The following is a 57,671-nucleotide window of genomic DNA, read 5'->3' as shown; positions in this document are numbered from 1 at the left end:
ACCTTTGGTGGATGATGAATTAGGTCGTTACTATCGCTACTTGCTAAAGTCTGAATCACGCCATTTTGAAGACTATTTGGCTTTGGCTTTAGAGGTTGCGCAAACGGGTAAATTGAAGAACCCGAAAGAAGATATTCAAGCGCGTATTGATCATATCCGTAACATTGAAAAAGAGCTGATTAGTACGCCTGATGATGTGTTCCGTTTCCATAGTGGTGTGCCTGCGGAAGTGGCTTAGGAATAAGTGGGTGAATGCTACATTTTATAGACAGTTCGAAAGTTGTAGATCCTCAGTGTAGATAGCCCTGACTCATAAAAAAGCCCAATCTTTATCGATTGGGCTTTTTTATTAAAGAAGGGTAGATATGATGTATTGAAAGCTGTAATTCTTTTCAATAAAATCGCAAAATATGAGTCAGCGGAATGAGTTATTTGAGTAGGGATGCTTAGAATTTTGACGATGATTTATTGTACTTTTTTCATATCTTCCACGCTCCACCATTGCACATCATGAAAAATTGTTGAATGTTGAATTAGAAAGAGTGTTTTTGCAAAATTTCAGAGATATGACTTAATTGGGTTGAAAGATCTATTTTCTTAAAAAAATATTTTTTTAATGATTGGCTGTGGTGGGTGAATAAAAATTAAAAATAAGTTGTCATTTTTCTCGTAACGATTACATCTAATAAAGTGGGATGACTAAAACTAAGTAAGTATCCTCAATCTTCATTGTGAATTGTAGCGATCCCGAGTTGTTGTTGATTGAATTGTTCAGCAAGATGTTGGGCTAATAGTTCACCAATAATTTATCCTTCCTATTTTTTCATTTCAATTGCTGTGATCGGGAAGTGATCTGGACGAACATCCACATGTGTTTTAAATGTACTCATGATTTTTCTTGTGAATCATTTTTTAGTGTTTTTAAGATAAGTTATTTTTCGAGAATAGTTTAGTTCTGGCTTTCTGTTGGGTTTAGCTGGAAGATTTACATCTTAAGCAGCGAAACTTTTAAGACTTAGAAAAGAAGAAAGCCCACGACATATGGTGTGGGCTTTCTAGAATTTGGCTCTCCAACCTGGGCTCGAACCAGGGACCTGCGGATTAACAGTCCGTCGCTCTACCGACTGAGCTATTGGAGAATCTGCATGCGATTATAAGGACATTTCATAGTGGGTCAAGTCTAAAATGTCATGTTGCTGTCATTTTTATATTGGATGCTTTTTATTTGAACAAAAAAATCATTTTCAAAAAAAATCGTATTGAAGTGCTTGCAATGTTGAAAAGTCGTTGATAGTCTGATTTCAACAACAGAGCGTTTAAGTGAAAACTTAAACAGTGTGGATTTATAACCAACTTGCCAGCACTAAAATGGCTAAACAGGAGAAAGCGAATGAATACGCTTACCATTTCCGATATTTTTGCAAACCTAGCTGATTATCAAAATCAGTATCTCTCAATTATTTCAGACCCTGAACAATACTATACCCCTGTAGAGTCTGCCTATATTGATGTTTGGCCAGTCGGGTGTACAGATTTGTATTTGGGTGATTTATTACAACTTTGGTTTAGTGAGCGTTGGCTGGTCAACAGTCCTTGTCAGTTGCTTTCAACACAGTCGACCAGTACTCTTAAAAAGACTGTGCAGCGAGAACATGATCTGTATTTGTATCAGTTGTCAGGCAGTGCTTTATCAGGTAATAATCGTTCAAAAGTCTGGTCTGCTGCTGAAGGTAAAAGCTTAGACATAAGTTTAGACAGCGCGTTTAAATACTATTGTATTTATAAAGGAGTTGAGCGTCCTGTTGCCTCAAAATTGCAGACGCTGAAGACGTTTAAAACCGCAATTTGATCTGTCATGCTGAAGTAAAGTTTGCTTTGGCGTAAAAAAGGCACTGAAATTTATCAGTGCCTTTCGTTTTTAGGAACGAATAATCATACAGGTGGCTGTGGCATGGGCGTAGAGTTTACCGTCTTCATCTACAATTTCACCTTCAGAAATACCTAAGTTCTTACTGATGTTGATCACGCTGCCGATGGCAAGCAGTTCTTTGTCTCTTGGAATCGGTCGGCACATTTTAATATTCAGATCAATGGTGCCATAGCCAACACCAGCTTCAAGCATAGTATGTACGGCACAACCCGTCACTGAGTCGAGTACTGTTGCTGCAAAGCCACCATGCACGCCACCAAGCGGGTTTAAATGGCGATGATCTGCTTTTGCTTTAAAGCTAATTTTCCCTTCAGAAACTTCAAAAGGCTGCATGGGAATGGTTTCACTGATACTTGCAGGTGGAATTTTTCCTGTACACATGGCTTCTAAGAGTTGTAGTCCTGTCATTTCTTTGGGATTCATCTTGTTCATTCCTATATTTATCTATAAGTTCCTTTTTGGAACTTGTTATCCAATTAAACAAAATTCACTCTTTTCGTCAATATTCAGCATTGGATTGATCAGTACAAAATCAACGAAATCGTAATCATGGATTGAGCTCATGCTATGAACATATTGTAGGGAAAAGATTTAGGATTATTCATTTTGATAATTTGAGTGTTGATGGAACTGAGCAAGCTAAATGTGATCATTGTATAAAAAGTTGTGCACAAAATTTATACACTCTTTTGTTTTTTATTTATATATAAGATAAACAAAGTTTTAGTAATTTTACACAGTCTTCACATGAAGAAGGAACTCACAATGAACGTGTCCTGTTTATGCGGTAAAACTAAGTTCCAAGCCGCACTCAAAAATCATGATGTGCATGCTTGTCATTGTTCTATGTGCCGCCAGCAGTCGAGCGGGGTACTCATGAGTATTGATGTCGAACCCAGTAGTTTAAAGTTTGACAATCAAGAATATTTAAAATTATTCAAGTCGTCGGATTGGGGGGAGCGTGGTTTTTGTAGCGAATGTGGCACGTCACTTTTTTGGCGAACTCAGGACGGCAGCTATTGCAATATCAATGTATTTGCGATGGAAGAACAGCCAAAAGATTTAAAGCTTACAACAGAAATATATATTGATAATAAGCCTGATTTTTACCAATTTAAGTATTCTACAGAGCAGCTCACTGAAGCGGATGTAATTGCTTTATTTTCACCAGATGATGCTAAATAATAAGGTATTCAGGTTGAATCATCTGAGTTACACATTGATATTTCTGATAAATTTCATGAGAAAAACTCTCTAGATTTAATAAGATATATTCGATATATCTAAAGCAAGCTGTTGAATAAGGACGCTCAAACATGCTGCTTAAAATTTCCATTGCAATGTTGGCCTTTGCAGCCAATTCGGTGCTATGTCGTTTAGCGTTGGCTGAGCAGCAGATTGATCCGATGAGTTTTAGCTTGCTTCGGGTCTGTAGCGGTGCAATGGTGTTATTTCTACTGTATGTGCTCACTACTCATAAGGCCAAAATAGAGTGGAGTATAAAAAACGGGTTTTTTCTTGCCTTATATATTGTGGCTTTTTCACTGGCCTATTTGCATATCGATGCGGGCGTTGGTGCATTACTCCTATTTGGGACAGTTCAATTAAGTATGGTCGGTTATGGCCTGTGTCATGGTGAAAAAATCAATTTGCGACGCGGGTTGGGGTTGGTGATCGCTATTTTAGGTCTTTTGATTTTATTGCTACCAGGGGCCTCGGCACCTCCTTTAGGCTATGCTGCATTGATGGTGCTTTCAGGCATAGGTTGGGCGATGTATAGCATCGCAGGTAAAAAGATGCATAACCCACTGGCCAGTAGCTTGGCAAATTTTGTAGTGGCGATTCCTTTTGTTGTCTTGGTTTATTTATTTTTTTACACACAGAGTTTTATTAACCTAAAAGGTATGCTGTTGGCGCTCTTATCTGGTGGTTTGGCATCGAGTGGGGCATATGTACTTTGGTATGCCATAGTGAAGAAAATTGATCGGGTCACGGCCAGTAGCGTGCAATTGTCCGTGCCATGTTTGGCGATTCTGGGTGGCGCATTGTTTATTGGTGAAGCATTGAGCTTCCGAATCATCATTTCCGCGACGATTGTTCTGGCAGGCATTGTCTTGGTGATCTCGGCATCATCTCGCAATAAAGACGTAGATACCATAGATTCTGCTGGTACTACACGGCTCTAAAATTATTTGAACGGGCTTAAGAGCAAATTTTTCAGATTTTGATTAAAAATAAAAAAACCCGCGAAGTTCGCGGGTTCCTCTAATCTAACTTTAAAGGGTTAAATTATTTTTCAGCAGCAATTGAAGCAATCGCAGCATCTACGCCTTCGATTGAATCAGCCGCTTTCTTGATACGTGCAAGCGCATCCACAAGTACTTCGTCTGCAGTTGCATAAGAAATACGCATGAAACCGCCTAAGCCGAATGCATCACCAGGAACTACGGCAACGCCAGTTTCTTCCAATAACCATTCAGAGAATTCTGTGCAAGATTTTAAGCCTTTCGCACGAATCAATGGACGGATGTTTGCATATGCATAGAATGCACCATCAGCAGGTAAGCAAGAAATACCGTTGATGTCGTTCAAACCGCTAACAACTAAGTCATGACGGCGTTTGAATGCTTCAATCATAGGCTCAAGAACGTCTTGGGGACCATTCAACGCAGTTTCAGCAGCAACTTGTGAAATAGACGTTGGGTTTGAAGTTGATTGAGATTGGATTTTTTTCATTGCGCCAATCAATTTAGCAGGGCCCGCTGCATAGCCAATACGCCAGCCAGTCATTGCATACGCTTTAGACACACCGTTTAACACGATTGTGCGGTCATAAAGGTCTGGTGCAACAGTTGCGATGTTATAGAATTCGTCATTCCAACGGATTGGTTCGTACATATCGTCAGAAGCGATATAAACTTCTGGATATTTACGAAGAACGTCAGCCAAAGCTTCTAATTCAGCTTTAGTGTAGATCATACCTGTTGGGTTTGATGGACTGTTTAAAACAACTAAACGAGTTTTGTCTGTGATCGCTGCTTCAAGTTGAGCAGGTGTGATTTTGAAACGTTGTTCTTCACCACATTTTACAATAACAGGAACACCTTCAGCGATAATCACCATATCTGGGTAGCTTACCCAAAATGGTGCAGGGATGATTACTTCATCACCTTTGTTTAACAAAGCTAATGCTAAGTTAAAGAATGACTGCTTGCCGCCACAAGAAACCAAAATTTGGTTTGCAGCATAATCAAGGTTATTGTCACGCTTGAATTTTGCAATAATCGCTTTTTTAAGGCCAGGCGTACCATCTACAGCGGTGTACTTTGTGAAACCGTTGTTAATCGCTGCAATTGCTGCATCTTTGATGTGTTGTGGGGTGTCGAAGTCAGGTTCACCTGCGCCCAAGCCAATAACGTTCTTGCCAGCCGCTTTTAATTCAGCAGCTTTGTTGGTAACAGCAAGAGTTGGGGACGGTTTGATGGCATTCACACGATCAGAGAGACGTACGTCCACGGCAGTATTCCTTCTTATAGGGTTTAAAAAATAAAAAGCACACTATCTTAGCTTAAAAAACTCAAGCAAGGCGTTTAAAAACACAGATTTTCTGCAAAAAACATAAAAAAAATTCAATTTTGAATTAATGATTTCAAAAATGTACAGAATTAGGAAGTTTCTCGCATCTTTATGAAAAAAACTTTAAAATAAGCGCAATTTGATGAGAGTGATGGTCATGAGTAAGCAACAGCCTACTTCAAAAAAACCTTTGGTGAATCTCCCATTCCCAATGCCAAATGCAGAACAAAGTGCTGACGATGTTGCACATAATCAGGTTCGTCCAAAACCTGAACAGTATGCAGATCGTACTTGGATGCCACCACGTGGCACCCGTCGTTCAATGGGTAAACGTTGATTCGCCATTGAGATAAAAAAGCGCCCTGTTTAGGGCGCTTTTTTATTGATCATTCGCTGGGTTGTAATTGGTAACCCGTCGATCATTTTCTGCATAGTAGGTTTTTTTGTGCTCATACATCGCAGTGTCGGCACGTTTAAGCATATCTTCAACCCGTTCATTTGGCTGGCTGGTGGCAGTGCCAATCGACACACTAATAGGTTGATGATTATTAAATTGGTTATCTACCATTAAAAGCTCATGCAAACTTTCAATACAATGGTTCAATGCGGCTTCATCGGCGGCAGGTAATAGCACCACAAATTCATCTCCACCGATCCTTGATGCTGAGTATTGGGTATTTTCAATTAACTGATTCAGGGTATTACCTATACGGCGTAATAAGCTATCACCTTGATCATGGCCGAGGTTGTCATTGATTGCTTTTAAGCCATTCATATCAAGGAAAATACAAGACACAGGGCGCAGGTTATTGCGCTCAAGTCGGTTGATTTCGGTGCTGTAGAAAGAGCGGTTATAAAGTTTGGTTAAGACATCATGTTTGCCCAAGTGCTCAAGATAATTTTCGGCTTTTTTGCGCGCGGTAATATCGGTGAGTGCCAATTGAACCATACCCCAATCATCTTCGAAGCCTGGAAACACGGCAAAATGTAACAGCACATGGCGAATACTGCCATCGAGCGCGTAGTTGACCGCTTCGCAGTTATGTTGAATATTGCCATCCCATAGTTCGAGCAACTGATGTCGAAAGGTCTGTTGGGTTTCGTTCTGAAAGACTTTATGCAAATTTTTAAGTAAATGGTCTTTGTCACGTGCAGCAAATAAATCGAGTGTGGCTTGGTTGACATCAGTAACCATGATGTCTCTGAGGCATTCATTAATAAAGTCATTGTGGACGTCAAGGAAGGTTTTAAAGTCACTAATCCCCAAACGACGTAAATGATCTAAACGTGCTTTGACTCGGCTAAAGTCTTCAACCCAAAGTGAAGTAGGCGAGTATTGAAAACGTGCCTCAGCAATTAAACGACTTTTTTCTTCTAAACGTTGTGCATTGGCATAAGGCGTGATGTCTTCCGTGGTGATCAAAACCAATGAAAGATCGTGTTCATGACCGGGGAGCACTGTCCCTCGCAGGCGAATGTCAAGGCGATGACCTGTAAGTGTATAATTTACAGCAGTATTTTCAAATAAGGTCTCACCATTCCAAAGTGCGACCAGCTCATTTAGATGAGTGCTTGACATATCTGCTTTAAAAATTTGCGCAAGGTTCGCGGTTAGGTCTTCAAAACTTTGGGCTTCAAATTGTTTTAAGGTTTGCGGGTTGACATGCAGGACTTTAATTTTATGCGCACAACTTAAAATACGTGATTTGTCTTCCAACAGAAAAGAAGCAATATTTTCAACACCTTGACTCCGCCAAAGATCGAATTGTTTTTGTACTTCGCTAAAGTCTTCTAACCACATGGCAATGGGAGATAATTCAAAAATAGGAGAGTCCAATAATTGCATTTATATCTCGTTTTTATGTTGGAATTTAAAGCAGTATAAGCGCTAAAAAAACTTTTTAAAATAATGTGATAAAAAAAGTTATTTTTAAAATTTATGTGAGTTTATGGAATAATTTAGTCAAAAAATGCATATTTATTGCTCATAGAAAGTACATAAGCTCCAATGGTTTTGGAGCTTAAAGAGCGTTTATGCAGATATTGATAAGCGCTAAATGCTTTGAGGTCGATAGCGAAAAGTTTGTGATTGTTGATATTGATGGTCGCGCCAAAATAAATTGATCACCAACAGGTTTGGAATCAATACCATGAAGAATAAATAAATCAAAAAATTGTTTCGTTGTTGTTGGTAGATACGCATGAAGTCTTGGCTGCTGATGGTGGTGTTGTCCGCGGTGACCGATAACACCAAAACTTCTGGGTAGATAAACTGACGGCTGTCTGTGTAATAACGGATACTAACTGCTTGTTGTTCAAAGTTTTCTAAGAGTGGGCAGCTTTTAAAGCGATCCATAAAATTACAAACCAGTCTTAGTGGTTGCTGCTGAGAAGGCTCATTTAACACAACATCTTCATAATGTGATTTATTACGTCCAGAGCCCACAGTGTAGCTATTTAAGAGAATTTGGCCCTCGACGTGTTGCGGGTTGGGTATATGTTTTGCAATACGCACAGCCGAATAGTCAGTAAATTTGCTGAGACTGGAAAGTGAAAAAACATTAATGATGAAGAAGGGCGCCGTCATGAATAAAATATTTAACAGGAGGTTGTTCTTTTTTGATTGTTCGTTCTTTGTCTTTTTGAGGAAGGATAAGCATACAATGAAGATAAAGTAGACAGGGGATAGATTTATAAAACTAAAATCCTGAAATTGAGGCAGTTGATAAAATGCAATAAGCATGACAACGGCAATAGCCATACTGAAAAGAGCATGCTTGCTTCTTTGGGATTTGAAGGCTTCAAGCTGTCTATTTGTTCTCACGATTTATTTAAATTTTTGAAAAGTATGATTATGATTCAGAGTGTAAGTGAACTTTTAAAAGTTAAAAAAGGAAAAGCAGGTACAGTACCGTCACATATTTTTTGTCGTAGTTGGCGATTGGAGGATATGTGAAGTGTTCAACAGCTCTATTATTTTTAACTAAAAAAGCCAATCTGATGGATTAATGCCAGTCAGTTAAGAAATTGACTGGCATTTTCTTGGATATTTTTGTGCTTTAATTTTCACTACTCGCGGACATTGCCTTTGCCTTTTTTCAGGTAATACAAATATTTTAGATTGTTCAAATAATTGCGCTAAATGTTTGGGTAGGTTTCCTGCTGATTCTAAAGGTGTGTGCCTTAAGATATTGATAATACTCATAGATGCAACATGGAAACTGATCCTTAAAGGACTCACCTTTGCATGTTCAGCGATAAACCTCATCTGTCTTCTTAAGATATTATATGCAATAAATACCCCCCACAATTCTTGATAGACCAAATCAGGTTGTTTGCTTCTTAAAATCCTTGCATCCTGTAAATCACTTTTAATTTCCCGATAACACATTTCTATTTCCCAACGCTGGATATAAAGCATTGCAAGGTCTTTGAATGGATAAACTTTAGAATCTGTTAATGATGTAATGTAACGTCTTATTTTTCCTGCATATTCAACTTCAATTAAACGTGCTTCCCAATAGTCACCCAATGACGGATTTATCTTTTTTGCTCTTGCTGAAACAGGCATTTTGATCTGAAAGTCATGGGCCGCATTATGATGAATCACTTCATAACGCAGGTTGTCCTTTGCTCGCATCAACCAATGACTCTCTTCTGCCTGAGATTGCCAGCTCACTAAAAAATCAGCAGAGAAGTAAGCACGATCAAATAGGGTAATACTGCGAACTGGTGCTTTTAATTGACTGGCTAAGGTTAATTCACCTTGATCCATACTGCCCATTTGGGCATCAATCATTTCATGGGTATTGGTATTCACCAGGCAAGTCGCTCTAACTTGTGGGTAAGGTGCAGCTGCTGTTTTGCCTTTGGATGAACCAAAGTGCTTAAAGTTTTCTTCTGTATGAGGCATAGACCAAACCACACCATCTACAGCACAAACGCATAGACCGTGAAAGTTGCTATATTGTTGTTGTGAGTCTTTAAACCATGCCTGACTTAATGTCGAAAATAAAGCACTCATGGGTTCTAAGCCTAAGCGTTGTCTTGCTTGTACGGATGCACTCGGTACACAGTATTCTGCCGTACCGAAAACAAGTTGCAATTGTTGAACCACATACCAAATCGGTTGATTTCGAAATAGAGCAAGTCCGATTACCAGCCAAACAACATGTTCAGCAGGCAGTTTTCTTTTTCGAATTGATGCTTTACCTGTTTGGTCTAAGCAATCTTCAATCCAGTTTAAATCAATCAATTCACTGAATTGTGAAAGTGAAGGTAAGGTTTGTTTTAATGTTAAATCTAGATTCTGAGATAAATTCATAAAAAAAGAGCGTATTTACATACGCTCTTTTTACAGCATTTTAACTTTTTTTGCTTAACTGACTGGCATTAAATCTGATGGATTGGCTTTTTGAAAAGATTGGATTTAACGTGAGGCTTTCCGCGCACGATGTTCAGGCTTCGGTGGTGCGATTTCTCGTGTGCCTTGCCAAACTTCAATGAAGTCTTGCTCATTGATATTATAAAGTTCCAACAGCGCTAGAATGGCACCACCAAAAAGCATGCGTCCCTCAGCATTGGTCTCAAAATCAAATATTTTCCCAGACAGCGCATGTAAAATATCTTCAATTTCAAACACACGATCACGGCCATTACTGTCGGTTGGATACATGCGTGTGTTGAGAATAATTTTGGCTAAACTTTTTTCATTATCGGTTAAGGCCAAATGCTGAATCAGCATGTCATCATTTTGGGTACTGAAAATCACAGCATCGTTAAAAATAGTATGCAAAAACTTTTTACTTAGACGTGGCAGAGTTCTTTCCACAAATGGGCGAAATGATGCGGGGAAAATAACATTATGAGAAATGCCTTTAAACATAGGAGCAATTTCTTCAACTTTATAACCCGCAATACCGCAGCCAATAGAGGTTAGAAAGTAAGTTATTTTAGGATGATTTTTGGTATAGATTTTAAAGTCATCAATATAGTGTTGAATTTGCGAGAGCGGCATTTGTTGTAAGTGTTCGTTCATAGTGGGAATGGCATAACTTTGCCCTGACCATCCACGTCCGACGCCTTTTATTGCACCAAAGTGCTCAAGTGCAGTTCGGGCAGCGCCATCCGCATGTTGACCTGCCATGTTACTACCAAACACAAATACGGTATGTTCATCTAGGTTTTTGACGATGCTTTCATCATGATATTGGTAAGTCATAGGCTCTGATTTTTCGCTCTTCTTCACTTCATGTTGCCCTTGAAATACGGGGGGGTCAAGTGAAAAATCTTTGTAATATTTTCAGTAAATTACATTAAAAATCTAAAAGCAAGAATTGCTCGGGATTGAATCTGTTAAAATAGTCGGTTGAAGAAGCAAATCTTGGGATATGTCTGTGAGTGAGAAACAACCTTTTGATTTAGTCACCAATTACCAACCCGCAGGTGATCAGCCGCAAGCCATCGAAAAGCTTGTTGCTGGAATAGAAAAGGGCTATCACGACCAGTTGTTACTTGGGGTTACCGGTTCTGGTAAAACCTATACCATGGCCAACGTGATTGCGCGGACGCAACGTCCAACCATTGTCATGGCACATAATAAAACCTTAGCTGCACAGCTTTATGGAGAGTTCAAATCTTTCTTTCCGAACAATGCCGTCGAATATTTTGTTAGTTATTATGACTATTACCAACCTGAAGCCTATGTGCCATCTTCAGACACCTTTATTGAAAAAGATTCAGCGATCAATGACCATATTGACCAAATGCGTTTATCTGCGACGCGTTCGCTCTTAGAACGTCGCGATGCAATTATTGTTGCTTCGGTTTCTGCTATTTATGGTTTGGGTGACCCTAATGCTTATATGAGCATGTTGCTACATATTGTACAGGGCGATCGTATCGCACGTGATGACATCATTCGTCGTTTGGTGGAAATGCAATATAGCCGTAATGAGCTTGAGTTTTTACGCGGTACCTATCGTATCCGCGGTGAAATTATTGATATTTTCCCTGCGGAATCAGACCAGCATGCGATTCGGATTGAGTTGTTTGATGATGAAGTGGATTCGATTCGCTGGTTTGACCCACTGACAGGTAAACTGGTACGTAAAGTTCCGCGTGTGACAATTTACCCAAAAAGTCACTATGTGACACCGAAAGATAATTTAGAGCGTGCCATTGGTACGATTCGTGAAGAGTTAAAAGAGCGTTTAGGTTTCTTTCGTGCACATGACAAATTGCTTGAAGCTCAGCGAATTGAGCAACGTACCCGTTATGATTTAGAAATGATGCAGCAGTTGGGCTATACCAACGGTATTGAAAACTATTCACGTCATTTGTCAGGTCGTCCTGCGGGTGAAGCACCGCCAACCTTGTTTGATTATGTTCCTGACGACGCCTTGCTGATTATTGATGAGTCACACGTGACTGTGCCGCAAATTGGCGCGATGTATAAAGGTGACCGTTCGCGTAAAGAAAACTTGGTGAATTATGGTTTCCGTCTTCCTAGTGCTTTAGATAACCGCCCAATGCAGTTTGAAGAGTGGGAGCGGATTACCCCAGCTACAATTTATGTCAGTGCAACCCCAGCCAAATACGAGCTTGAAAAAGCCCAACAAATAGCTGAGCAGGTGGTTCGTCCTACAGGGTTGATTGACCCCGAAATTGAAGTGCGTCCAGTATTGACTCAAGTTGATGATGTCTTATCTGAGATCAATATCCGCAAAGATCTAGATGAGCGTGTTTTGGTAACCACCTTAACCAAACGTATGGCAGAAGATTTAAGCTCGTATTTGAAAGAGTATGGAGTCAAAGTTGCCTATCTGCACTCAGATATTGATACCGTTGAACGGGTGAAAATTATTCATGACTTACGTTCAGGTGTCTACGATGTTCTCGTCGGGATCAACTTACTACGTGAAGGCTTGGACATGCCTGAAGTGTCTTTAGTGGCTATCTTGGATGCAGACAAAGAGGGTTTCTTACGTTCTGAGCGGTCTTTGATTCAAACCATTGGTCGTGCAGCACGTAATGTAAAAGGCAAAGCGATTTTATATGGCGATCGGATTACCGATTCGATGCAAAAAGCCATCGATGAAACAGCCCGTCGTCGTGAAAAACAAATGGCCTTTAATGAGCTGCATGGCATTATTCCGCGTAGCACCATCAGACAAAATAAAAAGGATATTGATACAGGTGAAGTGCTGACAGATGATCAAGTTGAAAGTGGTATTGCAGATCAACACCAAACGCTCAGTGCAGATGAGCAGCACTTGCTGTCCGATCCGAAACTTCTTGCCAAGCACTTAACTAAGCTGGAAAAAGAAATGCTCAAAGCTTCTAAAGAGCTACAGTTTGAGCAAGCTGCACGTCTGCGAGATGAAATTTTGCGCTTAAAAGCACAACTTCTAACCTAAGTTGCATTTACATAACGCTACAGTAATTTAGGCAGAAAGCATTATTTTTTAAAGAGATGTTTATTTTTAGATCATAAATTCTGAAATATTAAAGGTACAGTTTATGTCTGCAAATCTTCCAAAGGCGGGTTTTACGCTTGCCAAAATTGCTGTAGGTGGTGCTGTTTTAGTCGGGTTAGGCATGGCAACCATGGCTTATGCCCAGAGCAAACCCTTAGCCGTGGTAGATAAGGTTGAATTAGACCGTTATTTGGGTGTTTGGTACGAAATTGCACGTAAGCCCATGTACTTCCAAAATAAATGCGGAAGTAATGTCTCGGCTACTTATACCCTGAATGAAAATGGCAATGTGACCGTAGATAACCGCTGTTATGCCCAAGATGGTAAGTTGATGCAGTCCATAGGTGAGGCATTTGTACAAAACCCACCTTTTAACAGTAAGTTGAAAGTGAGTTTTTTACCTGAGGCGGTGCGTTGGTTACCTGTGGCACGGGGGGATTATTGGATTTTAAAAATTGATGATGACTATCAAACGGTTTTAGTGGGTGAGCCACGCCGTAAATATATGTGGGTGCTTTCTCGCTCGCCACAACCAGACCAAAAAGTTATTAATGAATACTTAGAATATGCAAAGTCAGTGGGTTATGACTTGAATGATCTGATTCATACCAAGCAATTGCAAAAGTAAAATTTATTAAGTCTTGAAAGCCATGCTGAAGCATGGCTTTTTTAGTTTCATATACGTATTTTAAAACTTGAATAATAAAGCTTTATACAGTCGAACGCTTTATAATCGGCGTCTATTAAAATCGTGTAAATCAATGTGGAGTGAAGGATGTATAAAGGTGTTGCACTATCGGTTTTAGCATCCGTCACTTTTGGGGTTTTGTATTTTTATACCTTTTTTTTAAAACCCTTAGATAGTGAGCAAACTTTTGCTTGGCGTATGCTTTCGACCTTACCCTTTTTAACCGCATTCATGTGGTGGAGTGGTGATTTAAAACTCATTTCGGAGTTGTTTAAGCGTATCTTTAAACAACCTTGGATGTTTGCTTGGTTATTGTTTAGTTCGGTTTTATGTACCACGCAGTTGTGGCTATTTTTATGGGGACCTATGAATGGTCGCGGCCTACAGGTGTCGCTTGGCTATTTTTTGCTGCCTTTGGTCATGGTGTTGGTTGGTTGCATCCTTTACAAGGAAAAACTATCCCACTGGCAAATGGCTGCGGTAGCCCTTGCAGTGCTTGGGGTAGGACATGAAATTTGGCGTATTGGTAGCATGGCATGGGAAACGGTTTATATCGCTTTGGCTTATCCTTTGTATTTCTTCCTGCGCCGTGTTTGTAAAACGGATCATTTGGGTGGCTTCTGGTGGGATCTGTTTTTAATTTTACCTGTCGCGTTTTATTTGGGCTTTGTGCATAGCGATAGTTTGGCTTTGATACAAGAGTTTCCACATCTGATTTTGGCGGTCATCGGACTGGGTTTCTTAAGTGCAATGGGACTCGGAAGTTATATACTCGCGAGTCGTTATTTACCTTTTGTGATCTTTGGTTTGCTGAGTTATTTGGAGCCTGTTTTATTAGCAGGAGCATCAGTTGCCATGGGAGAGCGTATAGAGCCAGGTGAGTGGTTTACCTATATTCCAATTTGGTTCGCAGTCTTATTGCTTATTATTGAAGGTGTGTTGCATTTATATAAACAGCAACAAAATAAAAAACAGCTCGAACGAAATATTGAGCATTTTGAAAAAAAGCAACATTCAGACTAATTTGATGATGTTCGGAGCTGTCATTGTGCTGCAATTGGGGCGATAATCAAGTTCCTGATTTGTTTCTTGCCCTTTTAGAATAGTTGACTGTTTGATAAAACATCATTTGCGTAACTGTTTATTTTTTATCTAAAAAATAATTTTTTAATTTTTATACTGCAAAATCATAAGACTAAATGCAATCATTTCTTAAATTAATAATGAATATACGACAAAAAACATCATGCATTTACAGCTTTCGATTCAAACTTGGCGCTAAATCCTTTACAATTGTTGGGTTTTAAAATTTACGCTTAGATTAAATTAATTAGAGGACGTATCTGTGAGCAAAGAGACTATCATCGCCCTACACGCAGAACACCAAGGTCGCTGGAAAAACCGTGAAGAAATCGCGGAACAAATGATCGCTTTGATCGGTCAGCTTTACCGTGAAAAAAATATTGTGGTTTCAGTGTTTGGACGTTCTTTAGTTAACCGTTCAGTTATCCAAATTTTAAAAGCGCACCGTTTCACTCGTATGATGGACGTTGAGCTTTCAGTTGTACACACGTTCCCAATTCTTGAAGCGTTGGCTAAAATTGAAAATATCGGTACTGCTGAAATTGATCTAGGCAAATTAGCCGTTGCATTTAAAGAGCAAGGCGGCGATGTTGATGCATTTGTTGCAGCCGCTGTTAAATCTGTAGAAGGTCGTGCGACTTCAGTAGAAGGTCGTGACGTTGTTCTTTACGGTTTTGGTCGTATCGGTCGTATTCTTGCACGTTTAATGATTGGTCAGTCTGGTCTTGGTCGTGGTTTGAACCTAAAAGCGATTGTGGTTCGTAAGTCATCTGATGGTGATTTGGAAAAACGTGCGTCTTTATTACGCCGTGACTCAATCCATGGTCCATTCTCTGGTACGATTTCTGTTGATGAAGAAAACGAAGCAATCATTGCAAACGGACAATTCATTAAAGTCATTTATGCGTTGAACCCAACTGAAGTTGATTATACCGATTATGGTATTAGCAATGCATTAGTGATCGACAACACAGGTAAATGGCGTGATGCTGAAGGTCTTGCTCAACACCTTAAGTGCCCAGGTGCTGCACGTGTGATCTTGACTGCACCAGGTAAAGGCGACATGAAGAACGTTGTATTTGGTGTGAACCAAGCTGACATTCTTGATGAAGATACCATTATCTCTGCTGCAAGCTGTACAACCAACGCAATTACACCAACACTTAAAGTATTGCATGACAAATACACAGTGTTGAATGGTCATGTTGAAACAGTTCACTCGTTCACAAACGACCAGAACTTAATCGACAACTACCATAAAGCAGACCGTCGTGGTCGTGCTGCAACGTTGAACATGGTAATTACTGAAACAGGTGCGGCTAAAGCAGTAGCTAAAGCACTTCCAGCACTTCAAGGTAAACTGACAGGTAACTCTGTACGTGTTCCAACACCAAACGTTTCACTTGCGATTTTGAACTTAACTTTAGATAAAGAAGTTGATCGTGATGAAGTGAACGAATACATTCGTAAAATCTCAATCAGCTCTAGCCTTCAAGGTCAGATTGGTTATACAAACTCGACTGAAGTTGTATCATCTGACTTTATCGGTTCGCGTACAGCAGGTGTATTTGATGCGCAAGCAACAATCACTTCGGGTAACCGTTTAACTGCATATGTTTGGTACGATAACGAAGTCGGTTATAGCTGCCAAGTTTTACGTATTGCAGAGCAAATGGGCGGCGTAAGCTATCCTAAGATTCCTGCTGAAACAAATGCATAATTTGTAATAGCGACTAAAAAGAGCCTCAATTGAGGCTCTTTTTTTGTGCTGTTGTTGTGGGGTGAGGTTGATCAGGTGCGTTGGAGTGACATAAGTATTGGCTTGAGTGGTAAGAGTTGCCAATGTTTAATCCCTAGTAATTTACTTAGAATAATTAGAATACTGTGTAAAATAGAACGATAAAAACTAAAGAGTCTGGTTGGTATACCGTCCCCTTAGACTCTCTAAGCTGACAAAAGGATGATATTTGTCAGATAAAAGAAAATAAAACAAAATAAAACAAAAGGAATTTGAATTTGCAAGTGAAGCATGTGCTAAGTGGATTGACATTCATTGTGTTGGCATCTGTATGCGGTGTGCTTATCGCTATTTGGACGTTTAAACACTTTAATATTTATATTCCCTTAGAAAATCAAAAAGTCAGTATTGATCTGCAAGAGCCTTTACAAGCTGAGGTTAAAATTCATGATGCCTTAGATGTTGATGTCACAGGACGCGTGAATGCAGAAATACCGATTCGTGAAAATCTGAATATTCCCCTGACCCAAACTCTGACACCACGTGTATATTTTGATAATCAAGTCCCGATTAAAACCACCATTCCAGTGCGTGAAACCTTGAAAATTAATCAGAGCATGCCTGTGGATACTAAGGTGCAAGTGAAAGTCATGGGGAGAGATGTGACTTTACCTTTAAAAGGCAATATTCCTATTCAGCTGGATGTGCCGATTCATATTGATGTGCCTCTTGAACAGCAGGTACACCTCAAATTTGATGCACCTGTGAAAACAGTGCTGAAAGAAAATCTACATATTCCAGTAAATACAGTGGTTAAGACCAATATTCCAATACAGGGACATTTAAACGTTCCAATTAAAACGGCATTGAAAGCTTCGGTGGATGTGCAAAATACATTACCAATTGAAATCAAGCAGGGTGAGTTGAAGATTCCACTCAACAGTTTGCAATTCTTGCGTGAAAAACCTCTACCTCAAGAACAAGTGAAGCCATAGGAGGGAGTATGTGGATATTCCAGTCCGCGAAGCGGCTTGTCTTGAGTTTTGTGTGCGTTGTCATTTTGGTGGGTGCGCTGTTTTGGTTGTACCTGAATATTCAAGCCAGTATGCAAGTGTCTGCAAATGAGGCACAAATTCAACTGTCAGACTCTTTACCGACAAAAATACAAGTCGGTAATTATCTAGAAACTCAATCTGTTGGAACTTTAGATACGCAACTGAAAATTGATCAAAAAATTCATTTGCCTTTACATGGAAAATATTTGGCAAATTTGGAGTTCGAAGTAGAAGTACCTGTTCCAGTATCTGTTGATTATCAAACCCAGGTGCTTATTGATCAAAACATGCCGTTGGAGACCAATACGGATTTAATTTATCAGAATAAACTGTTGCCTAAGTTTCCACTCACTTTGGATATTCCGATTAAACTGGCTGTGCCATTTCATTTAAAGCAAGACTATCAGATTCCGATCAAAATTATGTTTAATGGCTTGGTCTATTTTGAGTTCAATGAGCAAGTACGACTGTATGTGTTGCATCAGTTTGCGCCACAGCTTAATTTGAATGATCCAATGACTATGCGAAAAATAGCAAGCTTCAATGCCACCATGTATAACACGGAGCGGAGTACGACAGCGAACTTGGAGATGAATATGACACTACCTGTGAAGAATATTCATCCATAAAGAAAACACCACCAATCATTGGTGGTGTTTTCATGTGAAAATCAAAAGGGTGGCTTAAAGTGCAGCTTTGATCGCATCTTGAATGTTCGTAGTTTTACGTCCAATCAATTGTTCTAGGTCTTGACTGTCACTATACATTGCACCTTGTATAGTTTGAATGTCTGCATCAACGATGACCTCAACTAAGCCAGCAGGTAAGCTCGCCTGAATTAGGCCTTGAGTGTATTCTTCCGCACTTAGGTTTTGATAATTAATGGTTTTACTCGCTGCTTGACCAATCAATGTTGCAAGCTCTGAGAGGCTAAAGCTTTGTGAACCTGCTAGTTCATAGGTTTGATTATCATGGACAGTTGACGTTAAGACTCTCGCTGCAGCTTCAGCATAATCTATGCGTGATGCCGAGCTAATGCGACCATCTTGAGCTGCTCCAAAAAGCGTCCCAATTTCAATGGTGTGAGCAACACCTGCAAGGTAGTTTTCGCTATACCAGTTATTTCTTAAGAAGGTGTAGCGTAGTCCACTATCTTGAATCAGTTTTTCAGTTTCACGGTGTTCTTGGGCTAAGCCGAGTGAAGACGTATCTGCACGAAGTAAGCTGGTATAAGCAAGATAAGGTACGCCTGCTACTTTAGCAGCATCAATCACTGCTTGGTGTTGATGTGTGCGGCGACCAATTTCATTGGCTGAAATGAGTAATAACTTATCTATTCCTAATAGAGCAGGAACTAATGTTTCAGGGCGGTCATAATCAAACTCACGCGGCTCAATACCTTGGACTTTGAAATGTTCAGCTTTATCAATTTTACGAACCAGCGCAACAATATTCTGGGCAGCGGTCAGCTGCAAAAGTTGCTCTATAACGAGGTTGCCAAGTTGTCCTGTTGCGCCTGTGATTGCAATTTTCATAATTCACCTATGTTGGTTGTTTTCTGTACTTGATGGTTTTATCTTAATCTGTTAACTTACTAAATGTAAGTACGTACCAAAAAGTAAGTAATAAACCAAATGGAGAGAAATGATGCACACCTATGCGACAAGCAAATTGTTAGGTCAAGTTTTATCCACGGAGTGTCCGTCTCGTGAAATTTTGGAGCATCTTACGAGTAAATGGTCGGTACTGGTGTTGCGCTGTTTAAGTGATGGCGTACATCGTTTTAGTGAGCTCAAGCAGCGTATAGAAGGAGTGAGTGAGAAAATGCTTTCTCAGACGCTCAAAACGCTTGAGCATGATGGCTTTATTCTACGGACGGTCTATCCTGTGGTGCCGCCCAAAGTAGAGTACCAATTGACGATCTTGGGTTCCCAAGCCGCTGAGAAAACCATGTATTTGATTGGGTGGATTGAAAAAAGTTTGCCTGAAATTCTAGAAAGCAAGGAGCGAGTAGCAGCTTTAAAATAAAAGATGACAAGTATTGTGGATTGATTGTGATAATCCTTAATTGCGCTTTAATAGTGAATTCCTCAGGAGTGCGGAAGTGGTTTAGAGCTTATTCAAATTTCAGGCTGTGAAAAGTCTTGTTATCAAACAAGCTATTCTTTTAGTGCGCTATTTTGATGTGAAAATCCTTTTTGAAAGTAAAAGTTGAGTAGGATTGAATAAAATGAGTCGAAGAGCGATCTAACGACTAAATGGTCAGCACATTTAAATTAAAAAATGAATAAAATCAGGTGAAAAGTGTCGAAAAGTTAGATTTTGGTATTTTTGTGACTAAATTTCATGTTTCGCTGAATAATTCTATTCGAGAAATTTTGTAAAATATGGCAGAATATGCGGTTTTAAAGTATTTAGAGGATTGGCAGCATGCGCTTTGTTGATGAAGCAGTCATTACCGTAGAGGCTGGCGACGGTGGCAATGGCGTAGCCAGTTTTCGCCGTGAAAAATTCGTACCTTTTGGTGGTCCAGACGGTGGTGATGGTGGTCGTGGTGGTAGCGTATTTATCGAAGCTGATGATAATACCAGTACCCTTGTAGACTTCCGTTATACTCGCCGCTTTCGTGCGGAGCGAGCTAAAAATGGTCGTGGCGCGAACTGCGCAGGCCGTGGTGGTGAAGACACCGTATTAAAGGTTCCTGTAGGTACAACTATTGTTGATACTGACTCAGGTGACATTATTGGCGACTTAGTTGAAAGTGGTCAGCGTGTGCTTGTCGCAGCGGGTGGTGATGGCGGTTTGGGTAATACTCACTTTAAATCATCGACGAACCGTTCGCCACGTAAGTGTACCCATGGTTTTAAAGGCGAATTCCGTGAAATTCGTTTAGAGCTAAAAGTACTGGCCGATGTTGGCTTACTGGGTATGCCAAATGCAGGTAAATCGACGTTTATTCGTGCCGTATCAGCAGCAAAACCTAAGGTTGCAGACTATCCGTTTACTACGATGGTTCCAAACCTTGGTGTGGTCGATGCAGACAGTCACCGTTCATTTGTTATGGCGGATATTCCTGGCTTGATCGAAGGGGCTTCTGAAGGTGCGGGTCTTGGTATTCGTTTCTTAAAGCACTTGGCGCGTACGCGTATTTTGCTTCACATTGTGGATGTTCAGCCGATTGATGGTTCTGATCCTGCATACAATGCAAAAGCGATCTTGGGTGAATTAGAGAAGTTCTCTCCGACACTTTCAAAGTTACCTATCGTTCTAGTGTTAAACAAAGTTGACCAACTTTCAGACGATACGCGTGATGAATGGTGTCAGCATATCTTAGATGAAATGCAGTGGGATGGTCCTGTATTTAAAACTTCAGGTTTGATGTCTGAAGGGACAAAACCAGTTGTGTATTACCTGATGGATCAAATTGAGCAACAACGTGAACGTGAGCTTGAAGATCCTGATTATGCAGCAGAAGTGAAAGCATTCCGTGAGCAGCTTGAAGCTGAAACACGCGAACAAACGATTGCCGCTAAAGAAGCATATCGTGAAATGCGTCGCCAACAACGTCTTGCAGGCCTGTTGGCTGATGATGATGAAGACGATGATGAAGATGACGGCGAAATGGAAGTGTTTTACGTACGTTAAGCTCGTAATGAGTAACTGAGGACAAGATGATAGAAGTGGTAGATGGGCAACGTAAGCTCGAAGCTTGTAAACGAATCGTTGTTAAAATCGGATCATCTTTACTCACAGCAAATGGGCAAGGTTTAGATATAGATGCAATTTCGCATTGGGCGAAACAAATTGCAGATCTACACAATGCAGGACATGAGATTATTCTGGTGTCGTCAGGAGCTGTGGCTGAAGGTATGGTTCGTATGAAGCTAGACAGCCGACCCACCGATCTACCCAGTCTTCAGGCGTGTGCTGCCATTGGTCAGATGGGCCTTATTCATACGTGGTCGAGTGTGCTTGAAAAACATCACATTCAGACTGCGCAAGTGTTATTAACCCATGATGACTTGGCAGACCGTCGTCGTTATTTGAACTCATGTGACGCTTTACAGAACTTGATTGAATGGCATGTGATTCCTGTAATCAATGAAAACGACACGGTTTCGACCGATGAAATTCGCTTTGGTGACAATGATACGTTGGCCGCGATGGTTGCAGGTCAAGTGCATGCAGATTTGTTAATTATTTTGACTGATCAGCAAGGCATGTTCGACTCAGACCCACGTTCAAATCCAGACGCTAAACTGTTCCATACCGTGCGTGCTTTAGATGAGAGCTTGTTTGATATGGCTGGCGGTGGCGGCAAGTTTGGTCGTGGTGGGATGTTGACCAAAGTTCGTGCAGCACGCTTGGCTGCAAAGTCTGGCTGTCCAACGCTGATTGCCAGTGGTGAAAGCGACAATGTGCTTGCACGTTTGATGGATGGTGAAATGCTTGGGACATTGTTTATTACTGACAATGACCGCATTACTGCTCATCAACAGTGGTTAGCAGCTCACTTACAAACTGCGGGTCGTTTGGTGTTGGATGATGGTGCTGTCAAGGCGATTAAAGATAATCATCGTAGTTTACTTCCAGTTGGTGTGAAAGCTGTGGAAGGGCATTTTGAACGCGGTGACGTGGTTGAATGTGTTGATATCCAAGGCGGACGTGTTGCGGTTGGACGTGTCAACTTTAGTTCGCGTTCTGCGGAACTAGTAAAGGGCTTGGCGTCAGATAAAGTTCACCAAGTTCTAGGTGAAGCACGTTCACTTGAGATGATTCATCGCAACCACATGGCGATCTACTGATTTAAACGTATTAAAAAAAATCCCGCTTTCGAGCGGGATTTTTTGTTTTAAAGCAAAAGTTATTTGATATAGCCTTTTTGAATGAGGGGCTTAAATAAGTAAAAGTGAATGATGAGTGCCCATTGCATGATTTTATCTTTATAGAGATTCCAAAGCTTTAATCCAAAGAAGTTTAAGGCAAAAGCCAATAGAAAAGCTCCGAGCATATCTAAAGGAAAATGCACACCAAGATAGACACGTGACCATGCAACCAGCCAAGCCATAATCAAGAGAAAAATTCCCAGTTTACGCTGCGCAAAGAATAGATAAGAAAAGGCGATACTGCTAAAAATCAGCATATGGTCACTCGGGAAAGAGCCATTGGGTGCATGGTAAATGAGAGTGCGTCCGACCTCCATGACGAAAGGCCTTGGGTGATAATATACATGAGAAATACATTGGCTGATCAAAATGGCGATACTGGTAAAAATAAACGCCTTCAATATCTGCTTTTTAGTGTCATAGTTACCACGTAGCCAAAACCAAGCAAACAGTAAAATCATGCAATAGAGCAGGTCATTGGCGATGAATATGGCAAAATGAATGCTGGTATTAGTGGCTTCAGGAGAAGCATTAATCCATGAAAAAAGCGATAAATTAAGTTCTGAAAGAGTCATGAAAGTGGATTATGTTTATCAAGTACGAAAGAGAGTCATAATTTTGTCATATTGTTAAAATAAAAAAGACCACAAAAATGTAGTCTTTTTTAACAGTTCAATGTAGTTGAACGAATTGGCTTTCAGTTTTAGAAATCAAATGACGTTTGAAGGTAGAAGGTACGTGGTTGCCCTACATATTTTCCGCCTGTTGAGTCAGTAGAACGTGTGAAATATTGTTTATCAAACACGTTTTTAACGCCACCCGCAACTTTTAAACCATGGAATTGCTCACCAAAGTCATAGGCTGTACGCACGGCAAACGTTGCATAACCTGGAATATCACCAAATATACCATCTGCCGATTCTACAGTTTGATAAATCCCTGATTCTTGGTTTCCTGGTGAATGTTGCTTAGATTGAGCAAACATATCGGCATTAACGCTCCATTGATCTATCTTATAACCTAAACCGATATTGGCGGTTATGACGGGAATAGAATGGGAGGTCTTTGTCTTTAAAATTACCTGATTCAGCCACAGCTTTAGTAAAGGTATAGTTGCTATATACTTTTAAGCCTTGCAATACATCTGCCAAGTAACCTAAATCATAAGCGATACCTAATTCAACACCTTTGTGGCTAGTCGCCCCGAGATCTGTCCAATATTTATTTTGTTGAAGGGTATTGGTTTCCAAGTACAGCTCTTTTTCAAAGTCCAAATAGAATACGGTCAACTCAGCATTTAGACCATTGCCTAAATATTTCGTCCCAATTTCATAGTTATTGGACTTTTCAGGATGCAAGCCATCAGTTGTACTTTGTGCAACACCACCTTCTAAACGTGCCAATTGGTTGTATTGCTGTGGGCCGAATGAAACGCCTGCATTGGCAAAAATGTTCCAATTGTCTGTCGCTTTATACATAACCGATAGGCTTGGTAAAAACTCATCTGAATCAATTTTGGGTGAAACGGTATTAACTGCTACGCCTTGGTTATAGGCAGTAAAATTGTTATGCGTTTCAATTGATTCAAAACGTAGTCCTGGTATGATGACCCAGTTCCCTAAATCGAAGCGGTTATCTGCATAAATTGCATGTGCTTTAGTGCCACCCTCACTCGCGGAGCGTGCTTTAATTTCGGTCACAGGTGCATTCAATGCATATGTCGATGAGCGACCTGAGAACTCAGAGCTATCTTCATCTAAATAACGATAGCCGATAGTAAATTCGCTATTTGAGTTGCCTAATTGGTATGCATGAGACCATCGCGGTTCAATGGCAAAAACTTTGTAGTCGCGTGGAGAGATGTCCAAACGCGAAGTGGTTGCACTAACATCTGTCTCTAAGTCGCTCATGCGAAATGAGTCAATATAATAGGTCAGCAACTCAAAGTTATTTTTTTCATCTTGATGTGTATAGCGGAATGACACATCTGAGCGGCGACCAGAGAAATAATTACGTGATTTATTTGACTGATAAGGGTTTTGTGCATATTGCTCGGCAGTTAAGCCTTCAGGCATTTCACCATAACCTTCATAGTGACGTAGGTTTAAGGCAATCGCATCCGCATCTGTAATTTGATAGGCCGTTTTTAACATGACATCGTCAATGTCAGTTTTATTATTGGCTTCACGGTAGCCATCACCTTTTGTGCCCGAATAAAGCAGAGCAAGGCCTAAACCATTATCTAAGGTTCCGCCTACAAATAGGTTCGGGCTGTATTTAACTTGATCTGTACCCGAAGCATATTCGGTCGTTAGGCTGACATTACCTGCAAACTCTTGAGGAATCGCGCGAGTTGCAAAATTAATGATACCGCCAACGTTCTGCGGTCCAAAACGTACAGAACCTGCACCACGAACCACATCCACAGATTCAATATTGCCTAAGGATACCGGTGCTAGAGAAAGCTGAGGTTGTCCATAAGGTGCAAATGATAGCGGAACACCATCAAGCAGTACAGTAGAACGAGGCGATAAACGAGAGGCTAAACCACGGACACCAATATTGAGTGAAACATCACTGCCACCAGTACCATTATTTTCTTGAACTTGAACACCAGGCACTTGCTTCAGGGCATCTTTAATTGAAGTCGCAGCAACTTCATCTAAGCGATTGCGAGTAATAATCGTACGAGCGCCTGCATGCTTTTGCACTTTCTCTGCATTGGCATCTTCTAACCAGTTGCCTTGTGCTTCAAGTTTGATGGTCGGAAGCACATTGTTGCTCGTTGCTTCAGTGAGTTCTTCTGCTTGTGCATAGGTCAAGCAGCTCATAGAAAGCCCAATCGCAATACTGAGGTTTGGCTTTGAATAATCTGCGATCCTGCAGATGAAGACGTGATGAAATCATTCTTTTGTGCGCAATCCATAATAAATAGCGCGGCTATCATATGCTGAACTTTGATGAAATCAAATAATAACCATTATCACTTATTGCAATTAAAACGCTAAAATTAATAGGCGAATTAAAGTCTTCTTAATGGAGCACACAATAAAAAAGCCATGTTTAACATGGCTTTTTAGATGAATTTGAATGAAATCTGTTATTTAAGTTGAACAGTACCATTTGCATTCACAGTGATTTTAGATTCACCGCCAGCTACATCTTGCATTGGCGCATCAGCTGCTGCAAATTTTGCACTTTCTGCACGCATCATGACTGGGCGAGGGTAGTAGTTGCTGGTATTAATGTTTAAGTTCACCAAGTTATAACCTGACTTACTCCATGCTTGTGCTAACGATTGCGCACGCTGTTGAAAGTTTTTCGATGCTTCCACAATCAGCTCATTTTCCACTTTCTTACGTTGTGTGTCAGATACACTAAAACCGATTGACTGGGTTTGGAAGTTTTGCTGTAGCTCACCAATTAACTGGCTCGCCGCTTTAAAATCGGTACTTTCTAAATTAATTTCAGCACGACCACGCCATTCTTTTAACTTTTGGTTGTCATCGTTGTAAATTGGGTAAGTGCTTTGAGAGCCTGTTTCGACTTTTACACTTGGGTATTTGCGTGCTAAAGCAGTGGCTTGATTCATCAACTGTGTAATTTGAGTAGCCAGTTCAGCAGGTTGCTTATTGCTGCGTTCAATGTAAAGCGTTGCATTCATTAAATCGTTGGATACTTGGCGTGTTGCCTCGGCCTGAACATTGACAATATTGTAGTTCAATTGGTTCTCAGACTGAGCAAAAACTGCTGAGCTAAATAAAGCACTAAGAGCGATTGCTGGGATGAAGAATTGACGCATTTTTATTCCTTTTTTATTTAGGAGGAGTTTTGCAACGTTTGTAAAAAAGCTTAAAGCCAATTTGTGGTGAATTTGCGAAAATATTGTGGTTCGATTGTAAAAAAAGGTACAAAATATTTTTCAGAAAAACCTAGATAAAGTGATTTATTTCAAAAACTTATTTTTTGACCAGGGTGAGTATTTTGAAATTTTGTGGTGAAGTTGAAAAATAAATAAATTCATCGTCTATTCTTTACGTTGTCACACTATAAGAGGATAATTTAAGCTATGGTTTGGCATGATATATTTTTTTAGTAAATTTCTGGCAGATAATATCCAAAAGCTGTTTATTTTATTGAAAATTTCTGTATCATCCGCCTCCTAGTTATGAAGTATCCAAACGCTATCTGACTAGATTTATAAAGCGCCGAGTCAAAGGACCAAAAGTCACCCGACTTATTTCTTTCAACCCATATCAGAGATGGTAATTCGATATGAGCGTTTCTTCTGTAAACCCTGCCACTAATACTACTAACGAATACTATTTGACTCGCCAAAGTCAGATGGAATCCAATGTTCGTAGCTATCCACGGAAATTACCGTTAGCGATAGCCAAAGCATTAGGCTGCTGGGTTACTGATGTTGAAGGTACAGAGTACCTCGATTGTTTAGCTGGGGCAGGAACATTGGCTTTGGGCCATAATCATCCTGCGGTAATTCAAAGTATTCAAGATACACTTGCAAGTGGTCTTCCTTTACATACTTTGGATTTAACGACACCTTTAAAAGATGCATTTACTGAAGCATTGCTTGAACAATTACCAGGCGGTAAGGAAGAGTATTGTCTACAGTTCTGTGGTCCATCGGGTGCAGATGGCACGGAAGCAGCAATTAAATTAGCGAAAACGTATACCGGTCGTAGCACAGTGATTAGTTTCTCTGGTGGTTACCATGGTATGACGCACGGCGCTCTTGCAATGACAGGTAACCTGTCTGCGAAAAATGCTGTAAATGGTTTAATGCCAGGCGTTCAATTTATGCCGTATCCGCATGAATACCGTTGCCCACTTGGTTTAGGTGGTGAAGCGGGTGTGGATGCTTTGACTTATTTCTTTGAAAACTTCATTGAAGATGTTGAAAGTGGTGTAACCAAGCCAGCTGCTGTTATTCTTGAAGCAATTCAAGGTGAAGGCGGTGTGGTAACAGCGCCAACCAAATGGTTGAAAAAAATCCGCGAAGTGACTGAAAAGCACAACATTGTGTTGATTCTTGACGAAGTTCAAGCAGGCTTTGCACGTTCAGGCAAAATGTTCGCATTTGAACATGCGGGTATTGAACCTGATGTAGTGGTGATGTCTAAAGCCGTTGGTGGTAGTTTACCGCTTGCTGTGTTGGGTATTAAACGTAAGTTTGATGCTTGGCAGCCAGCAGGTCACACGGGTACTTTCCGTGGTAACCAATTGGCAATGGGTACTGGTCTTGCAACGATCAAGACCATCAAAGAACAAAACCTTGCGCAAAATGCACAAGAACGTGGTGATTTCTTACAAGCTGAATTTAAAAAGCTTGCTCAAGAGTTCCCATGTATCGGTAACGTGCGTGGTCGTGGTTTGATGATTGGTGTTGAAATTGTTGATGAGCGTAAACCAGCGGATCATATGGGGTCTTTACCTGCAGATGGTCAACTGGCAGCAGCGATTCAAGCGGCATGCTTTAACAACAAGTTATTGTTAGAAAAAGGCGGTCGTAACGGTACAGTGATTCGTTTACTTTGCCCACTTATTATCACTCAAGCTGAATGTGAAGAAGTAATTGTTCGCTTTAAGAAAGCAATTGCTGAAGCACTTGTTGCAACTCGAGGCGCGTAATCATGGTTGATTTTGCAGAACACCGTAAGGCGTTACTCTGCAATGATGCTGCATCCATTGCTGACTATTCGTCAGCAATGGACCAAGCGACTAAAGCAGTTGCAGCATGGTTGCAAAATGACAAAATGTACACAGGTGGTAGCATTAAAGAGCTACGCAGCGCGATTGCATTTAATCCTTCTAAAGAAGGTTTGGGTGTACAAAAGTCACTTGAACGTATGGTTGAGCTTTTCTTAAACAAAAGCTTAAAAGTCCATCACCCGCACTCGCTCGCGCATTTGCACTGCCCAACTATGGTGACTAGTCAAATTGCTGAAGTGCTGATTAATGCAACGAATCAATCGATGGATTCTTGGGACCAAAGTCCTGCAGGTTCATTGATGGAAGTTCAGTTGATTGACTGGCTTCGTCAAAAAGTGGGTTATGGTGCAGGTCAAGCTGGTGTGTTCACTTCTGGTGGTACACAGTCAAACTTGATGGGTGTACTGCTTGCACGTGATGCATGTATTGAGAAAAACTGGAAAGACGAAAACGGTAATCCGTGGTCTGTACAGCGTGATGGCGTGCCGGGCGATGCGATGCGCAACGTCAAAGTCATTTGTTCTGAAAATGCACACTTCTCTGTGCAAAAGAACATGGCGATGATGGGCATGGGCTTCCAATCAGTCGTGACCGTTCCTGTGAACGAGAACGCGCAGATGGATGTGGATGCACTTGAAAAAACCATGGCTTACCTTCAAGCTGAAGGTAAGATTGTGGCGTGTGTGGTTGCAACTGCGGGTACGACCGATGCAGGTGCAATTGATCCACTGAAGCAAATTCGTGAAATCACCAACAAATATGGCGCGTGGATGCACATCGATGCGGCGTGGGGCGGTGCTTTAATCCTATCGAACAATCATCGCGATATGTTGGATGGTATTGAGCTTTCTGACTCAATTACGCTGGATTTCCATAAGCATTACTTCCAAACCATCTCTTGTGGTGCGTTCTTGTTAAAAGACGAAGCGAACTATCGTTTCATGCACTATGAAGCTGAGTATTTAAACTCTGCTTATGACGAAGAGCATGGCGTGCCTAACCTCGTGTCTAAGTCACTTCAAACAACACGTCGTTTCGATGCGTTGAAGCTTTGGATGACTGTTGAAGCCTTGGGTGAAGAACTGTATGGTTCTATGATTGACCATGGCGTTACTTTAACTCGTGACGTTGCTGATTATATCAATGCAACTGCTGGTTTAGAGATGTTGGTTGATCCACAATTTGCATCTGTATTGTTCCGTGTGGTTCCAGCAGGCTACCCAGTAGAATTGCTTGATACCTTAAACCAAAACGTTGCAGACGAATTGTTTGCACGTGGTGAAGCGAATATTGGTGTAACTAAAGTGGGTCAAAATCAATCTTTGAAAATGACGACTTTAAGTCCAGTTGCGACTTTAGATAACGTGAAGAACCTGCTTGGTCTTGTCCTTGCAGAAGCGGATGGTATCAAAGGTCCAATCGCAGATGGAACCTATACACCTGCAATTGCTTAATCGATTGTTTGTGTTAAAAAAGGAGCTGATATCAGCTCCTTTTTTATGTGTGATAAAACTATATGTATACCTACGTGGGCAAAAGATAAAAGCAAGCTAAATGTCATGAAAGAAGAACAATATATTTTCGAATATTACTTAACTATTGTTAAACCTACCGTGGAGGAGTTCCTTCAACATAAATCTGACTTAAGAAGGGGGCGTTTAGCCGCAATTGTCTTGGATCATATGCGAGACTATTTGGCGATACGGTTAAACAGAAATCATGAGTGGTCCATTACTGAAAAGCTTCTGAAAGAAGAGATTTATGAATACTGTCCAGATGTTGCATTAATAAGGGATGTTTGTAATGCCACAAAACATGGTGTTTTAAGGGCAGGTAACGAAAATAATAAAATTCCTAAAAACATAAATTCAACAGATCAAATAAAAGCAGAAAGTAATGACGGTATTTTTATAGCTGGTTTTTCATCAGGTATGTTTCAAGAATCAAATTACGTATATATTAAATTTGATAAGGAAATAGAGTATCTAGGGAAGAAAATAGGTTTCAGATTTCTCCACGACTCAATTATAGAAGTTGTCAAATATTGGGATAATTTATTACAAAATTTAGAAAAATCACAATAAGTTTGCACTACTGCAACCAGTAAGCCAGACCCATTTTATGCAGTAATTTTCGACAGATATTTGCAATAGGATCTGCAGGAAAATGAGCTTCAATGCTTAAGTCTAAAGTTAAATATTCCGGCTTTTGATTTTATTCACGAATTTTCAAGTTAAAGGTATGACCTCTACAACAGGCAAGTCCTTGTCATAATCACGGCAAATTGGGGTAAATAAACGAGTTTGGCTAGCTGTCATGGGAAATGCTGCACTCGTAATGGCTTGTCACGCTTCTTACGAAAAATGAATGGTTAAGGCGGCAGTAAAGGGTAGGTGAAGCCCAAAATTTCCTTCTTTGAGCTATCTTTTAGAAAAAAATAAAGCGGTGTCGTTAGAAATACCCATTATTCGGACAAATATTTCTAAAAATAAGAAAGGTAACTGAGTCTAAAAAGTCATAAATTTGCTCTCGTATTCGAGATGAACATGGCATTTTTTCAGTCATAAATAAGGGATAAAAGGTAAAAATTAAGACGTAAATGACGCTCAATTTTCTAAATATGACACTACTCATTTGTCATTTATGGGTTATGAAGTTCTTACAAATGGCGAAAGTTTATGTTGATTCTGCATATGAGCATACGCAAATTTTTCTTGATTAAAAAGGGTTGTACAAGGTTAAAAAAATCAAAGCGTATGAAGTTTTTTATTTTATACATTGATTTTAAAAGTTTTTATTTCTTATAAAAGTTTGAAAAAAAGTTGGTGTAAAATGAACTGTGCACTTGGGTCATATAAAAATAAGAAAAATTCTTTAGGTGTTTAAACTGGGTGAAATTGAACAAAGTGTAACGAATCATGGACAAATAAAAATAAACATCATGAAAGTGTCACAATGCTGTAACTTGCTTGTCATATTCTGAAATCAAAATGCAGTTATCCAAAAAAGTACAAGACTGAATAAAAAGTGGCGTACTCCAAAATGTTTAATATGTGAGATAACAAATATGCGCTTAAACCATATCGCACTTGCAGTAGTAGTTTCTGGGGCAGCTGTAGCAACCACGGCAAACGCAGCTCGTGACACAATCCAAATTGCGGGTTCTTCAACAGTTTTACCATATGCAAGTATTGTTGCTGAAGAATTTGGCAATACTTTCCCACAATTTAAAGCACCAGTTGTTGGTTCTGGCGGTTCTTCAGGTGGCTTGAAACAGTTCTGTAATGGTGTGGGTGATAACACAATTGATATCGCAAACGCATCTCGTAAAATTAAAGATACAGAATTAGCGGCTTGTAAGAAAGCTGGTGTGAACCAAGTGATCGAAATCAAAATTGGTTATGACGGTATTGTGTTCGCTTCAAATGCAAGCAAAGCAGCATACAAATTACGTCCACAGCACGTCTATGCAGCTTTAGCAGCGCAGTTACCATCTAACGGTAAAATGGTTGCAAACCCATATACACGTTGGAACCAAATTGACAAAAGCCTTCCAAATGAACCAATCACTTTAGTGATTCCAGCATCAAACCACGGTACACGTGAAGTGTTCCAAGAAAAAATGGTTGATGCAGGCTGCGAAACTTATGCAGCAATCAAGGCAATGGATAAAGATGCACAAAAGAAAGCATGTTCAACTTTCCGTAAAGACGGCAAAGTGATTGAGATTGCGGGTGACTACACTGAAACTTTAGCGCGCTTAAAAACCTCGCCTAGCGCAGTAGGTGTGTTTGGTTTAGGTTTCTACGACCAAAACCGAGACAAGTTACGCGTAGCTACAGTGAACAATGTTGCACCATCTGAAAAGACAATTTTGAATGGTTCATACCCAGTTTCTCGCCCACTATTCTTCTACGTGAAGGGTGAGCATTTGAAATCAATCAAAGGCTTAAAAGAATACACGGAATACTTCATCAGCAAGAAAGTATCAGGTAAAGGTTCTAAGCTTGAGCGTGCTGGTTTGATCTCAATGTCAGACAAAGAGCGTGCAGCAGTTCTTGCGAACTTCAAAGCAGGCAAAGCGGTTAAGTAATTAAGCGTAGAAACAATCAACGGTAGGCAAGTCCTACCTTTGACGTTTTTTACTAGGATTAAGTTTTTTCAAATAATGAAAATTGAAAGAACCGTGGAGAATACATGAATCTGCTACTTATAGGTGTGTTATTGGCACTGATCGCCATAGCCTATCAAATGGGCTTAAGCCAGAGCCGTAACTTAGCAGGTAAGGGAAATAATTCTGCAAAATTACACTCACGTCCGGGGTATTACGGTGCGTTAGTGGCTTTGTGGTGTGGTATCCCTGCTTTTTTAATTTTGATTGTTTGGAATATTGTTGAACCAAATGTTTTGAATCATGTGGTGTTAAATCACGTGCCAGCACAAGTCGCTGCAACCTTAGATGCTGCTAGTACGGATGTGTTGATCAACCGTGTGGAAGCGATTGCCTCAGGTTTTGGTGTAACAGATACACCAGCCGCGTACGAGCTTGCTGCAGCGGAGCAACTGGCTAAGTTTCAAAGCATTGGTACATTTGCAAAAATTGCAGTGGTGATTTGTGCTGCACTGGCAGGTTTAGTCGCTGCGAAAAAGCGCATTGCAACTCAGTTCCGCGCTCGTAACCAAGTTGAAAAAACCATTAATGTTGCACTTGCGCTCTGTTCTGGTGTCGCGATTCTAACTACGATTGGTATCGTGATGTCGATGTTCAGCGAAGCGATGCGATTCTTCCACTTCGTGAGTCCACTCGACTTTTTCTTCGGTACAGAATGGAACCCCGGCTTTAGTACTTCAGGTAGTGCAGATGGCAGTTATGGTTTGCTTCCGCTACTTTGGGGCACCTTAATGGTCAGTGGTATTGCACTTTTGGTTGCGGTCCCTGTGGGTTTAATGATCGCGATCTATCTTGCTGAATATGCATCTTCTGGTTTCCGCTCATGGGCAAAACCAACCATTGAAGTGCTCGCAGGGATTCCAACCATTGTCTACGGTGTATTTGCACTGATGATCATTGGTCCATTCTTTAAAATGCTTGGTGAGTCCGTTGGTTTACACATCAACGCAACCAGTGCACTCACTGCTGGTTTCGTCATGGGTATCATGATTATTCCTTTCGTTTCATCGCTGTCTGATGACATTATCACGCAGGTGCCACGTGCATTACGTGATGGCTCATTAGGTTTAGGTGCGACAAAGTCTGAAACCATTCGTCAGGTGGTGATACCAGCAGCACTTCCGGGCATTATCGGTGCGTTCTTGCTTGCAGCATCACGTGCCATCGGTGAGACCATGATTGTGGTGCTTGCAGCAGGGAACAGTCCTTTACTGCATGCCAATCCACTTGAAGCTATTTCAACTGTGACCATTACCATCGTAAACCAATTGACAGGTGATACTGACTTTGCAAGCCCACAAGCTTTGGTGGCATTTGCATTGGGTCTGACACTCTTTGTGATTACGCTTGGTTTGAACATTGTTGCACTGTACATCGTGCGTAAATATCGTGAGCAATACGACTAATGACGACTTCTAATAGCACAGCAGATCAAGTATTTGATCCACAACTTGCGGCAGAATTACGAGAAAAGCGTAAGCAAACGATCAGTAATTCATTGGCAAAACGTCACCGTAAAGAAAAAACCTTTCGTTTCTTTGGTTTCTCAGCAGTGATTGCAGGTTTATTCTTTGTCGCGCTACTTTTTGGCAGTATTTTATCGAAAGGCTTACCTGCTTTTTGGCAAAGTAGCATGAGTTTACCCGTGTACTTTGACCCTGCCATTATTACGACAGGTGCAAAACCTGTACAGCGTTCAGGCGAATCTCCAGCACAGTTTGAGGAGCGTTTTATTGCTTGGCAAACTGAAATGGGCATGGTGGATTGGGATGCTTTAATCGTGAATGCCATGATTGCAAAAGATCCAGCACTTGCTTCTAAACGCGATGATTTGGCTTCTTTGTACACTAGTTCTGAAGCATATCGCTTACGTGATATGGTGATGAAAGATCCATCATTGGTCGGTAAGAAAGAAGACATTAAAGTGCTTGCCGATGCAAACGTTGATGTGTGGCTCGCAGGAAATATTGACCGTAGTTTGCCTGATGAACAGCAACAGTTGAGCCCAGAAGTTCGTCAACTTGCCGATGAAATGAAAGCTTCAGGGGTAATGGAAAATACTTTCAATACCAACATCTTCGTCAGTCCAGACTCTCGTAGTTCTCCTGCAACTTCAGGTTTAGCAGGGGCATTCATGGGGTCGCTGTTCATGATGCTGATCGTGATCATTATTTCGATTCCAATTGGTGTGGCATCTGCAATTTATCTTGAAGAATTTGCGCCTAAAAACTGGATCACTGATGTCATTGAAGTCAACATTAATAACCTTGCGGCTGTACCATCAATTGTCTTTGGTTTGCTCGGTGCTGCGATCTTTATTGGGTGGATGCATTTACCGCTTTCTGCGCCATTGGTCGGTGGTTTGGTACTGAGCTTAATGACTTTACCAACGGTGATTATTACGACACGTGCATCGTTGAAAGCTGTACCACCTTCAATTCGTCAGGCCGCTTTAGGGCTAGGTGCTTCACGTGTACAAACCGTATTCCATCACGTTTTACCACTTGCACTACCAGGGATTCTAACAGGTGCAATTATTGGTGTAGCGCAAGCATTAGGTGAGACTGCACCGCTGTTATTAATTGGTATGAGTGCATTTGTTGCAAGTGTACCTACAACTCCATTTGATCAATCGAGTGCTTTACCTGTACAGATTTTCTTGTGGCAAGGTAATGAGCTGCGTAACTTCTTCGAAGGACGTACAGCAGCTGCGATTATTGTTCTGCTTGCAATGATGATTGGACTCAACAGTATTGCAATTTGGTTACGTAAGAAATTTGAAGTCCGTTGGTAAGTGAGGGCAAAATATGAATACCGTTGTTAAAAATTCCTTAGATCAGGATCAAACAGTGAATCAAGAACACACTCAATTTACAAACCCGAATACGACCTCAGGTCAGCAGGGTACTTCTTTTGTGTCGCAGTTCGATACACAGACTTCTGCTAAGAAAGATCAGGCACAAGGACAAGTCAAACTCAGCACTTCAGATGTACATGTTTACTATGGCGAAGCTGAAGCGATTAAAGGGATTGATCTGAATATCTACGAAAATGAAGTGATTGCATTTATTGGGCCATCGGGCTGCGGTAAATCGACCTTCTTACGTACTTTGAACCGTATGAACGACACCATTGATAGCTGTCGTGTGACGGGTAAAGTGATGTTGGATAATCAAGATATTTATGACCCAAACCTAGATGTGGTACTGCTTCGCGCTCAAGTAGGTATGGTATTCCAAAAACCAAACCCATTTCCAAAGTCAATTTTTGATAACGTGGCTTATGGCCCTAAACTGCATGGTTTAGCCCGTGATAAGTATGACTTAGAAGAAATTGTAGAAAACAGCTTACGTAAAGCGGGCCTTTGGGATGAAGTCAAAGACCGTTTAAACCAACCGGGCACGGGCTTGTCGGGTGGTCAGCAGCAGCGTTTATGTATTGCACGTACCATTGCGGTGAGCCCTGAAGTGATTTTGATGGATGAGCCATGTTCAGCGCTTGACCCGATTGCAACAGCGAAAGTGGAAGAGCTTATTTCTGAGCTTTCAACGCAGTATACGATTGCGATTGTGACGCACTCAATGCAGCAGGCTGCACGTGTATCGGACCGTACCGCTTACTTCCATTTAGGTGACTTGATTGAAGTGAACTCAACCGAGAAAGTCTTCACTCAGCCTGATCATCAGCTAACTGAAGCTTATATTACAGGTCGTTTCGGTTAATCTGCATAATTTGAAAGATTTGAAAAAACAGAGCCTAAGTGCTCTGTTTTTTGTTATAAGCAGATATTAAGTCTGGTGACTAAAACAGCCATGATAATGGGTATTGTGTATTGCAGTCATATTGGACAATAGATGCGAAGATGTGCTGTCTGAGATATAGACTCATCTTGTAAATGATTAAATGTGAAAGATAACGCATTACAGAATAAAACAAAAAATGGCTATTGAAAAAAAATGCCATTGACCTAATCTAGGTCATATACCGACGTATTATTTTAGAGAATATAATTTCTATGTTATTTCATTTACCGAAACTTCCCGCTGAAATTCGAATTACACATTTAAATGCGCGCATCAATGAACAACGTAAAAAAATTGCGCAAACAACAGCCTCTAAATTAGAGTTATTGCAGCTGACTCAGCAGTTAGCGAAAGAGTCACGCCATCGTAAAAAGGCCAATCAAAAAGTTTATATTCTAGATTTTAAAGGTGATACTGCGGCAACAGCGGTAGAAAGCTTACGTGAAGAAATCACCTTGATTTTAGCGACAGCCAAAGCAGGGCGTGATCGTGTTGTGGTGCGTTTAGAAAGCCCAGGCGGTATGGTACATGGATATGGTTTGGCTGCTGCACAATTGGTACGTTTACGTGATGCAGGTTTCAATCTCACTATCTGTGTCGATAAAGTTGCAGCGAGTGGCGGTTATATGATGGCATGTATCGCCAATCAGATTATTGCTGCACCTTTTGCGGTTGTTGGTTCAATTGGTGTAGTCGCGCAAGTTCCTAACTTTAATCGTCTGCTAAAAGAACACAATATCGATTTTGAACTGTACACAGCAGGCCAATATAAACGTACAGTGACGATGTTTGGTGAAAATACAGCAGAAGGTAAGGCGAAGTTTGAAGAAGAGTTACAACAGACGCATGTGCTGTTTAAACACTTTGTTGAAAAATATCGTCCACAACTCAATGTTGAGAAAGTAGCGACAGGTGAGCATTGGTATGGGCAAGATGCTTTAGATTTGAATTTGGTCGATCAGTTACAAACCTCAGATGCTTATTTGCTTAATTTGCTGACCGATCATGATGTTTATGTCATCTCAACGCGTAAGAAACCGACTTTAGGTGAGAAGTTAGGCTTACAAGCTGCGCAAATGGCAGATGCCTTGGTACCAGCAGTCATGAATAAAGTGATGGAAACCTTAACTAAAACCAACGCAAATTTGGTGCAAATGCGTGATCCAAAACTTTAATATTTAGTTGGCCGATTCATTTCAAAAAGTCTGGTTCCGAAATATGCAAAAAGCAATTTTAGAACCAGACTTTTTTGGCTTAAGCCAAGTACGCTTTAATCATTTTCACTAGACGTTCAATCAGTTGATCCGCCTGATCTTTGGTAATATTCAAGGTCGGCAGTAAACGCACCACAGAACCCGCAGTAACGTTAATGATGGTGTGGTATTCATCACGAGCGATGTTGACCAAGTCACCACATGCTTTTGGTAGCTCCACACCAATCATCAAACCAAAGCCACGGACAATCACATTTTGATCGGCAAGTTGCTTACGCAGTTGTTCTACGATGTAAGCGCCTTGTTCAGCTGCATTTTGTACAATGTTTTCTTTTTGCATAATGTCGATGATGGTATACACCACACGCGAACCCAATGCTGAGCCACTATACGTTGAACCGTGGTTACCTGCGGTCAATACGCCTACACCACGACCTTGAGTCATCACCGCACCAATGGGGAAACCATTACCTAAACCTTTGGCTGTGGTGAGTACATCAGGAATGATGTTGGTGTGTTGGTAGGCAAAGTATTCGCCTGTACGGCCATTACCTGTTTGGACTTCGTCCAACATCATCAGCCAGTTATGCTGATTACAGATCTGACGAATCTCTTCCAAGTAGCTAAAGCCTTGCGGAGCAGTGTTGACCCCACCTTCGCCCTGAATTGGTTCGACAAAGATTGCGACAATGTCAGGATGATGGATTGCAGCTTCTTCAATGGCTTCAATGTCGCCGAATGGGACACGAATAAAACCTTCAACCAATGGGCCAAAGCCTTCTTGGACTTTTTTGTTGCCTGTTGCCGATAAAGTTGCCATGGTACGCCCATGGAATGAGTGCTCTGCAACAATGATTTTTGGATTGGCAATGCCTTGCATGTAGCCAAATTTACGAGCAATTTTAATTGCACCTTCATTGGATTCTGCACCACTGTTTGAAAAGAATACTTCTTCCATGCCAGCAACTTCAGCAAGTTTTTGTGCTGCAGCCGTTTGCCAAGGTACTTCAAACAAGTTACTGGTATGAATGAGCGTTGCCGCTTGTTCTGCAATCGCTTCTGCAATGACAGGATGTGCATGGCCTAAACCACAGACTGCAATGCCCGTTAGCGCATCAAAGTATTCAGTACCATCTTCTGTGTACAGATAAGAGCCTCGACCTCGGACAAAGCTGATCGGCTGACGGCCAAATACTGGCATCAAATGAGAGGGTTGATCAGTTTGTACAGGAGCAAGGGTAATGTTATTCATGACTAACTCTTATCTGTTAGAGGGGAAGTGAAATCCAATATTAAGCAATTATGCTTGTAGTTTTAAAGCCTAAATCTAAATAAAAGTCGAAATATTGCTTTAGGCATACTGTTTTTCTACGTTTTGGGTATAATGCGGGTTAGATTAGTTGAGGATTGATCAATGACTGAACAAGCACGCGATACCGAAGCGTTAATTCGTGACCAAATTGCAAAACACGCTGTACTTCTTTATATGAAAGGCACCCCACAGTTTCCACAATGTGGTTTCTCTGCACGTGCTGTAGAAGCGCTTAGTCAAATTGGTCGTCCGTTTGCTTATGTGAATATTCTTGAAAATCCAGATATTCGTGCTTTGTTACCACAAATTGCAAACTGGCCTACATTCCCACAGTTATGGATCAACGGTGAGTTGATTGGTGGTAGTGACATTATTCTAGACATGTTCCAAAAAGGTGAATTACAACCTTTAGTTGAGCAGCATAGTCCAGCACCTGAAGCTTAATCTTCAGTTGTAAAAAAAGCGCCATTGAGGCGCTTTTTTTTTGTTTGAGGGAAAGGGTTAATCCGCTGTAGTTACTGTGCTTATGGCTTCAGAAGTGTGTTCTGCTGCATTTTCAGTTGCAACAGTCTTCTTTTCAGCTTTTGCCTTTTTTTTGTCCTTCTTCTTTTTTTTCTTTTTCTTCGGCTCTTCTTCAAACTCAGCACCATCTTCAATAGCTTGCCAATAATCTAACTGATCCATCACAGCCGCATAAATAGACTTCTTGGTATAGCGTCCTTTCTTGTCTAAAGTGCCGACTGGTCGAGCCATAAGTAGTTCAAGCGCTTGATCAATCGTATCTATAGCATGAATGTGGAACTGGCCATTTGAAACCGCTTCAATCACGTCTTTACGTAACATTAAATGTTGCATGTTTTGACGTGGAATAATCACACCTTGCTTACCAGTTAAACCTTGAAGTTTACATGCATCAAAGAAACCTTCAATTTTCGCATTGACACCACCAATTGGTTGAACTTGACCCAATTGGTTCATTGAGCCAGTAATCGCCCAAGACTGATCAATCGGTAGCTGACTAATTGCAGAGATTAAAGCGGAGAGTTCTGCAACCGTGGCGCTATCACCATCGACTTGACCATAGCTTTGTTCAAAAGCAAGCGCGGCAGAGAAGTGTAGGGTTTGTTCACGACCAAAGTGTGCTTTTAAGAACGATGACATCAATAGCACACCTTTCGCATGCAGAGAGCCACCGAGCTCGACACTACGCTCAATATCTAGAATATCGCCGCCGCCTTGATACACGGAGGCTGTTAAACGTGATGGTAAGCCAAACTCAACATCCGCATAGTGAATGACAGAAAGTGCATTAATTTGACCGAGACGGTGTCCGCGCGTTTCGATGAGCTGTGTACCACGTGACAAATCCTGCCAATAGAGCTCACGTAAATAGCCTAAGCGATATTTACGATGATCTAATGCCATATTAATGTGTTGATCCGAGACCATTTTATCGCCTGATTGGAAGGCGTGATGATGCGCCTCACGAATCAAATCACCCAAAGTGAGGGCATGTAGAGATAAGGAGCTTTGGTCTTCGGCTTGACGACTAGAGTCAGTCAAAAGTGCAGAAAGTGCAGATCGATCAAAAGGAAGTAGTTTATCGGCCTGTACATAGTCTGCAATCAGTTGCATATAGGCTTGTTCATTTACTTCATTACGCTGCAACGTATCAGTAAAGTCGGCACGGATTTTAAAGACACTGCCAAGCTCAGGTTCTACTTCAAGTATTTCATAATAAATTTCAGGCTCAGCCAGTAAAACCACTTTCAAATTCAGTGGGATTGCTTCAGGTTCAATTGAGATACTTCCTGTCAGTGTCAACATATGCTCAAGTGAAGAAAGTTTTAATTGGCCTGATTTTAAAGCACGTTTTAGACCTTGCCATGCATAAGGCTGTTCAAGCAGTTGTTCTGCTTCTAACATTAAAAAACCACCATTGGCTTTATGCAATGTCCCCGGGCGGATTAAGGTAAAGTCTGTAGTAATAGTGCCATGTTGAGTCAGTTGCTCTACATGGCCAAGCAAATTGTAGTGTGTTGGGAAGTCTTCAAAAATAACCGGTGCGCCAGCATTGGGTTTATGTGACACAATGACATTGGCTTGGTAGCGCGAAGGGATACGACTAAACAGGCCAGGCGTAAAGTCATCTTCTTCTTGTTCGAGCACCACTTCGACATTGTTAATAATGTCTTCAGCATAATATTTTAAATAGTCTTTTAAGCCTTCAACCTCAGCAAATTTACTGAGTAACTGTTCGACTTTAGGCAACAAAACTTGCTTGGCAATATCGCGGTTCAACACTTGAACCTTATCGCGGGCATCCTCCTCCAAGTCGCCTAAATGCATGCCTAAACGCTCAAGTTTTTTGTCCATGTGGCGTATATTGGCATTAATTTCAGAACGTTCTTTAGAGCTTAAAGCATTGATGTCGGCCTGCGTCATTTCCAATACTTTATCGTCTACATACTGGACAGGGATAAAGCAGTGCTCATCATTACGGGAGATCAGCTTCAGGTCGAGTTCTTCACCTTCTTGGGTCAATTCAATCAAGGCTTGTTGCTGAACATCACCCGTTTGTTGGCGAATGGCTTCTATACGGTTGTGATAGGTTTCAGCAGTAAAGCGGCGCTCAAGCTGCTTTAAAGTGGTTTGCCATGTTTGATGTAACATGGTTTGAAATTTTACCGCCTGACCTGCAGGTAATTCTAAAGCAATCGGTTGACGTGGGCTTTTAAAATTATAAACGTAAACCCAATCGTTCGGTGTCGGCATATTTTTGGCGTGTTGTTGTAGTAAACGCTTGACCATGGTGCGCTTGCCCAAGCCAGCTGTCCCTACGGCAAAGATGTTATAGCCAGAGTAAGGTAAGGAAATACCTGCTTCAACTGAAGCACGTGCGCGGTCTTGCCCTAAGAAATTATTGAGCGGTTTAATACGACGCGTTGAGGCTGGAATCTTATCCAGAGCAGGGGTGTGCGTCAGTTGCTCTGCTTGAAGTTGTGTCTTTGCTAAGGTCGTTTGAATTTCGGGTTGGTCAAATGCTGAACTAAGGTTGTTTTCTGGATTTTCTTGACTATTTAATGCGGGTGGTACAGATAAAGAAGAGCTCATTTGATCGTGTTTTTGGGTCACTTTGAAATCCGAAACTAAAGATTGCGTTAGAAACTTAAAGGTATACAGGTTTAATGCAAAAGATCAAGCAAAGTCGCAGTGTTTGTCGACAAAAATAGAACATTGATTTTATAAATCAGGTTGAAACAAATTGTATTAAGGGTTTGAATAGCAGCATTGGTTTTAAGACAACAAAAACGTAATGACAACACAATCTTCAGGATGGAAATCCGCCTTTACTGCATTTTTAGATCGCCGTGCGTTGATCATGCTGTTTTTGGGTTTCTCAGCAGGTATTCCAATCCTGTTAATTTTCTCGAGCTTATCTTTATGGTTAGGTGAGGCAGGTATCGATAAGAGCGCTGTGACTTTTTTTAGTTGGGCAGCTCTGGGTTATTCATTCAAATTTGTTTGGGCCCCTTTGGTCGATGAATTGCCTGTACCAGTGCTGACCAAATTATTGGGTCGTCGCCGTGCGTGGTTATTGATCGCACAACTCTTAATTATCTGTGCCATTTCTATCATGGCTTTTTCAGATCCGTCTCTTGGTCAGAGCTATCTTTACCAAATGGCTGCGGGTGCTGTGCTTTTAGGTTTTTCTGCTGCGACACAAGATATTGTGATTGATGCCTATCGTATTGAGTTGGCAGAAACACAAATGCAAACGGTTTTGGCTTCAACCTATAACGCAGGCTACCGCATCGGCATGATCGTTGCGGGTGCGGGTGCGTTATTTTTAGCAGCTTATTTGGGCACTGCCAAAGGCAACTATATTTATGAGGCATGGAAGTGGACGTATTTGGCAATGGCGGCAGTCATGTCGGTTGGGATTGTGACCACTTTATGCATACGTGAGCCACAAGTTGATCGGGTACGTAAAGAATATAAACGAGTAGATTATTATCGTTTAGTGGCAGTTTTCTTCGTGTCTGTGGTGAGTTTTGTACTGAGCTATATTTATTCAGGCAAGTTCACTGAAATGCTAATTCAGCTCTGGTCGATCAAAGATAGTTTTGCACTGTTTTGTTTTGAGGCTTTACGTTTTATTGGCTCTGGCGCTGTTGCATTTATGGTGGGCTCAAGCCTAGTCAAAATGGGCGCTGTGAACAAACAAATGGCCTATGAAACATGGGTGAATCCTGTTGCCGACTTCTTTAAGCGTTATGGCGTGAAATTGGCGTTGGTATTGCTATTGTTGATTGGGTTTTACCGTATTTCCGACATTATTGCAGGTGTGATCTCTAATGTGTTCTATCAAGACTTAAACTTTACCAAAGAGCAGATTGCTGAAGCGGTGAAAGTTTATGGGGTGATTTTTAGTTTGGTTGGTGGGTTTTTAGGAGGACTACTGGCGCAGCGTATGAACATCATGAAATTGATGTTTGTCGGAGCAATCTTGGCCAGTTCAACCAATCTCATCTTTATTGGTTTGGTCAAATCAGGACAACCTTTAAATGATGTTGTGATCAATGTTGGTGAGCAAAGTTTCAAAACTCAAGCGGATGAGACAGGTGCATGGGCAATTAAGGTTCCTGTTGAGCAGCTTCAGGCAAATGAAAGTCTAACTGCAACGGCCAGTTTTCAAAATGATACTTCACAGCCTGTCTCGGTCACATTGCCTTATATTAGTCAAACGGGTGCATCTACGGCATTGCTGTTGCTTCCGATCACGGCTGATAATGTGATTGATCAACGAGAGTCTGAAGGAAGTATCGTAGTACGAGGTCAATACCTTGCTACACTGGCTGAAAACCAAAGGATTCAATTGAGCTTAGATGGTCAAAGTTTTGATGCAAAGTTAGACAAAGAAGGTGTGTTTAGCGCAGCAATCCCTGCTCAACTGCTTCTTGATTCAAATTCTAAAAAGCTGAATGCCGTATTGATGCAAAATGAGCGCGTACTGCAAGAGGCTACATTAAGCTACAACGTGGACACTGCTTCTGTGAACTCTGCAACTCTAGATGTTGATCTTCAGCCAATCAACTTGAATAAAGCAGTTGATGGACAGTTAGAAGTTAAAGGGAAGGTGATTAAAGAATATAGTTCAAACTGGCTGTATTTTGCTATTATTGTCGATAACTTGGCATCAGGTTTAGCTGGTGCTGCATTTATTGCATTTCTATCAAGTTTGACCAGCGTATCTTTTACTGCGGTTCAGTATGCGATTTTTAGTTCATTGATGACGTTAACACCTAAAATTTTAGGTGGATATTCAGGGACAATTGTGTCCAATATTGGCTATCCAAATTTCTTCTTGCTGACCACACTCATTGGGATCCCAATTTTAATCTTAGTGGTCTGGGTGGCGAAACTTCTACGTGAGCATGCCGCTGAGCAAAGTTAAAGCATCGATTTATTTCGAATGAAAAAAGTAGCCCTTGTGGCTGCTTTTTTTATGGTTGAGGTTTGAAATATAGAGCGGCATTGCCTATATTGGGTGGCTGAGAATAAATCATGAGGAAATTCCAATGCGCATGCTACATACCATGCTACGTGTAGGCAATTTAGAACAATCTTTGGCATTCTATACTGAAGTGCTTGGTATGACTTTACTTCGTAAGCGTGATTATGAAGAAGGTCGTTTTACTTTGGCATTTGTGGGTTATGGTGATGAAGAAAATCATACGGTTTTAGAGCTGACACATAACTGGGATACGGACAGTTATGAACTGGGCAATGCTTATGGTCATATAGCGATTGCAGTAGACGATGCATATAAAGCTTGTGAGGAAATCAAAGCGCGCGGTGGTAATGTCGTGCGTGAAGCCGGACCAATGAAGGGTGGCGTAACGGTTATTGCCTTTGTAGAAGATCCAGATGGCTATAAAATTGAACTGATTCAACAAGATAATAATGCACGTAATAACTAAACCGTTATTAGGTCATATGCAGCGTGTATGCACAGTATTAATTAAAAAAATATTGAACATATTCTGTAAAAGCTAGCTTTATTTATATAGCTCAGTAAGATGAATTTACCCAAAGGTAAATTAGTCACTGGGCTTTTTCATTTTTAGAGGAATGACAGGATGTTGGTATGTTGAAATTATTGGCACTCGATCGGTTTACGTTATTGCTATTTGTTATGGTGCTCTTAGCCAGCTTTGTCCCTGTTTCAGGTCAAGCTGCCAGTGTTTTTGGTGTACTGACGACGGTCGCGATTGCAATATTATTCTTTTTGCATGGGGCTAAACTATCCCGTGAAGCCGTGATTCAGGGCATGATGCATTGGAAACTCCACGCGTTGGTTTTTGCATTTACCTTCATCCTTTTTCCCGTTTTAGGTTTGCTTGCTAAACCTGTATTGGTACCACTACTTGGGCAGGAGTTATATTGGGGCTTTTTGTTTATGTGCTTTTTGCCATCGACAGTACAGTCTTCAATTGCGTTTACTTCGGTCGCGCAAGGCAATGTGGCTGGGGCGGTATGTAGTGCTTCATTCTCGAATTTGATCGGGATGTTTATTACCCCTGTGATGGTGGCCTTTTTCATTTTGGGGCAATCAGAGCATGGTTTTGATCCAACCTCGTCTATTCTTCAAATCACCTTATTGCTGTTGGTTCCCTTTGTCCTTGGACAGCTACTTCGACCATATGTCTTTCCGTATATGCAAAAAATGCCAAGCATCGTCAAAGCATTCGATCAGGGGTCGATATTAATGGTGGTATACGGTGCTTTCAGCGGTGCTGTGGTAGCGGGTCTATGGCAAGAAGTGAGTGTCAGTACTTTAATCCTATTGATCATTGTGTGTTCAGTCTTATTGACGATTATTATGTTGCTTGGGTTGTTTTTACCACGTTGGTTAGGCTTTAATCGTGCCGATCAGAAAACCATTTTTTTCTGTGGCTCTAAAAAGACTTTGGCTAGTGGTGTTCCGATGGCACAGATTCTTTTTATTGGACAACCTTTGGGAATGATTGTTTTACCGATTATGATTTTTCATCAAATACAGCTGATGGTGTGTGGGATTATTGCCAACTATTGGGCCAAGCAATCTGAAATTGAAACGAAAGAATAATTGGCTATCTGATATTATATCTCGTATAATATTTGCCACTTGTTGTGCTTAGCTCTGACGGTATCCGTCTCGGTGGGCCAAAAGAATGGTCTGTTGTGGTGTTGATCTGCAACTTAATTTAATTAAGTGGCCCTTTCCTCAATTTTGAGAGTGATCAATTGCGATGACAGCAAAACCTTCTTTAATTTTTATGGAGTAATCGACGATGCGCGCCGATATTCACCCAAAATACCAAACTTTAGTTGCTACATGTTCTTGCGGTAACGTAATCGAAACTCGTTCAGCACTTGGTAAAGAAACTGTTTACCTAGACGTATGTTCAGCTTGCCACCCATTCTACACTGGTAAGCAAAAGAATGTTGACACTGGCGGTCGTATCGACAAGTTCAAACAACGTTTTGCTGGCATGTCACGTTCTATCAAACGCGACTAATAGCAAAAGAAAAAAACGGGCATTTGCCCGTTTTTTTATGCCTATGATTTTGATACAGAGTCATAGGACTGCTAGTTAGATCATATAGTAAAAAGACCCCCATATAGAGGTCTTGAAATTTAGAGGCTAGTATCCAAGGTTTAACCTTTACTGATCCTGCACATCAATCAGATGATCGAGTTTCTTCTGGAAATAATCGCCTTGAATAAAGCGGGCATCGACATTCCACGCATTGGCAAACGAAGTCATATCATTCAGATCTCGCAGCATAATTTGAATGTTTTTCAATTGATGATATACAGCAACTTTTTCTTGCAACTCTTCCGTGTTGGCGTCGCTACTGAGCATGCGAGTTAAGTTTTCATGTAAGGTGAGATTGTTGATATCGAGCTGACGTAGGATAGATTCACTATAAATACTATTACCAAAGTCACGAATCGAAACTTCAGCACCATATTGGCGAAGCTGTGCAATGTATTTTTGCGCTTCAGCAATGTTCTGGCTGATATCATCCTCAGAGAACTGAAGGATAATTGGATGACTTAACTTACTGCGTACAATGGTAATCAGTTTGGCGATAAACTCAGGGAAAGAGCGGTCATTCAACAGTACGGCTTTGTTTAAGTTTACAATCAACTTTGCTTCAGGATACTGAGTGATAAAATTGTGTAGCTGTTTACACGACTCAACTAAAATCCAGCGGTCAAGTTTAATAGACAGTTCGTGGTCTTCACTTAACTCTTTGAGGCTTGATATATCTTTCCACGTATTACCATAAATAAAGCCACTGGTAACCTCATAGGTGTATAAATTAGTGTCTTCTTTGTCGTAAAGCTGTTGATATTTAAGATGAATCTCACCACGCTCCAAAGCTAGATGTAAAGCTTTAAGTACCGTAGGCTCATTTGCTGTTTTTTGAGTGTCTAAAGTATCGCTGACAGTAGGGTTGATCAACTCAATCACAGGCATGTCAATACTGGCTTTTTGCTCAATTTCGCAATCGTCTTGATTGGTCGGTAAAGCGGTTTTAAAGGCTGAGCACAATAAGTTTTCAAACTGATCTTGATGTGAAATTTCACCTTTCAGTAGAGTGTAGCCAATGCGTAAATTTACGGGATAGCTATTATTTTCTACCGTGATGAGCTGCGGTTTGGTGAGCGCATTTAACGCAATCAGCTTAGATTCAAGTTTGGCCTGTGATTCTGCTTGGAATAAACCAACGATGGTTTGCCCACCCGCCTTAAACAGAGGAATATGAGTCTGTTCATTTAAAAAGCTGTAAATATTGTTAAAATAATCACGCGTAGTTGCCCAGTTGGCTTTAAAGATTTCATCTGGACAAGAGCTGAGTGCAAAGCTAACCAAAGCATTCTGATCAGAAGGCTGTTTGGTCATAGCACGGTTAATTTGTTGATACGTATTAGGTTTTATCGCGTGTTTTTCAGTGTTGACCGATGGAGCAGCAGGGCGTTCAGATTCGACTTCAATCGTCAGTTGGAGCGCATCCTCTTCAGGTGCGGCTAAAAATTCAACTTTTAAAGGATTTTTAGTTTGGGCATTATTATTGAGAGTAGCAACTTCAAAAGCACCTAAATCAAACTGACCTTGTGAAATTTTCTTAAAACGGATTTTGAAATCGTTTACATCTTTCGGCTGGATAATATCAAGCAGCGGTTGACCAATAATATCATCTTCAGAGCTTAAGCCGAACAGTTGTAAGTATTCAGCATTGGCTGAAACATGAATCCCTTCTTGAATTAAAGCAATGGCTTTATTACTTTCTTCAACTAAAGCCTGTGCTTGGCTTTGCGCTGTTTCAAGTTCATTCATGAGTTGTTGTTGGCTTTGTAATAAACGACTTAATGACAGCGCACGCAGTAGACCTAAGTAAAAATTATCCGCTTCTTCTAAGTCCAAAATATCATAGACCCCTTTACGAATAAAACTTGCGTATTGGGCTGATTGATATTCATCTGGCTTTAATAAAATCAGCGGTAAATTGACTTGGTTAGAGTTGCGAATCAAAGTTAGTGCTTGTTCATACTTTAAGTCATAAGCGCGACCAAAAATCACCACATCCCAAGGCAGATGAAGCTGTTTTTCAAAGTTTTGTAAGTCATCCAGTAAAGTGGCATGAACTTGATGATCGCTAGAAGTTAAAAGGTCACGAATTTGGTTATAACGGATCTGATTATCATCAATAATGAGTAAACGTGTTTCCGTACGTTTTAACTTTTTAGATAATAATGGATTTCTCACTTCAATGTTTCCCATAAATCATGATTCTTAATAGCATTCATTTGCTTTTGAATAAAACTTTGAACCAATGGTTCTTGTTGGTCATTCAACAATTCATAATCAAAACGAATAAAACTTTGTGTAATTAAATGTGCTTTTACTAAATAAATTTTAAGATCTTCATCGCCGAGGCGTAAGTGAATGGTTTGTTTTTCTCGGTACATATTCGAACCCGGCACAATGAGGCTGGTTTGTACTTCATCTAGCTGGGACGTTTGCACCAATAATGCAGGTTGATAGTTCTGAGTGGTTCGGTCTGTTTTTACCATAACGGCACATGGGAAAAGATCTTGCGCTAAGATTTCTAACCCTAGTTCCAAGCTTTTTTCACTTGATTGTTTAATCCAGCGAATCACACCGCCGCGCCATTGGCTATGCGCATTTTCTTGAACCAAAATAAACTCACCTGTTTTTAAATGCGCAGGTGTTGGTCCAGTCCAGCGAATACGGTAACCATTCACACTAATATCTAAAACTTCGGCAGGGTAGATTTGTTTCGACTCACGATCAATCATACGAGCAGAACTCGTCTCCACAGGAATATTACTGTTCATGGAGTTGATTACGTGACTTTCATTCTGAAAGTTGTAGTTGCCTTCTAGCTCTAAAGTTTCATTAAAGTTCTTGCCTTTAGATAAATAGAAATGTGCGACTGATAGGCCAAAGCAAATTTGTAATTGTGCAGAGTATTCATAACGTTCATGCTTACGTTCAATATTATTGGTCAATAAGTTATGAATGTGAAAATGCAAAGCAGGGGTAAGGAAAATCTTCTCATCGCGAGACAGTGGCTCAGCACGTTTGGTTTGCATCTCTGAGAGATGATCAAGCAGGGCTTGCGTCGAGATAAAAATATTCGGCTGAATGTGACTGTTTTTTTGAGAATTATAAGTTGGTGGATAATCTTTTGATGCATCGACAATATAGCGAGATAAGGTTGTTTCTTTAGGTAAAATTTGAATCAGTTTCGCCCAATCAAAGCTACACAAAAACAGCCCTTGAATCTCACCTGGACGGATTTGATGGGTATTAAAAATATCCAATAGAATGAGCTGCGCATAGGCTTGACTAATATTGCTCAGTTGATGCTGCGTGCCTTGTATTTGATTAATGTTGGTCAAATAGAAGTTATTTTGAATAGCAGAATCCAAGAGTTGATGAGCTGCTAGCCACTGACCCGGAATCGGGGAGCTATAGAGCAAGTGTTGTTGGTACAACAACAGTGACAGTTGTTGTAAAGCATAATAACTCGATACGGTTCGAGCCGTTTGTAGGTTCTTTTTTTGGTTAAAAGCAAATAGAGAAAACTTATTTTGAGTGATTTGCTGAGAAACACGTTTTGCAATGTCGATATAGACTTTAGCAAAATGACTACGCATTAATAAGGCAAGCTCAATAATATGGTCATTTCGATCAGTGGTGATGAGGCCTTGATTAAAAAAATGTTTCTCTAAACTGGTAAGCACATTTTCTAAATTTGGATGCAGTGCTTGAACCAAATCAAAGCGAAGTGTTTCGCTGACTTGGAGCTCGGAGACTTCAAGTAATGCTTGAAATAAGGAACGAGAAGAATCACCTAATTGTAAAATGGATAAGTTTGCCAACCATTCTTGTAAGCCTTTGACTGTGCTTGGGCAGAAACTAAGCTTATCCGACTTTAATTCGGTTGGTTTTTGGAAGATATCTGAAGTACTCGTCGTCATCATCGTTATTATTTAACTCAAAAAGTTGAAACCCCGAAAAGTGGTGTCTTATTCTTTTCTCCCGCAATTTCCCTGACCAACTTGGGAACCAGATAGCCGGGTAGATTCGCCAATAATCCTTGATACAGCAAATCAATGTCTTGCGAGTTTAAATCAAAATGGTGAGCCCCTTTTACTTTATCTAAAACATGTAAATAGTATGGCAATACACCTGCATCGAATAAACGGTAGCTCAAATCTGTCAAAATTTGAACGTGATCATTGACCCCTTTCAATAAAACCGCCTGATTGAAAACGGTGATTTTTTCTGCGACTAATTGCTGTAATTGACGGCAGGTAAAATCATCCAATTCCGATGCATGATTTGAGTGTACCACTAGAATAATGCGCAGCCTACTGTTTTTTAAGATGGAAATTAGCTCATCATCGACACGGTTAGGCATTACGATAGGAACTCGTGAGTGAATTCTCAAAAATTTAAGTTGGGGAATACTTTCTAAGCGTTCAATCCATAATTTTATTTTACGATTGGACAGCGTTAAGGGGTCTCCACCACTCAAAATGACTTCATTAATGTCAGGTTGCGACTGAATATAGTGTTGAATATTGATCCAATCTTCTGACTTTGGTAGGTTCTCTTGATAGGGGAAATGTCGACGAAAACAGTAACGACAATGAACGGCACATGCCCCAGTCAGTGTCAGTAAGAAACGAGTTTTATATTTGTGTAAAACACCGGGTTGTTGGTTGGCTTGTTCCTCACCCAAGGGGTCGGTCACGAAGTCGGGATGTTCTTCAAGCTCAAGATGATGGGGCAGGACTTGAAGGAGTAAAGGATCAAGCGGATTACCTTTTTGCATTCTTGTCACAAAAGCACGGGGAACACGGAGTTTAAATTGGATTGATGCAAGCAGTGCGCCTGACAGCAGTTGCTCAGGAGAAAGCTCTAGAATATTAAGTAATTCTAAAGGATCAGTAATTAAATCACTGAGTTGAGCTTGCCAATTTTGCTCTTGGTACAAATAATGAGTCATGCAATAAGGGGTCAAATACTAGGTCAAAAGAAAGTTAGGTCATCAAATCGAGTGATGTCGAAACGAGTTGTTCGGATGTGTGCGGTCTAAAAAGGCTTTTTCAATACACAAAAACACGCGCAACGAGGCTATTTTATCAAGATCTTCGGCTTATAGGCAGTGGATTTTCATTGCTTCATAACACCTTGCTCATTTACAATACGAGGCATCAAAAAAGATGCCCTATCTTTATGGCCCCGCTTTTCAAAGCTTTGGTGTCTAAGATAAAGACATAAATATTTAAGTTAGTTAGTTTGGAGTGCGCCAGTCATGGCCTATTATTCTACGAATGATTTCAAGTCAGGCCTTAAGGTTATGCTTGATGGTAACCCATGTTCAATCATGGAAAATGAATATGTAAAGCCAGGTAAAGGTCAAGCATTTAACCGCGTAAAACTACGTAATTTACGTTCTGGTAAAGTTTTAGAAAAAACATTTAAGTCTGGTGATTCTTTAGAAGCGGCTGACATTGTAGAAGTAGAAATGGAATACTTGTACAACGACGGCGAAATGTGGAACTTCATGGATCCTGTATCATTTGAACAGATCGCTGCTGACAAAACAGCAATGGGCGATGCTGCAAAATGGTTAAAAGATGATTCAAATGAAAAATGTACTATTATGCTGTTCAATGGCGTGCCGTTAACAGTAAACCCACCAAACTTCGTAGTTTTGAAAATTGTTGAAACTGATCCGGGTGTACGTGGTGATACTTCTGGCGGTGGTGGTAAACCTGCAAAATTGGAAACAGGTGCTGTAGTACGTGTTCCATTATTTGTACAGCAAGAAGAAAGCGTTCGTGTAGATACTCGTACTGGCGATTATTTAGAACGTGCATAATGGTTTAAAAGTAGACTATTATCGGAAGGGATGATGAAAATCATCCCTTTTTTTATGCCAAAGTATTAGATCAAAACAAGGAGATGCAGAGTAAAGTCGCAAAGGAAAACAGCAGTACCTCGAATAATTAAAGACGCTGATTGAATGCAACAAATATGAGGGATTGAAATGGAATCTGTTCAGCCGAAGTCAACCCTGACTTCAAAAATCATCTGGCTACTAGTAGCCATCGTCGGTGCAGTCTCTTTTGGGATATTGGCACTGAGTCGTGGTGAGCATGTCAATGCCATCTGGCTCGTACTTGCTGCGGGCTGTATTTATAGTATTGCTTATCGCTTCTATAGTTTATTTATTGCAAATAAAGTTTTTGAGCTTGATGAACGTCGCTTAACTCCCGCGCATCGTTTGAATGATGGTCTGGACTATGTTCCAACCAACAAAAGTGTTCTATTTGGACATCACTTTGCAGCGATTGCAGGTGCAGGTCCATTAGTAGGGCCTATTTTAGCAGCGCAAATGGGCTATTTACCTGGCACGATTTGGTTGCTTGTCGGTGTAGTGCTTGCAGGTGCAGTACAAGATTTTTTGGTGTTGTTTATTTCTACCCGTCGTGATGGACGTTCACTCGGTGAAATGGCAAAGCAAGAGCTTGGAACTTTTGCAGGTATTGTGGTCATGCTTGGTGCATTGGGGGTAATGATTATTATCCTTGCTGTTTTGGCACTGGTCGTGGTCAAAGCACTTGCACACAGCCCATGGGGGGTATTTAGTATTGCGGCAACGATTCCAATTGCACTCTTTATGGGGATTTACATGCGTTTTATCCGCCCGGGTAAAATTGCAGAAGTATCTATTATTGGTTTCGTTTTGATGATGCTCGGCATTGTCTACGGTGAAAATATTGCACAGCATCCATATTGGGGTGCGTTCTTTACACTGTCGGGCACTCAGTTGACTTGGGCGCTGATTATTTATGGTTTCGTGGCTTCAGCACTGCCTGTGTGGTTATTGCTTGCACCACGCGATTACTTATCAACCTTCCTAAAGATTGGGGTTATTGCAGGCTTGGCAGTTGGTATTATTTTCGCAATGCCAGAAATGAAGCTGCCAGCATTCACGCAATTTATTGATGGTACTGGCCCTGTGTTTGCAGGTTCAATGTTCCCGTTCTTATTTATTACCATTGCCTGTGGTGCAATTTCAGGTTTCCACGCTTTAGTGTCGTCAGGCACCACGCCGAAACTTGTGAACAATGAGCGTGATATTCGTATGATCGGATATGGCGGTATGCTCATGGAGTCATTTGTTGCAATCATGGCCTTGATCTGTGCTGCAGTGCTTGATCCGGGTGTATATTTTGCGATTAACTCACCAGCCGCTTTACTGGGTACAAGTGTAGACACTGCAGCTGAAGCTGTTCGTAACTTAGGTTTTGTTGTTACTCCAGAAACATTAACTTTACTGGCTCAAGAAGTGGGTGAAAGTACCATTCTTTCACGTACTGGCGGTGCGCCAACTTTTGCTATTGGTATGGCTCACATCATTACGGAAATTTTCAATAGTCGTGAAATGATGGCGTTTTGGTATCACTTTGCCATTTTATTCGAAGCACTATTTATTTTAACGGCAGTTGATGCGGGTACGCGTGCATGTCGTTTCATGGTGCAAGATACAGTGGGTATTGTGATTCCTGCGGTGAAAAACTCACATAACTTCTTCGGAAACTTGTTGGGTACAGCGGTTGCGGTTTCGGGTTGGGGCTTCTTCGTTTACCAAGGTGTCGTCGATCCGCTCGGGGGGATCAATAGCTTATGGCCACTGTTTGGTGTGGGTAACCAAATGCTTGCGGCAATGGCATTGATATTAGGTACGGTTATCCTCTTCAAAATGAAGAAAGAGAAGTATGTATGGGTCACGATTATCCCGACCATATTCTTGTTGGTAACATGTATGACAGCAGGCTGGCAGAAAATTTTCCACGAAAACCCAAAAATTGGTTTCTTGGCACAAGCTGAACGCTTTAACAATGCAATTGCAAACAATGAAATTTTAGCACCAGCAAAAACGGTTGCTGAAATGCAGACCGTTGCAATGTCAAATCAGATCAATGCTGCGCTGTGTGGATTCTTTATGATTGTGGCGATTGTGATGCTCTTTGCTGCGATTAGAGTGATTCGTCGTGCATTGGCAAGCCCAGTTCCGACTGTGCATGAAGCAGAAGCCATTTATCGTGATCCTGAAGACATTCAGCCATCAAAAGCTGGACATTAAGGAGAGTCAGATGAATCTAAAATTTGCTAAAAGTGGAAAAACGATGATTTATAAAATCATTAAAATGACCGTGATGTCGCAGAAAGATTTGATTCTGAACCCTAAAAATTGGTCTCGAATTGCGACGCTGTGGCAACGTTTGCAGCAAAGTTTCCGCTTGATGGTGGGGGTGCCTGATTATCCAAATTATTTGGAGCATATGAAAAAGCACCATCCTGATTTAGAAGCGATGGATGCTAAAACTTTTTATCGTCACTGTGTGGATGCGCGTTATCCATCTGCAACGAATGGCATGAAAAAGTGCCCTTGTTAATGTAATGAATCAATTGAAAGACGGCACTTCGGTGCCGTCTTTTTTTTGTGAAAAATCGAGTGAAAATATTCAATTACATGCGGTTGCTCGTGTTAGATTCGACAGTGTACTTTTTTGCATGAAGCAAGTTATTACATCATGGATTCAATCATAACGAACACGGAGTATGAGGCATAAAAGGTTCATGTCGTATATTTGACAGCTTTTCATTGTTATAGCTCTTAAAATACTGGAATGTTTACAAAGGGAAATTGAATGAAAATATATATTTATGGTGCTGGAAGCATTGGGTGTTATTTAGGTGGAAGTTTGGTTGTTGTAGGTAAGGATGTTACTTTTATTACGCGGCCACGTATTCATGCAGAGCTTTCCCAATGGGGCTTAGTCTTAACCGATTATTTAGGCAAAAATATCAAACTTGCACCTCATCAACTAAAACTAACGACCGATCCGACTCAGGTTGTGGATGCCGATGTTATTTTAATTTGTGTGAAATCGGAGGCAACCGAACAAGTTGCACATGAACTCAAAGAATATTTAGGGGCTAAAACACCGCTGATCATCAGCTTTCAAAATGGCTTAAGCAATGTCCCTATTTTAAAAAGAGTTTTGCAAGAGCAGATGATTTTAGAGGGGATGGTTCCTTTTAACGTCGCTACTCAAGAAGCTGGGCATTATCATCAAGGTACCTCTGGTGCATTAAGTGTTAAGCAATATCCGAATCAAAATTTGCTTGAGAATGCATTTCAAAAAGCAGGTTTAGAGATTGTTTTTGAAAAAGACATGCTGGCTGTGCAGTGGGCCAAGCTTTTACTTAATTTAAATAATTCAATCAATGCATTGTCAAAAAAACCACTAAAGGAGCAATTGTCGATTCGTAAATATCGCCAATGTGTGGCAATGGCGCAGCAGGAAGCTTTAGCACTGCTTGATTCTGCTCAGATTAAACCTGCAAAGTTAACCGCAGTTCCGACCCATTTGATTCCAAAATTGCTGAGTTTACCCAATCCACTATTTAAATTATTAAGTCGTAAAATGTTGGCAATCGATCCGCTGGCTCGGTCGTCTATGCAAGATGATTTAATTGCAGGCCGTCCCACAGAGGTCGACTGGATTAATGGTGAGATTTTAAAACTCGCAGAACAATGTGGTAGACAGGCGCCAATCAATGCGCGACTCATAGAATTGATTAAGCAAGCAGAGAAATCATCTCCTTCATTTTCAATGAGTGCAGATGCTTTAAAAGATCAGTTGAAATCTGCAGCGAAACAATAACTTGAACTGAGGGAGATTATACATACGCAAATCATTGAAGATTTATAAGGATCATCTTTGAGTATGGTTGAAAAACCTGTATGTTAAACCTTGATTTATATTTTGATTGGGGAGAATAAGGTGTTTTGGGGAAAAGAAAAAACGGTAGAAACGCAGCAACATAGCATGCTCGATGAATCGCAGTTAAGTGTTTTTTATCCAAAAATCCAAGAATTTCTCAATCAAGTTAATCAAATCGTTTTAGATAAAAATCAACAAACCCAATTGGCCTTATGTAGCCTGTTAGCAGGTGGGCATATCTTATTTGAAGACTTGCCCGGTTTAGGCAAAACCACATTGGCCAGTAGCTTGGCCCATTTGGCTGGTCTTCAATTTAAACGGATTCAGTTTACCAATGACATGCTGGCAAGCGATGTGATTGGGGTGAATATGTTTAACCAAAAAGAACATCAGTTTGAGTTTAAACAAGGGCCAATTTTTACTCAAATTTTACTCGCAGATGAAATTAACCGCTGTAGTCCGAAAACACAGAGTGCACTTTTAGAGGCGATGGAAGAGGGTGTGGTGACGATTGATTCAAGTCGTTATGTACTCCCACAGCCTTTTTGGGTAATTGCAACGCAAAACCCACTTTTTCAAAGTGGAACTTATGCACTACCAGAGTCACAGCTCGACCGTTTTCTTATGCGGCTATCTTTGGGTTATCCATCACGTCAGGCAGAAAAGGCTTTATTGCAGCAACAATCCCGTCATGACTTGATTCAGCAGTTGATGACTGTATTCTCCGAACAAGACATTCTCGCCTTACAAGCTTTGGTGCCACAGATTTATTTGTCTGAGGAAGTCTTGGATTATATTTTAGATTTGGCGGCTGAAACCCGTAAAGGTCGACATGGGTTATCTACACGTGGCGTACTGGCTTTGAAGAAAGCAGCACAAGCCTATGCTCTGGTTAAAGCCCGTGCATTTGTTACACCCGATGATGTACAGGCTGTATTTGTCGCAGTGACCGCGCATCGTATTGGGCTGGGTGAAGCTGAAACTGAGCAGCTTATGAAGCAAGTCAAAGTTCACTGATAGGATAAGCTGACGCATGCTGTGGCAAAACTGGATAAATAAACGCTTTAAATTTAAGGCTGAAAAACAATTGACCCAAAAAGATGTACTGGTGTTTATTTATCAGCAAGGATATGTGTATGTGGTGCTGATTTTAATCACCTTTATTGCTGGGGTGAATTATGCCAATAACTTAATTTTAGCGTTTTGTTTTTTAATCAGTGCTGTGCTGTGTATGAGTTTTTATTTGACCTTTAAACAGCTACATGGCTTAAGTATTGACTTTGTACTACCTGAAATAGGACAGGTTGAGAGTGCATTGCAATTACAAATGCATTTCAAACAACAGCATTCACAGCCTCGATACCTTTGGCTCGCTTATGCTGATCATATAGAGCAGTTGTTTATTCAAGACACTCATCAGGTGGTCGATTTAAATTTCTTTCCAATAGAACGCGGACGGTTTAGTTTTCCAGAGATTAAAATCTACTCAACATATCCGTTTGGCCTCGTTCGTGCATGGAGTTATTTTTTCATTCAGAAAACCCTGTGGATCGCGCCTAAAACTAAGTCTTTAGCTGCAGAAAATAAACAGCAACAGCACAGTTTTGAA

47 protein-coding genes, 1 tRNA gene and 2 pseudogenes (2 of these 50 cut by a window edge) are annotated in these 57,671 nt (G+C 40.7%); 33 read left to right on the top strand and 17 right to left on the bottom strand.

Features of this window, described 5'->3' with window-relative positions; translation table 11 throughout:
- Positions 1–238: the end of a MiaE family protein gene (locus AC4MDD_RS10630; protein WP_491881595.1), read on the top strand. It extends 416 nt beyond the left edge of the window; only the last 238 of its 654 coding nucleotides appear in the window; its start codon lies off the left edge, out of view; the stop codon is at positions 236–238.
- 825 nt (positions 239–1,063) lie between these two features.
- Here AC4MDD_RS10630 and AC4MDD_RS10625 read toward each other — a convergent pair.
- Positions 1,064–1,139, bottom strand: a tRNA-Asn gene (locus AC4MDD_RS10625).
- A gap of 251 nt (positions 1,140–1,390) precedes the next feature.
- On the opposite strand from AC4MDD_RS10625, the gene AC4MDD_RS10620 reads away from it, so the two are divergent.
- The gene (locus AC4MDD_RS10620) at positions 1,391–1,849 is read left to right on the top strand and encodes a hypothetical protein (protein ID WP_114836593.1); all 459 of its coding nucleotides are present in this window, start codon (positions 1,391–1,393) and stop codon (positions 1,847–1,849) included.
- A gap of 69 nt (positions 1,850–1,918) precedes the next feature.
- Here the strand turns inward: AC4MDD_RS10620 and AC4MDD_RS10615 are convergent, their stop codons facing one another.
- Positions 1,919–2,353, bottom strand: coding sequence for a PaaI family thioesterase (locus AC4MDD_RS10615; RefSeq protein ID WP_195729027.1), 435 nt, complete (start codon positions 2,351–2,353; stop codon positions 1,919–1,921).
- Positions 2,354–2,695: 342 nt separating this feature from the next.
- Here AC4MDD_RS10615 and AC4MDD_RS10610 point away from each other — a divergent pair, with 342 nt between their 5' ends.
- The gene (locus tag AC4MDD_RS10610; RefSeq protein WP_148826274.1) at positions 2,696–3,115 is read left to right on the top strand and encodes a GFA family protein; all 420 of its coding nucleotides are present in this window, start codon (positions 2,696–2,698) and stop codon (positions 3,113–3,115) included.
- Between the two features lie 131 nt (positions 3,116–3,246).
- Positions 3,247–4,116: a DMT family transporter gene (locus tag AC4MDD_RS10605; protein ID WP_491881594.1), complete on the top strand. Its 870-nt coding sequence runs from the start codon at positions 3,247–3,249 to the stop codon at positions 4,114–4,116.
- 103 nt (positions 4,117–4,219) lie between these two features.
- On the opposite strand, the gene AC4MDD_RS10600 is transcribed toward AC4MDD_RS10605, so the two are convergent.
- Positions 4,220–5,446, bottom strand: coding sequence for a pyridoxal phosphate-dependent aminotransferase (locus tag AC4MDD_RS10600; RefSeq protein ID WP_491881593.1), 1,227 nt, complete (start codon positions 5,444–5,446; stop codon positions 4,220–4,222).
- Positions 5,447–5,663: 217 nt separating this feature from the next.
- On the opposite strand from AC4MDD_RS10600, the gene AC4MDD_RS10595 reads away from it, so the two are divergent.
- On the top strand, positions 5,664–5,843 hold the full coding sequence (locus AC4MDD_RS10595) for a hypothetical protein (RefSeq protein WP_004693646.1): 180 nt from the start codon (positions 5,664–5,666) through the stop codon (positions 5,841–5,843).
- Between the two features lie 42 nt (positions 5,844–5,885).
- Here AC4MDD_RS10595 and AC4MDD_RS10590 read toward each other — a convergent pair whose 3' ends face one another.
- The 4 genes from AC4MDD_RS10590 to AC4MDD_RS10575 all read right to left on the bottom strand — a co-directional run bounded on the left by AC4MDD_RS10590 (position 5,886) and on the right by AC4MDD_RS10575 (position 10,727).
- The gene (locus AC4MDD_RS10590) at positions 5,886–7,352 is read right to left on the bottom strand and encodes a sensor domain-containing diguanylate cyclase (protein ID WP_491881592.1); all 1,467 of its coding nucleotides are present in this window, start codon (positions 7,350–7,352) and stop codon (positions 5,886–5,888) included.
- A 207-nt stretch (positions 7,353–7,559) separates the two neighbouring features.
- On the bottom strand, positions 7,560–8,093 hold the full coding sequence (locus AC4MDD_RS10585; protein WP_491881591.1) for a hypothetical protein: 534 nt from the start codon (positions 8,091–8,093) through the stop codon (positions 7,560–7,562).
- Positions 8,094–8,525: 432 nt separating this feature from the next.
- Positions 8,526–9,830: an IS4 family transposase gene (locus tag AC4MDD_RS10580; protein ID WP_062032364.1), complete on the bottom strand. Its 1,305-nt coding sequence runs from the start codon at positions 9,828–9,830 to the stop codon at positions 8,526–8,528.
- A gap of 105 nt (positions 9,831–9,935) precedes the next feature.
- On the bottom strand, positions 9,936–10,727 hold the full coding sequence (locus AC4MDD_RS10575; protein WP_234303716.1) for an A1S_2505 family phage non-structural protein: 792 nt from the start codon (positions 10,725–10,727) through the stop codon (positions 9,936–9,938).
- Positions 10,728–10,902: 175 nt separating this feature from the next.
- Between AC4MDD_RS10575 and uvrB the strand changes: the two genes are divergently transcribed.
- The 6 genes from uvrB (at position 10,903) to AC4MDD_RS10545 (ending at position 18,177) form a co-directional block, all read left to right on the top strand.
- The gene (gene uvrB, locus AC4MDD_RS10570) at positions 10,903–12,924 is read left to right on the top strand and encodes an excinuclease ABC subunit UvrB (protein WP_491881590.1); all 2,022 of its coding nucleotides are present in this window, start codon (positions 10,903–10,905) and stop codon (positions 12,922–12,924) included.
- Between the two features lie 103 nt (positions 12,925–13,027).
- Positions 13,028–13,612: a lipocalin family protein gene (locus AC4MDD_RS10565; RefSeq protein WP_004693638.1), complete on the top strand. Its 585-nt coding sequence runs from the start codon at positions 13,028–13,030 to the stop codon at positions 13,610–13,612.
- A 147-nt stretch (positions 13,613–13,759) separates the two neighbouring features.
- A complete protein-coding gene (gene rarD / locus AC4MDD_RS10560) occupies positions 13,760–14,695 on the top strand; it encodes an EamA family transporter RarD (protein WP_491881589.1) in 936 nt (311 codons plus the stop codon).
- Between the two features lie 322 nt (positions 14,696–15,017).
- A complete protein-coding gene (locus tag AC4MDD_RS10555; RefSeq protein ID WP_279743794.1) occupies positions 15,018–16,475 on the top strand; it encodes a glyceraldehyde-3-phosphate dehydrogenase in 1,458 nt (485 codons plus the stop codon).
- A gap of 296 nt (positions 16,476–16,771) precedes the next feature.
- A complete protein-coding gene (locus AC4MDD_RS10550; protein ID WP_491881588.1) occupies positions 16,772–17,488 on the top strand; it encodes an MFS transporter in 717 nt (238 codons plus the stop codon).
- 8 nt (positions 17,489–17,496) lie between these two features.
- Positions 17,497–18,177 carry a hypothetical protein gene (locus tag AC4MDD_RS10545; protein ID WP_419277288.1) on the top strand — a complete coding sequence of 227 codons (681 nt, stop codon included), beginning with the start codon at positions 17,497–17,499 and terminating at the stop codon, positions 18,175–18,177.
- 54 nt (positions 18,178–18,231) lie between these two features.
- Here the strand turns inward: AC4MDD_RS10545 and AC4MDD_RS10540 are convergent, their stop codons facing one another.
- Positions 18,232–19,083, bottom strand: a complete 852-nt coding sequence (locus tag AC4MDD_RS10540; RefSeq protein WP_491881587.1) for an SDR family oxidoreductase — start codon at positions 19,081–19,083, stop codon at positions 18,232–18,234.
- A 112-nt stretch (positions 19,084–19,195) separates the two neighbouring features.
- On the opposite strand from AC4MDD_RS10540, the gene AC4MDD_RS10535 reads away from it, so the two are divergent.
- The 3 genes from AC4MDD_RS10535 to proB all read left to right on the top strand — a co-directional run bounded on the left by AC4MDD_RS10535 (position 19,196) and on the right by proB (position 22,353).
- The gene (locus AC4MDD_RS10535) at positions 19,196–19,576 is read left to right on the top strand and encodes a winged helix-turn-helix transcriptional regulator (RefSeq protein WP_004980366.1); all 381 of its coding nucleotides are present in this window, start codon (positions 19,196–19,198) and stop codon (positions 19,574–19,576) included.
- 402 nt (positions 19,577–19,978) lie between these two features.
- On the top strand, positions 19,979–21,193 hold the full coding sequence (gene cgtA, locus AC4MDD_RS10530; protein ID WP_332477030.1) for an Obg family GTPase CgtA: 1,215 nt from the start codon (positions 19,979–19,981) through the stop codon (positions 21,191–21,193).
- 26 nt (positions 21,194–21,219) lie between these two features.
- Entirely contained in the window at positions 21,220–22,353 is a 1,134-nt protein-coding gene (proB, locus tag AC4MDD_RS10525) for a glutamate 5-kinase (RefSeq protein WP_005399671.1), read from the top strand.
- A gap of 59 nt (positions 22,354–22,412) precedes the next feature.
- Here the strand turns inward: proB and AC4MDD_RS10520 are convergent, their stop codons facing one another.
- The 3 genes and pseudogenes from AC4MDD_RS10520 to AC4MDD_RS10510 form a co-directional block, all read right to left on the bottom strand.
- Positions 22,413–23,009, bottom strand: coding sequence for a phosphatase PAP2 family protein (locus tag AC4MDD_RS10520; RefSeq protein WP_491881586.1), 597 nt, complete (start codon positions 23,007–23,009; stop codon positions 22,413–22,415).
- Between the two features lie 128 nt (positions 23,010–23,137).
- Positions 23,138–25,322: pseudogene (locus AC4MDD_RS10515) on the bottom strand (TonB-dependent receptor family protein).
- Positions 25,323–25,534: 212 nt separating this feature from the next.
- A complete protein-coding gene (locus tag AC4MDD_RS10510) occupies positions 25,535–26,236 on the bottom strand; it encodes an SIMPL domain-containing protein (protein WP_281963610.1) in 702 nt (233 codons plus the stop codon).
- A gap of 473 nt (positions 26,237–26,709) precedes the next feature.
- Here AC4MDD_RS10510 and AC4MDD_RS10505 point away from each other — a divergent pair, with 473 nt between their 5' ends.
- The 3 genes from AC4MDD_RS10505 to AC4MDD_RS10495 all read left to right on the top strand — a co-directional run bounded on the left by AC4MDD_RS10505 (position 26,710) and on the right by AC4MDD_RS10495 (position 30,248).
- Positions 26,710–28,083, top strand: coding sequence for a diaminobutyrate--2-oxoglutarate transaminase (locus AC4MDD_RS10505; protein WP_078426577.1), 1,374 nt, complete (start codon positions 26,710–26,712; stop codon positions 28,081–28,083).
- A gap of 2 nt (positions 28,084–28,085) precedes the next feature.
- Positions 28,086–29,618: a pyridoxal phosphate-dependent decarboxylase family protein gene (locus AC4MDD_RS10500; RefSeq protein WP_491881585.1), complete on the top strand. Its 1,533-nt coding sequence runs from the start codon at positions 28,086–28,088 to the stop codon at positions 29,616–29,618.
- Between the two features lie 105 nt (positions 29,619–29,723).
- The gene (locus AC4MDD_RS10495) at positions 29,724–30,248 is read left to right on the top strand and encodes a hypothetical protein (RefSeq protein WP_491881584.1); all 525 of its coding nucleotides are present in this window, start codon (positions 29,724–29,726) and stop codon (positions 30,246–30,248) included.
- Between the two features lie 7 nt (positions 30,249–30,255).
- Here the strand turns inward: AC4MDD_RS10495 and AC4MDD_RS10490 are convergent.
- A pseudogene (locus tag AC4MDD_RS10490) lies at positions 30,256–30,572 on the bottom strand (aromatic ring-hydroxylating dioxygenase subunit alpha); the annotation flags it as partial.
- 659 nt (positions 30,573–31,231) lie between these two features.
- Between AC4MDD_RS10490 and AC4MDD_RS10485 the strand changes: the two are divergent.
- The 5 genes from AC4MDD_RS10485 to sohB all read left to right on the top strand — a co-directional run bounded on the left by AC4MDD_RS10485 (position 31,232) and on the right by sohB (position 37,313).
- Positions 31,232–32,257: a substrate-binding domain-containing protein gene (locus tag AC4MDD_RS10485; protein ID WP_004693599.1), complete on the top strand. Its 1,026-nt coding sequence runs from the start codon at positions 31,232–31,234 to the stop codon at positions 32,255–32,257.
- 104 nt (positions 32,258–32,361) lie between these two features.
- On the top strand, positions 32,362–33,741 hold the full coding sequence (gene pstC / locus AC4MDD_RS10480) for a phosphate ABC transporter permease subunit PstC (RefSeq protein WP_005399667.1): 1,380 nt from the start codon (positions 32,362–32,364) through the stop codon (positions 33,739–33,741).
- Positions 33,741–35,129 (top strand): phosphate ABC transporter permease PstA, encoded by a 1,389-nt coding sequence (pstA, locus tag AC4MDD_RS10475; RefSeq protein WP_005399666.1) that lies wholly within the window; start codon positions 33,741–33,743, stop codon positions 35,127–35,129. Before pstC ends, pstA begins: the two co-directional genes overlap by 1 nt.
- Before the next feature lie 13 nt (positions 35,130–35,142).
- Positions 35,143–36,057: a phosphate ABC transporter ATP-binding protein PstB gene (gene pstB, locus AC4MDD_RS10470; RefSeq protein ID WP_004693593.1), complete on the top strand. Its 915-nt coding sequence runs from the start codon at positions 35,143–35,145 to the stop codon at positions 36,055–36,057.
- Positions 36,058–36,350: 293 nt separating this feature from the next.
- Positions 36,351–37,313 carry a protease SohB gene (gene sohB, locus AC4MDD_RS10465; protein WP_004980349.1) on the top strand — a complete coding sequence of 321 codons (963 nt, stop codon included), beginning with the start codon at positions 36,351–36,353 and terminating at the stop codon, positions 37,311–37,313.
- Positions 37,314–37,392: 79 nt separating this feature from the next.
- Here sohB and AC4MDD_RS10460 read toward each other — a convergent pair whose 3' ends face one another.
- Positions 37,393–38,604 (bottom strand): aspartate aminotransferase family protein, encoded by a 1,212-nt coding sequence (locus tag AC4MDD_RS10460; RefSeq protein WP_125273105.1) that lies wholly within the window; start codon positions 38,602–38,604, stop codon positions 37,393–37,395.
- Between the two features lie 162 nt (positions 38,605–38,766).
- On the opposite strand from AC4MDD_RS10460, the gene grxD reads away from it, so the two are divergent.
- Positions 38,767–39,108: a Grx4 family monothiol glutaredoxin gene (grxD, locus tag AC4MDD_RS10455; protein WP_004693588.1), complete on the top strand. Its 342-nt coding sequence runs from the start codon at positions 38,767–38,769 to the stop codon at positions 39,106–39,108.
- Between the two features lie 57 nt (positions 39,109–39,165).
- Here the strand turns inward: grxD and AC4MDD_RS10450 are convergent, their stop codons facing one another.
- The gene (locus AC4MDD_RS10450) at positions 39,166–41,799 is read right to left on the bottom strand and encodes a Lon protease family protein (protein WP_491881583.1); all 2,634 of its coding nucleotides are present in this window, start codon (positions 41,797–41,799) and stop codon (positions 39,166–39,168) included.
- Positions 41,800–41,980: 181 nt separating this feature from the next.
- On the opposite strand from AC4MDD_RS10450, the gene AC4MDD_RS10445 reads away from it, so the two are divergent.
- The 4 genes from AC4MDD_RS10445 (at position 41,981) to rpmE (ending at position 46,229) form a co-directional block, all read left to right on the top strand.
- Positions 41,981–44,122: an AmpG family muropeptide MFS transporter gene (locus AC4MDD_RS10445; RefSeq protein ID WP_491881582.1), complete on the top strand. Its 2,142-nt coding sequence runs from the start codon at positions 41,981–41,983 to the stop codon at positions 44,120–44,122.
- A gap of 124 nt (positions 44,123–44,246) precedes the next feature.
- Positions 44,247–44,648, top strand: coding sequence for a lactoylglutathione lyase (gene gloA / locus AC4MDD_RS10440; protein ID WP_004693583.1), 402 nt, complete (start codon positions 44,247–44,249; stop codon positions 44,646–44,648).
- Positions 44,649–44,815: 167 nt separating this feature from the next.
- Positions 44,816–45,796: a bile acid:sodium symporter family protein gene (locus AC4MDD_RS10435; protein WP_491881581.1), complete on the top strand. Its 981-nt coding sequence runs from the start codon at positions 44,816–44,818 to the stop codon at positions 45,794–45,796.
- Positions 45,797–46,001: 205 nt separating this feature from the next.
- Positions 46,002–46,229 carry a 50S ribosomal protein L31 gene (gene rpmE, locus AC4MDD_RS10430; RefSeq protein ID WP_004693579.1) on the top strand — a complete coding sequence of 76 codons (228 nt, stop codon included), beginning with the start codon at positions 46,002–46,004 and terminating at the stop codon, positions 46,227–46,229.
- A 147-nt stretch (positions 46,230–46,376) separates the two neighbouring features.
- Here the strand turns inward: rpmE and AC4MDD_RS10425 are convergent, their stop codons facing one another.
- From AC4MDD_RS10425 to epmB, 3 genes are read right to left on the bottom strand one after another with little or no spacing between them, the layout of a single operon-like run.
- Entirely contained in the window at positions 46,377–48,503 is a 2,127-nt protein-coding gene (locus AC4MDD_RS10425) for a sensor domain-containing phosphodiesterase (RefSeq protein ID WP_491881580.1), read from the bottom strand.
- Positions 48,485–50,230: a cyclic-di-GMP receptor FimW-related protein gene (locus tag AC4MDD_RS10420; protein WP_491882611.1), complete on the bottom strand. Its 1,746-nt coding sequence runs from the start codon at positions 50,228–50,230 to the stop codon at positions 48,485–48,487. Before AC4MDD_RS10420 ends, AC4MDD_RS10425 begins: the two co-directional genes overlap by 19 nt.
- A 17-nt stretch (positions 50,231–50,247) precedes the next feature.
- Positions 50,248–51,264 (bottom strand): EF-P beta-lysylation protein EpmB, encoded by a 1,017-nt coding sequence (gene epmB, locus AC4MDD_RS10415; RefSeq protein WP_168159017.1) that lies wholly within the window; start codon positions 51,262–51,264, stop codon positions 50,248–50,250.
- A gap of 309 nt (positions 51,265–51,573) precedes the next feature.
- Here epmB and efp point away from each other — a divergent pair, with 309 nt between their 5' ends.
- The 6 genes from efp to AC4MDD_RS10385 form a co-directional block, all read left to right on the top strand.
- Positions 51,574–52,143, top strand: a complete 570-nt coding sequence (gene efp / locus AC4MDD_RS10410; RefSeq protein WP_004693574.1) for an elongation factor P — start codon at positions 51,574–51,576, stop codon at positions 52,141–52,143.
- Between the two features lie 168 nt (positions 52,144–52,311).
- Positions 52,312–54,414 (top strand): carbon starvation CstA family protein, encoded by a 2,103-nt coding sequence (locus AC4MDD_RS10405; protein WP_062034581.1) that lies wholly within the window; start codon positions 52,312–52,314, stop codon positions 54,412–54,414.
- A gap of 10 nt (positions 54,415–54,424) precedes the next feature.
- Positions 54,425–54,727: a YbdD/YjiX family protein gene (locus tag AC4MDD_RS10400; protein WP_004693572.1), complete on the top strand. Its 303-nt coding sequence runs from the start codon at positions 54,425–54,427 to the stop codon at positions 54,725–54,727.
- A 255-nt stretch (positions 54,728–54,982) separates the two neighbouring features.
- Complete coding sequence (locus tag AC4MDD_RS10395; protein WP_491881579.1) at positions 54,983–56,002, top strand: 2-dehydropantoate 2-reductase; 1,020 nt, start codon at positions 54,983–54,985, stop codon at positions 56,000–56,002.
- Between the two features lie 120 nt (positions 56,003–56,122).
- Positions 56,123–57,079: an AAA family ATPase gene (locus AC4MDD_RS10390; protein WP_419277253.1), complete on the top strand. Its 957-nt coding sequence runs from the start codon at positions 56,123–56,125 to the stop codon at positions 57,077–57,079.
- Between the two features lie 16 nt (positions 57,080–57,095).
- A protein-coding gene (locus AC4MDD_RS10385) for a DUF58 domain-containing protein (RefSeq protein ID WP_491881578.1) crosses the window boundary here: on the top strand, positions 57,096–57,671 show its 5' portion. It continues 324 nt past the right edge of the window; 576 of the gene's 900 nt are visible here — the first part of the coding sequence; the start codon lies at positions 57,096–57,098; the stop codon falls past the right edge of the window.

The sequence above is a fragment of the Acinetobacter sp. CAU_H_29a_1 genome, from assembly GCF_058599505.1.
The sequence above is the reverse complement of the archived record's forward strand: the minus strand, read 5'-3'. Positions and strand labels throughout refer to the sequence as shown.

Excerpts from the sequence above, each read along its gene's own strand:
- AC4MDD_RS10395 (WP_491881579.1), top strand. The coding sequence starts at position 54,983 with ATGAAAATATATATTTATGGTGCTGGAAGCATTGGGTGTTATTTAGGT.
- AC4MDD_RS10510 (WP_281963610.1), bottom strand. The coding sequence starts at position 26,236 with ATGCGTCAATTCTTCATCCCAGCAATCGCTCTTAGTGCTTTATTTAGC.
- AC4MDD_RS10460 (WP_125273105.1), bottom strand. The coding sequence starts at position 38,604 with ATGAATAACATTACCCTTGCTCCTGTACAAACTGATCAACCCTCTCAT.
- AC4MDD_RS10500 (WP_491881585.1), top strand. The coding sequence starts at position 28,086 with ATGGTTGATTTTGCAGAACACCGTAAGGCGTTACTCTGCAATGATGCT.
- AC4MDD_RS10485 (WP_004693599.1), top strand. The coding sequence starts at position 31,232 with ATGCGCTTAAACCATATCGCACTTGCAGTAGTAGTTTCTGGGGCAGCT.
- pstA (WP_005399666.1), top strand. The coding sequence starts at position 33,741 with ATGACGACTTCTAATAGCACAGCAGATCAAGTATTTGATCCACAACTT.
- AC4MDD_RS10575 (WP_234303716.1), bottom strand. The coding sequence starts at position 10,727 with ATGACTTACCAATATCATGATGAAAGCATCGTCAAAAACCTAGATGAA.
- AC4MDD_RS10545 (WP_419277288.1), top strand. The coding sequence starts at position 17,497 with ATGTGGATATTCCAGTCCGCGAAGCGGCTTGTCTTGAGTTTTGTGTGC.
- sohB (WP_004980349.1), top strand. The coding sequence starts at position 36,351 with ATGTTATTTCATTTACCGAAACTTCCCGCTGAAATTCGAATTACACAT.
- proB (WP_005399671.1), top strand. The coding sequence starts at position 21,220 with ATGATAGAAGTGGTAGATGGGCAACGTAAGCTCGAAGCTTGTAAACGA.
- rpmE (WP_004693579.1), top strand. The coding sequence starts at position 46,002 with ATGCGCGCCGATATTCACCCAAAATACCAAACTTTAGTTGCTACATGT.
- AC4MDD_RS10610 (WP_148826274.1), top strand. The coding sequence starts at position 2,696 with ATGAACGTGTCCTGTTTATGCGGTAAAACTAAGTTCCAAGCCGCACTC.
- grxD (WP_004693588.1), top strand. The coding sequence starts at position 38,767 with ATGACTGAACAAGCACGCGATACCGAAGCGTTAATTCGTGACCAAATT.
- pstC (WP_005399667.1), top strand. The coding sequence starts at position 32,362 with ATGAATCTGCTACTTATAGGTGTGTTATTGGCACTGATCGCCATAGCC.
- AC4MDD_RS10520 (WP_491881586.1), bottom strand. The coding sequence starts at position 23,009 with ATGACTCTTTCAGAACTTAATTTATCGCTTTTTTCATGGATTAATGCT.
- AC4MDD_RS10590 (WP_491881592.1), bottom strand. The coding sequence starts at position 7,352 with ATGCAATTATTGGACTCTCCTATTTTTGAATTATCTCCCATTGCCATG.
- AC4MDD_RS10615 (WP_195729027.1), bottom strand. The coding sequence starts at position 2,353 with ATGAATCCCAAAGAAATGACAGGACTACAACTCTTAGAAGCCATGTGT.
- AC4MDD_RS10535 (WP_004980366.1), top strand. The coding sequence starts at position 19,196 with ATGCACACCTATGCGACAAGCAAATTGTTAGGTCAAGTTTTATCCACG.
- cgtA (WP_332477030.1), top strand. The coding sequence starts at position 19,979 with ATGCGCTTTGTTGATGAAGCAGTCATTACCGTAGAGGCTGGCGACGGT.
- AC4MDD_RS10620 (WP_114836593.1), top strand. The coding sequence starts at position 1,391 with ATGAATACGCTTACCATTTCCGATATTTTTGCAAACCTAGCTGATTAT.
- AC4MDD_RS10605 (WP_491881594.1), top strand. The coding sequence starts at position 3,247 with ATGCTGCTTAAAATTTCCATTGCAATGTTGGCCTTTGCAGCCAATTCG.
- AC4MDD_RS10595 (WP_004693646.1), top strand. The coding sequence starts at position 5,664 with ATGAGTAAGCAACAGCCTACTTCAAAAAAACCTTTGGTGAATCTCCCA.
- rarD (WP_491881589.1), top strand. The coding sequence starts at position 13,760 with ATGTATAAAGGTGTTGCACTATCGGTTTTAGCATCCGTCACTTTTGGG.
- epmB (WP_168159017.1), bottom strand. The coding sequence starts at position 51,264 with ATGACTCATTATTTGTACCAAGAGCAAAATTGGCAAGCTCAACTCAGT.
- AC4MDD_RS10420 (WP_491882611.1), bottom strand. The coding sequence starts at position 50,230 with ATGACGACGAGTACTTCAGATATCTTCCAAAAACCAACCGAATTAAAG.
- gloA (WP_004693583.1), top strand. The coding sequence starts at position 44,247 with ATGCGCATGCTACATACCATGCTACGTGTAGGCAATTTAGAACAATCT.
- AC4MDD_RS10565 (WP_004693638.1), top strand. The coding sequence starts at position 13,028 with ATGTCTGCAAATCTTCCAAAGGCGGGTTTTACGCTTGCCAAAATTGCT.
- AC4MDD_RS10580 (WP_062032364.1), bottom strand. The coding sequence starts at position 9,830 with ATGAATTTATCTCAGAATCTAGATTTAACATTAAAACAAACCTTACCT.
- AC4MDD_RS10505 (WP_078426577.1), top strand. The coding sequence starts at position 26,710 with ATGAGCGTTTCTTCTGTAAACCCTGCCACTAATACTACTAACGAATAC.
- efp (WP_004693574.1), top strand. The coding sequence starts at position 51,574 with ATGGCCTATTATTCTACGAATGATTTCAAGTCAGGCCTTAAGGTTATG.
- AC4MDD_RS10400 (WP_004693572.1), top strand. The coding sequence starts at position 54,425 with ATGAATCTAAAATTTGCTAAAAGTGGAAAAACGATGATTTATAAAATC.
- AC4MDD_RS10585 (WP_491881591.1), bottom strand. The coding sequence starts at position 8,093 with ATGACGGCGCCCTTCTTCATCATTAATGTTTTTTCACTTTCCAGTCTC.
- AC4MDD_RS10405 (WP_062034581.1), top strand. The coding sequence starts at position 52,312 with ATGGAATCTGTTCAGCCGAAGTCAACCCTGACTTCAAAAATCATCTGG.
- AC4MDD_RS10425 (WP_491881580.1), bottom strand. The coding sequence starts at position 48,503 with ATGGGAAACATTGAAGTGAGAAATCCATTATTATCTAAAAAGTTAAAA.
- AC4MDD_RS10495 (WP_491881584.1), top strand. The coding sequence starts at position 29,724 with ATGAAAGAAGAACAATATATTTTCGAATATTACTTAACTATTGTTAAA.
- pstB (WP_004693593.1), top strand. The coding sequence starts at position 35,143 with ATGAATACCGTTGTTAAAAATTCCTTAGATCAGGATCAAACAGTGAAT.
- AC4MDD_RS10435 (WP_491881581.1), top strand. The coding sequence starts at position 44,816 with ATGTTGAAATTATTGGCACTCGATCGGTTTACGTTATTGCTATTTGTT.
- AC4MDD_RS10540 (WP_491881587.1), bottom strand. The coding sequence starts at position 19,083 with ATGAAAATTGCAATCACAGGCGCAACAGGACAACTTGGCAACCTCGTT.
- AC4MDD_RS10445 (WP_491881582.1), top strand. The coding sequence starts at position 41,981 with ATGACAACACAATCTTCAGGATGGAAATCCGCCTTTACTGCATTTTTA.